The organism is Gilliamella sp. Pra-s52, assembly GCF_009795805.1.
Taxonomy (GTDB): domain Bacteria; phylum Pseudomonadota; class Gammaproteobacteria; order Enterobacterales; family Orbaceae; genus Gilliamella.
The window spans coordinates 1-47,536 of the sequence record NZ_WTEY01000015.1; the positions used below are offsets into that span (position 1 = coordinate 1).

Annotated in this window: 43 protein-coding genes and 2 pseudogenes; 18 read left to right on the top strand and 27 right to left on the bottom strand. The window is 35.3% G+C overall.

Annotated features, from left to right (window positions below):
• The 6 genes and pseudogenes from GQ594_RS09790 to GQ594_RS09815 form a co-directional block, all read left to right on the top strand.
• A pseudogene (locus GQ594_RS09790) lies at positions 1–323 on the top strand (hypothetical protein); the annotation flags it as partial.
• An 8-nt stretch (positions 324–331) separates the two neighbouring features.
• Positions 332–1,336: a hypothetical protein gene (locus GQ594_RS09795; RefSeq protein WP_160412633.1), complete on the top strand. Its 1,005-nt coding sequence runs from the start codon at positions 332–334 to the stop codon at positions 1,334–1,336.
• A complete protein-coding gene (locus GQ594_RS09800; RefSeq protein ID WP_160412630.1) occupies positions 1,336–2,493 on the top strand; it encodes a hypothetical protein in 1,158 nt (385 codons plus the stop codon). Before GQ594_RS09795 ends, GQ594_RS09800 begins: the two co-directional genes overlap by 1 nt.
• Before the next feature lie 57 nt (positions 2,494–2,550).
• Complete coding sequence (locus tag GQ594_RS09805; RefSeq protein ID WP_160412627.1) at positions 2,551–3,096, top strand: hypothetical protein; 546 nt, start codon at positions 2,551–2,553, stop codon at positions 3,094–3,096.
• Between the two features lie 150 nt (positions 3,097–3,246).
• Positions 3,247–4,419: a hypothetical protein gene (locus GQ594_RS09810; RefSeq protein WP_160412624.1), complete on the top strand. Its 1,173-nt coding sequence runs from the start codon at positions 3,247–3,249 to the stop codon at positions 4,417–4,419.
• A 188-nt stretch (positions 4,420–4,607) separates the two neighbouring features.
• A complete protein-coding gene (locus GQ594_RS09815; RefSeq protein WP_160412622.1) occupies positions 4,608–4,859 on the top strand; it encodes a hypothetical protein in 252 nt (83 codons plus the stop codon).
• 302 nt (positions 4,860–5,161) lie between these two features.
• Here GQ594_RS09815 and GQ594_RS09820 read toward each other — a convergent pair whose 3' ends face one another.
• From GQ594_RS09820 to dnaK, 9 genes are all read right to left on the bottom strand, one after another.
• Entirely contained in the window at positions 5,162–6,487 is a 1,326-nt protein-coding gene (locus GQ594_RS09820) for an MATE family efflux transporter (RefSeq protein WP_160412619.1), read from the bottom strand.
• Positions 6,488–6,490: 3 nt separating this feature from the next.
• Positions 6,491–7,270, bottom strand: coding sequence for an ABC transporter ATP-binding protein (locus tag GQ594_RS09825; protein WP_160412614.1), 780 nt, complete (start codon positions 7,268–7,270; stop codon positions 6,491–6,493).
• The gene (locus tag GQ594_RS09830) at positions 7,271–8,137 is read right to left on the bottom strand and encodes an ABC transporter ATP-binding protein (RefSeq protein ID WP_160412611.1); all 867 of its coding nucleotides are present in this window, start codon (positions 8,135–8,137) and stop codon (positions 7,271–7,273) included.
• A complete protein-coding gene (opp1C, locus tag GQ594_RS09835; protein ID WP_160401139.1) occupies positions 8,134–8,964 on the bottom strand; it encodes a nickel/cobalt ABC transporter permease in 831 nt (276 codons plus the stop codon). Before opp1C ends, GQ594_RS09830 begins: the two co-directional genes overlap by 4 nt.
• Complete coding sequence (opp1B, locus tag GQ594_RS09840) at positions 8,961–9,905, bottom strand: nickel/cobalt ABC transporter permease (protein WP_160412608.1); 945 nt, start codon at positions 9,903–9,905, stop codon at positions 8,961–8,963. The genes opp1C and opp1B overlap by 4 nt, the downstream gene beginning before the upstream one ends.
• A 26-nt stretch (positions 9,906–9,931) precedes the next feature.
• On the bottom strand, positions 9,932–11,497 hold the full coding sequence (gene nikA / locus GQ594_RS09845; RefSeq protein ID WP_202112562.1) for a nickel ABC transporter substrate-binding protein: 1,566 nt from the start codon (positions 11,495–11,497) through the stop codon (positions 9,932–9,934).
• 214 nt (positions 11,498–11,711) lie between these two features.
• Complete coding sequence (gene nikA / locus GQ594_RS09850) at positions 11,712–13,277, bottom strand: nickel ABC transporter substrate-binding protein (protein WP_160412604.1); 1,566 nt, start codon at positions 13,275–13,277, stop codon at positions 11,712–11,714.
• Between the two features lie 377 nt (positions 13,278–13,654).
• Positions 13,655–14,788: a molecular chaperone DnaJ gene (gene dnaJ, locus GQ594_RS09855; RefSeq protein WP_160412600.1), complete on the bottom strand. Its 1,134-nt coding sequence runs from the start codon at positions 14,786–14,788 to the stop codon at positions 13,655–13,657.
• 128 nt (positions 14,789–14,916) lie between these two features.
• Complete coding sequence (dnaK, locus tag GQ594_RS09860; RefSeq protein ID WP_160412597.1) at positions 14,917–16,836, bottom strand: molecular chaperone DnaK; 1,920 nt, start codon at positions 16,834–16,836, stop codon at positions 14,917–14,919.
• A gap of 229 nt (positions 16,837–17,065) precedes the next feature.
• Between dnaK and satP the strand changes: the two genes are divergently transcribed.
• A complete protein-coding gene (gene satP / locus GQ594_RS09865; protein ID WP_160401146.1) occupies positions 17,066–17,644 on the top strand; it encodes an acetate uptake transporter in 579 nt (192 codons plus the stop codon).
• Positions 17,645–17,717: 73 nt separating this feature from the next.
• Here the strand turns inward: satP and asnB are convergent, their stop codons facing one another.
• The 6 genes from asnB to polA all read right to left on the bottom strand — a co-directional run bounded on the left by asnB (position 17,718) and on the right by polA (position 26,392).
• Positions 17,718–19,391, bottom strand: a complete 1,674-nt coding sequence (gene asnB / locus GQ594_RS09870) for an asparagine synthase B (protein ID WP_160401152.1) — start codon at positions 19,389–19,391, stop codon at positions 17,718–17,720.
• Positions 19,392–19,554: 163 nt separating this feature from the next.
• The gene (locus GQ594_RS09875; protein WP_160412595.1) at positions 19,555–19,899 is read right to left on the bottom strand and encodes a YdbL family protein; all 345 of its coding nucleotides are present in this window, start codon (positions 19,897–19,899) and stop codon (positions 19,555–19,557) included.
• Positions 19,900–20,001: 102 nt separating this feature from the next.
• On the bottom strand, positions 20,002–20,187 hold the full coding sequence (locus GQ594_RS09880; protein ID WP_160401154.1) for a YnbE family lipoprotein: 186 nt from the start codon (positions 20,185–20,187) through the stop codon (positions 20,002–20,004).
• 11 nt (positions 20,188–20,198) lie between these two features.
• Complete coding sequence (locus GQ594_RS09885) at positions 20,199–21,836, bottom strand: intermembrane phospholipid transport protein YdbH family protein (RefSeq protein WP_160412593.1); 1,638 nt, start codon at positions 21,834–21,836, stop codon at positions 20,199–20,201.
• A gap of 78 nt (positions 21,837–21,914) precedes the next feature.
• On the bottom strand, positions 21,915–23,339 hold the full coding sequence (gene gltX, locus GQ594_RS09890; RefSeq protein WP_160412590.1) for a glutamate--tRNA ligase: 1,425 nt from the start codon (positions 23,337–23,339) through the stop codon (positions 21,915–21,917).
• Positions 23,340–23,617: 278 nt separating this feature from the next.
• On the bottom strand, positions 23,618–26,392 hold the full coding sequence (gene polA, locus GQ594_RS09895; RefSeq protein ID WP_202112561.1) for a DNA polymerase I: 2,775 nt from the start codon (positions 26,390–26,392) through the stop codon (positions 23,618–23,620).
• Between the two features lie 197 nt (positions 26,393–26,589).
• Between polA and folE the strand changes: the two genes are divergently transcribed.
• The 5 genes from folE to ispH all read left to right on the top strand — a co-directional run bounded on the left by folE (position 26,590) and on the right by ispH (position 32,721).
• Positions 26,590–27,249: a GTP cyclohydrolase I FolE gene (gene folE / locus GQ594_RS09900; RefSeq protein WP_160412588.1), complete on the top strand. Its 660-nt coding sequence runs from the start codon at positions 26,590–26,592 to the stop codon at positions 27,247–27,249.
• A gap of 160 nt (positions 27,250–27,409) precedes the next feature.
• Complete coding sequence (ribF, locus tag GQ594_RS09905; RefSeq protein WP_160412586.1) at positions 27,410–28,348, top strand: bifunctional riboflavin kinase/FAD synthetase; 939 nt, start codon at positions 27,410–27,412, stop codon at positions 28,346–28,348.
• Positions 28,349–28,385: 37 nt separating this feature from the next.
• A complete protein-coding gene (gene ileS / locus GQ594_RS09910; protein ID WP_160412584.1) occupies positions 28,386–31,193 on the top strand; it encodes an isoleucine--tRNA ligase in 2,808 nt (935 codons plus the stop codon).
• 105 nt (positions 31,194–31,298) lie between these two features.
• On the top strand, positions 31,299–31,772 hold the full coding sequence (gene lspA, locus GQ594_RS09915; protein ID WP_160401160.1) for a signal peptidase II: 474 nt from the start codon (positions 31,299–31,301) through the stop codon (positions 31,770–31,772).
• Position 31,773: 1 nt separating this feature from the next.
• Entirely contained in the window at positions 31,774–32,721 is a 948-nt protein-coding gene (gene ispH / locus GQ594_RS09920) for a 4-hydroxy-3-methylbut-2-enyl diphosphate reductase (RefSeq protein WP_160412582.1), read from the top strand.
• Between the two features lies 1 nt (position 32,722).
• On the opposite strand, the gene GQ594_RS09925 is transcribed toward ispH, so the two are convergent.
• Complete coding sequence (locus tag GQ594_RS09925; RefSeq protein WP_160412580.1) at positions 32,723–32,977, bottom strand: YfhL family 4Fe-4S dicluster ferredoxin; 255 nt, start codon at positions 32,975–32,977, stop codon at positions 32,723–32,725.
• Between the two features lie 260 nt (positions 32,978–33,237).
• On the opposite strand from GQ594_RS09925, the gene GQ594_RS09930 reads away from it, so the two are divergent.
• Positions 33,238–34,440 carry an efflux RND transporter periplasmic adaptor subunit gene (locus GQ594_RS09930; protein WP_160401163.1) on the top strand — a complete coding sequence of 401 codons (1,203 nt, stop codon included), beginning with the start codon at positions 33,238–33,240 and terminating at the stop codon, positions 34,438–34,440.
• A gap of 1 nt (position 34,441) precedes the next feature.
• Positions 34,442–36,409 (top strand): MacB family efflux pump subunit, encoded by a 1,968-nt coding sequence (locus GQ594_RS09935; protein ID WP_160412578.1) that lies wholly within the window; start codon positions 34,442–34,444, stop codon positions 36,407–36,409.
• Positions 36,410–36,517: 108 nt separating this feature from the next.
• On the opposite strand, the gene GQ594_RS09940 is transcribed toward GQ594_RS09935, so the two are convergent.
• Together GQ594_RS09940 and GQ594_RS09945 are read right to left on the bottom strand one after the other, a co-directional pair.
• Positions 36,518–37,243: a DsbA family protein gene (locus GQ594_RS09940; protein WP_160412576.1), complete on the bottom strand. Its 726-nt coding sequence runs from the start codon at positions 37,241–37,243 to the stop codon at positions 36,518–36,520.
• Positions 37,244–37,257: 14 nt separating this feature from the next.
• Positions 37,258–37,527: a YihD family protein gene (locus tag GQ594_RS09945; RefSeq protein ID WP_160401166.1), complete on the bottom strand. Its 270-nt coding sequence runs from the start codon at positions 37,525–37,527 to the stop codon at positions 37,258–37,260.
• Positions 37,528–37,672: 145 nt separating this feature from the next.
• Here GQ594_RS09945 and mobA point away from each other — a divergent pair, with 145 nt between their 5' ends.
• The 3 genes from mobA to mtgA all read left to right on the top strand — a co-directional run bounded on the left by mobA (position 37,673) and on the right by mtgA (position 39,655).
• Positions 37,673–38,251: a molybdenum cofactor guanylyltransferase MobA gene (mobA, locus tag GQ594_RS09950; RefSeq protein WP_160412574.1), complete on the top strand. Its 579-nt coding sequence runs from the start codon at positions 37,673–37,675 to the stop codon at positions 38,249–38,251.
• A 166-nt stretch (positions 38,252–38,417) separates the two neighbouring features.
• Positions 38,418–38,912, top strand: coding sequence for a molybdopterin-guanine dinucleotide biosynthesis protein B (mobB, locus tag GQ594_RS09955; RefSeq protein WP_202112560.1), 495 nt, complete (start codon positions 38,418–38,420; stop codon positions 38,910–38,912).
• 50 nt (positions 38,913–38,962) lie between these two features.
• On the top strand, positions 38,963–39,655 hold the full coding sequence (gene mtgA, locus GQ594_RS09960; RefSeq protein WP_160412572.1) for a monofunctional biosynthetic peptidoglycan transglycosylase: 693 nt from the start codon (positions 38,963–38,965) through the stop codon (positions 39,653–39,655).
• A gap of 3 nt (positions 39,656–39,658) precedes the next feature.
• Here mtgA and cobB read toward each other — a convergent pair whose 3' ends face one another.
• Complete coding sequence (gene cobB / locus GQ594_RS09965; RefSeq protein WP_160412636.1) at positions 39,659–40,342, bottom strand: Sir2 family NAD+-dependent deacetylase; 684 nt, start codon at positions 40,340–40,342, stop codon at positions 39,659–39,661.
• A 56-nt stretch (positions 40,343–40,398) separates the two neighbouring features.
• Positions 40,399–41,214, bottom strand: a complete 816-nt coding sequence (locus GQ594_RS09970) for a hypothetical protein (protein WP_160412570.1) — start codon at positions 41,212–41,214, stop codon at positions 40,399–40,401.
• A gap of 209 nt (positions 41,215–41,423) precedes the next feature.
• Here GQ594_RS09970 and GQ594_RS09975 point away from each other — a divergent pair, with 209 nt between their 5' ends.
• Complete coding sequence (locus GQ594_RS09975) at positions 41,424–42,113, top strand: aspartate/glutamate racemase family protein (protein WP_160412569.1); 690 nt, start codon at positions 41,424–41,426, stop codon at positions 42,111–42,113.
• Between the two features lie 4 nt (positions 42,114–42,117).
• Here GQ594_RS09975 and GQ594_RS09980 read toward each other — a convergent pair whose 3' ends face one another.
• From GQ594_RS09980 to GQ594_RS10010, 7 genes and pseudogenes are all read right to left on the bottom strand, one after another.
• On the bottom strand, positions 42,118–42,327 hold the full coding sequence (locus tag GQ594_RS09980; RefSeq protein WP_160412567.1) for a helix-turn-helix domain-containing protein: 210 nt from the start codon (positions 42,325–42,327) through the stop codon (positions 42,118–42,120).
• A 12-nt stretch (positions 42,328–42,339) separates the two neighbouring features.
• On the bottom strand, positions 42,340–42,918 hold the full coding sequence (locus GQ594_RS09985; RefSeq protein WP_160401712.1) for a DUF2975 domain-containing protein: 579 nt from the start codon (positions 42,916–42,918) through the stop codon (positions 42,340–42,342).
• Between the two features lie 168 nt (positions 42,919–43,086).
• Positions 43,087–43,947, bottom strand: a complete 861-nt coding sequence (gene rpoH, locus GQ594_RS09990; protein ID WP_160401711.1) for an RNA polymerase sigma factor RpoH — start codon at positions 43,945–43,947, stop codon at positions 43,087–43,089.
• A 201-nt stretch (positions 43,948–44,148) separates the two neighbouring features.
• On the bottom strand, positions 44,149–45,120 hold the full coding sequence (gene ftsX / locus GQ594_RS09995) for a permease-like cell division protein FtsX (protein ID WP_160412565.1): 972 nt from the start codon (positions 45,118–45,120) through the stop codon (positions 44,149–44,151).
• Positions 45,120–45,779: a cell division ATP-binding protein FtsE gene (gene ftsE / locus GQ594_RS10000; RefSeq protein ID WP_160401709.1), complete on the bottom strand. Its 660-nt coding sequence runs from the start codon at positions 45,777–45,779 to the stop codon at positions 45,120–45,122. The genes ftsX and ftsE overlap by 1 nt, the downstream gene beginning before the upstream one ends.
• Before the next feature lie 9 nt (positions 45,780–45,788).
• Positions 45,789–46,712: pseudogene (ftsY, locus tag GQ594_RS10005) on the bottom strand (signal recognition particle-docking protein FtsY); the annotation flags it as partial.
• A gap of 121 nt (positions 46,713–46,833) precedes the next feature.
• Positions 46,834–47,397 (bottom strand): pseudouridine synthase, encoded by a 564-nt coding sequence (locus GQ594_RS10010; RefSeq protein WP_160412563.1) that lies wholly within the window; start codon positions 47,395–47,397, stop codon positions 46,834–46,836.
• Positions 47,398–47,536: the final 139 nt, after the last annotated feature.

Sequence of the window (47,536 nt, forward strand, 5' to 3'; positions counted from 1 at the left end):
GTGGCTCTTATATCAAAATCAGCAGCGAAGGTATCGAACTGGGTACACAGGATAATATCTATCTTAAGTGTAATGTATTGCAGAAGATGGGGGGGGCAGATATGAATATTGATAATTTATCGTTACCCGACATTATTGGTGATTATGCCGTTAAATTTATATGTAAAGATAAATCAGGAAAAATCTACGCCAATGAACGTTACATTGCTACACTCCCCAATGGCAAAAAGGTGCAAGGTCAAACCGATAAAAATGGATATACACAAGCATTTCATTCTGTGGATGAAAATGAAACCATCACACTGGAATTAATTAGTAGGTAAGTTTAAATATGCCAAATGATAATGAAAATACACAAAGGTGCAACGTTTTTACAGCCCAAACGTGTAAACTTGAAAATGGCGAGGTAGCCATTAAAGAAGTCGTATTAAAAAATGTGCCAACGCCGTTATTTGTGTTATTTGCGTATGGGGGGGATGGCGCAGCAGACTTTGAAAAGGCTGCTACTAATAAAAAAAAGCGATTAGAAAAAAAATACCCCGATGCCGAAATTCGAATCATAAAAGGTTTTGAGCATCCGCCCGAATTTAAAACAGAATGGACTAAGTTATATAATGAACTCACAACGCCTAAAACAGCGTGTAAGTACGATTTATGGCAAGTTCATTATTTTGGACATGGTGGTGAAGAAGCGTTGAATTTTAGAGGTGAAGAAGGGAAAAACAAAATTTATTTTAATAAAAAAGATAATATGGAACGTTTACCTTGGCATCCTCATGAAGGGATTTTTGTATTACACTCCTGTCGGGGGGCGGCTTATGAAGATACCCTTGATGTAACAAAAATAGAGAATCAAATTTGTCTAGCGAAAACTATCTCTGAACTACAAGAAACCCGTTGTTTAGGGCAAGTGACTTATGGTAATTTTGCTACCAATATTACAAAGTTCAATGATATTTTGATTGGTGGAGGAATAGGGGGGATGCCTGATTCAAATAAAGATCTATCAGCTGAAGAAGAAGCAAAACAATATTGCTATCGCTCCAATCGGGTTTTCAACGCAATAGCCCAAATTCATTCTGATGGTGTGCTATGGGGATATGCTTTATTGACGGGAAAAACCAAAACTAAAGTGTTAAAATTAAAAAATAAATATGAAAATAATGACGATATTCAAAACTCAACGCTTCCAAAGCTATACCCCATTTACCAAGAAATTGAAAAATTATCCTCTAAAAATCAAATTCTCCCTTGTCGGGTATTTAATAATGGCACGTTAGAACCACGTATTGTGGAAGTGGATGTTTTTAATCAAAATGATTTGGAGTATCTTTAATGCATCATCTTACCAAAACAACAAAATCAATCCTAAAGAAAATCACTATAGCTATTGGTTTTTGTTTGATTATTGGTATTGTGTATTTTTATTTTGATAATTCATTAAATTTAGATGATAACCTTGTTCAACCGGAAACTACAATTATGGACTATACAATTTATACTTCAACTATTCCTGAAAATGAATTATTACGCATAGACGAAGCTAAAGAACTATATGAATCCGCATTTGACGATGACGTATTTTTTGGGGTAGCTAATCCTGAAAAATTAGTAAAACTTATTAAACATGCTTGGCAATGGGATAAAAATGCGATGCCTTATTATTATGATCTGCTTCATTGGAAAGATTTGTATGATGGAGGGGGAAAAAAAGATGGTATCATGATGTCTTTTGACGAGTTTATGCGTAAATATCGCGATCAGTTAGTGGATAATGCCGGTAACCGACTAGTTGAACCTAAAGTGTTTAGAAGTATAAAAATGAGAGGTTATTTATGGAATAAATTTGCTGATTTAAAATATCCCTATTTTGCTTATCGTAAAAGTGGTCATTATGCGCCTTGTGGATTTGATGAAAAAGGAATAGCAAGACTATGCAAAGATGAACAATTAGAAAAAAGTATTGAATATCTCAATTATGCCATTGAAGGTGGCTACCATTGCTACGAAGGTTTGATAGCCAGAATGTTATTTCAACAAGGGCGTCACTATAAAAATCAGCAATATAAACAACTGAATAAGTTAACTGAATACCGCAAAACGTTAAAATCAGAAGATTTAAAACTGTCGATTGATTATGCGCAGTTAATGGCGGAGCATAGCTCGATTATTGGTATATTACGGGTTACTGAAGCCTATTTATATGGATTAGGCCGTGAGCATGATATTGTTAAAGCCTATGCGTGGTCGTTATTAAGTGATTATGCAAAACAAAAAATAGAAGAACTAGGTAACAATTTGGCTTGGCATGCTTATCAACTTCCCCCTGTTTGGGAATATAATAAGGAAATTCAAACACGTTTAGAAAAAGTCCTTAATTCAGCACAACAACAAGCGGCACGAAGCTATTTAACTGAGTTAAAAAATAAGATTGTTGTTTGGGATTACAATGAATGGCGAGATCAAATTGATGATTTTCATCCTAATCCTTAATCATTCCAAAACTACAACATACTCGTTGTTTAGGGCAAGATGGCATCCTTGGTCAATATGAATGATACTAAGTTTTTGGCAGGGGACAACAAAGCAAAAGATGCACAAGATAACTTATGGTTAAAAGTTGATGTACTTGATGATAAAAACCGAAAAAGAAGTGGTTGGGTGTTAGTGAATGGCGAAGGCGCTAAAAGGGTATGTTGTTGGGATTGGTTTGATTTTACGCAGATAAAAGAGACGGGCACATTAAAAGACATCTACCTTGACGCAGACAAATCCCTAAAACGCAATAAAGACAACCATTCCTTATCAGGATATAAACCAACGATAAAAGAAACATTATCCATTCTTGATAAACAATACCTTGTTGAAGAACATAAATATACCAGTATAAAAGAAGCGAGTTTTCAAGGTATTGTGAATAAACCGATATTGTACTTGGCATTAAGTCGCTTATTAATCAATTATAAAAGCGAATGGTACAGTAACGTTGATGCAGAGGGCAAACTGCCGGAATGGGAAGAATTAAACAGCGAGATGACCGAAGATGCTAAAAATCTATTAGGTTATTTACAAACGGGTGATGAAGCAAAATTCTAGGCATATTTAAGTAGTGTCGGTAAAGCAAAGGACTCGCCTGAAGCGAAAGGGTTTGAAACATTAAGACGAGAAATAAGCCGTTTTCCTGCTGATTATAAAGAATCACCCTCGAAAAAGCTGACTAAAGCGCAGTTTGAATTTTATGCCAAAATGGAAGCATTAGAAAAACAAGTAACAGCTTGGGAAAAGACCAAAGAGAAGATAAAAAAGATGTTGTGGTGGGATGATGTAGCTAAAGGCTTAGCCAAGTTAAAGCAACAAAACGACACGCAACCAGAAAATGGCGAGGCAACGAAGACCACAACCACCGCAGCAGACACCACCCCACCTGCCACGCTTAGCGCTGATGGCAAGGCATGGTTTATCCATCCAGTAGCGATGATGGATTATTTTAATGAGAAAATTAATCTTATAAGAAATTATACTCTAGAAAATGCAGAACTCGCTTTAAGGGCTATATACGAAAAGTATGGTAAGGATATGGCAATAATAATTGAAAGAATGTATCGTTCTGAAACTGCACATTTTAAATCTTTACAATATAAGAAGACAGGAACAGGAGGAATGGAGTCTTTTGGTTCACCTCCATATTATGGCTGGGATAGAGAGTTCTTTTTATTAAATCCAAATTATACTCCTATAGGAACTACACATTTATTTGAAAATGTTGGGTTGAGCAAGCAGGGAGGAAATGCTCAAATAAAAGATAGACCTAAAGAGTTTATAATTTTCCCTTCTGTGTTAGCTGCAATGGAGTATTTAGTTTTTTATATTAATAAATATAATGGTAATTATGCTCGTTGGCATTCAACCAACTCTGTTGTTCAAGAAGCCTATAAAAATATATTAAATAAAATTGTTCCAAGAATTGTTAATAAAATAGAGGAAGAAAATGCAAAAAAAATTAAAGTTACAATAATATTTGTTTTACAAATTTTGATAATTTTAAGCATAACATGTAATGTAAATGCCAAATCGATCGATTGTGTATCTGTTTTTGAAGAAATAATTAAAACTAGTGATTTTCTTCCAGAAGTAACATCAAGAGAAAAATTAACTATCGATTTATATGATATTTCAGTTAATGATGATTCAATTTTTTTCAAAGTCTATGACTCTGATACTGAAAAAAATAAAAATAGAGGAATGTTGGCTGTATTAGGTTGGGTGAAATACAACTATAAACAAAAAAGCATGGAAAATATTACATATGATGAATTAAACCCAGTTAAAGTTATTTATAAAAAAGAGTTAGAAATAAAATTTAATGAATGTTTGGGTTTTCATAAAATAAATATAAAAGATCTTGTCACTTCAGAATAAATAATGGAATAAAGCATTTTTTAGCAGAGAATCAATATGTAACTATCCCCTAAAATAGTACAACCCAAAAGTAGGAAATGCACTACGATAAAAGTAAAAGAGAATTTGAATATGAAAAAGATGACAGAATACAAAATCGTATTGATATTAAAAGAAGCAGAAGCTAGCATTCCTGTTAAAGAGCTTTGATGTATCGGATTAAAGCGGGTGATTTAGTGGGGCATATAGGTCATAACCAAAATAAAGGTATTACTAAAAAAACCGATAAAGATGGTAAGTATATTGATATAGACACTTTGCCAGAGGGTTCAAACGATAAAGAATTCTGCCCCCATTTACATGTTGAATGTTTCACCTGTGAAGACTTACCAAGTTATATTACTCAAACACAAGCAGAAGCGAGTCCCCCCCTGAAGAAGACAAAACATTTCTTGGCATAGCGAAACAAGCAAAGCTACTGGAAAAAGAAGCAACATCAGATACGACAGTGGGAAAACCTTATGCAAAGACTGTAACTATCCCTTAAAATAGTACAGCAAAAGCTGGCTTTTTTATGGCGTTTTCGGAAAAATCGCCAAAAAAACTTAAATAAAATCAATGTCTTTACTGACCGATTTTTGACAAAAATCTTATTAATAAAAAACAAAAATAGATGGCATTTGTGTCTTTAAGTTTTGTTACTTACACTTAATTTGATATTAACATACGCAATAGCTAAACCTATTGCGTATGTTAGATGACTTTAAAACATAATATTATTTTGGGATTTTTTAATCCAGATGACTAAAAAGAGTGTTCTCCCTGCGCTAAATAAAATATAAGAGAGCCATAACCCATGATTGCCCCAAATGGGTACAAATAGATATTGTGCAATGAACCATAGCAATAGCGCTAAAATCATTGAGTCACGAATAGACGATGTATAGCTAATTCCCGAAAATACGCCATAATAAATAAGCCCGCCAGCAACCACAATAGGGAATACAATAAGCCAGTATTGATATTCAGTACATAGGTTAATAATGTCGGTTTGATTAGTGAGCAACCGAATAATCATTGAATCAAATCCCAACCAAATCGCTATCAAAACAACAGGACAAATAAGGCATGATAGCAATGACCAACGTAGTGTTTGATTGTATAACGTGATGTCTTTTGTTCCTTTAGCTTTACCACTAAAAACACTCGATGCATTGGCAAAACCATCAAATAAGTAAGCCATTAAATAGTGGATTTGAAATAAAACCGCATTAGCGGCTAATACTTCAGTATTAAAACAAGAGCCAATAGAGATAAAATGGTTGGTAACAATAAGTAAACAGATAGTTCGAATCATTAAATTGGTATTAACTAAAATTACCCCTTTTAAAGATTGCCAAGATAATATGGCTTTGAAATCTGTTTTTTGCTCGGTTTTGGGTAGATAGGCATAAATAAACCAAATGCCCAATAGTGTACAGATGATTTGTGCACTAAGCGTAGCAAAAGCGACACCTTGAATATCAAAATGAAAACCCCAAACAAACGTGGCAGCCATAACAATGTTAAGTAAATTGATGAATACTTGCAAAAACAAAACCGCTTTTATTTTTGCCATGCCCATTAACCAACCCACTAAAACATAATTGATTAAAACAAAAGGTGCCCCCCAAATTAGAATAGTAAAATAGGTGTGGGCGTGGTGTTTTACTTCTTCATTTGGTTTTATAAGTTGCATGGCGGTATTAAATATTAGGCTTTGAAAAATAATAAAAACAATACCTAATAAAATGGCAATAAAAAGCGGACGAATAAGCGAGGATCTTAATAAAATAGGATCATCTAATGCTTGCGCTGAAAACCCTGTGGTGCTGACTCGTAAAAAGCCAAATAGCCAATAAATAGTATTAAAAATCACGGTGCCCACAGCAATACCCGCAATAAAGGCAGGATTAGGTAAGTGACCAACTAAAGCAGTATCAACCACGCCAAGCAATGGCGTTGTGATTGTTGAAATAATAAAGGGGATAACTAGCGCAAGGTAGTCTTTAAAATGGTATTGTTTGTTTGAATTTGAAGATGGGGTCATAATCTAAAATCCTAAAATAGATTCAAGAAGTTGTTTAGAATAAGGGTGATTGATTTGGCTTAATTGAGAAATATTATCCACCTGCTCAACAATTTGTCCTTGATAAAAAAAGATTACCTTATCGCACAAATAAGTGATGGTCGTTAAATCATGAGTGATAAAAATCGTGGTCAGGTTTAGCTGTTTTTGTAAATCGGCAAGTAAAGATAAAATTTGAGTTTGTACTGATATATCTAACGAACTGACTGCTTCGTCAAATAGAATAAATTTAGGTGAGCAAGCAATCGCCCGTGCAATACAAATCCGTTGCAATTGACCGCCACTCATTTCATGAGGAAAGCGGTGATAAAAAGAGTGATCTAACCCGACTTGTTCTAACAGTGCATCAATTCGTTTTTGACGTTCTTTGTTTGATGTTTTTTCATAAATATCAATAGGTTCGGCAATAATTTCAGCGGTAGTAAAATAAGGGTTAACTGATGCATTATAGTCTTGAAATACGGCACTAATATCACGCCGCATTGATGATTTTCGCCAAATGCGTTGAGATGTATCAAATCCATTAAAGTAAATGTTTCCACTATCTGGCTTTTCAAGCCCTAAAATCAGTTTACCTAGGGTACTTTTACCACTGCCACTTTCCCCAATAATCCCCAAACACTGACCTTGATATAATGAAAACGAGACATCATTAATTACCGATATTTTTTTGCGACCAAGTAAGCCTTGATTGGGTTGTAAAAACGATTTTTTTACATGCTCAAGTTGTAATAACGGTGGCATTTAGATTGTCTCCGAATTAGGTGTCATATAATTGGGTTGAACAACACAATTAAATTTGGCTAATAATTGCTTACGAGCATTAATTAAATATTGAGTATAATCATTTTTAGAATGATAAAAAATATGATCTCGACTTCCTTGTTCCACAATGGTCCCTTTGTTCATTACCAAAATGTGATCGGCTATATGGTGAATAACGCCTAAATCATGTGAGATAAATATCATGGATGTTTTGGATTGTTGTTTAATTTGTTCAAATATTTTTAGAATATGAAATTGGCTAATTGAATCTAATGCAGTTGTTGGTTCATCGGCAATAATTAGCTCGGGTTCAAGCATCAGAGCAATACCAATCATTATTCGTTGTAGCATACCACCACTTAACTGGTGAGGGTATCGATTATAAATTTGTTTAGGATTATCAAGACCGATATCTGTTAGCATATTAAGCGTTTTAGTTACGGCTTGATTTTTAGTGGTTGGTTGATGAGCCAATAGCGTTTCAACAACTTGTTTACCAACACAGTAAAGCGGATCAAAAGCACTCATTGGGTGCTGTAAAATGACCGAAATCACATTACCACGAATGAAACGTAATGTTTCGTTGTTTTGTTTTAACAAATCGCCATTTTGTTGTAACTTAAGTCGTATTTTTTGGGGTGAAAACAGGATTTGCCCTTGAACTGAAAAATAAGGTTCTAACAATCCCATAATCGCTTTGCATGTTAAGCTTTTGCCACTACCACTTTCACCAACAATACCTAAACATTGATGATGTTTTAGATGAAATGAAATATTATTTAATAGTGGCTTGCAGTTATCTAGTGTTACGGTGAGATTGTTAACTGTAAGCAATGTGTCACTCATGCTGTTTTTTCCTTTGGATCTAAAATATCTCGCAAACAATCCCCTAGCATATTAAATGCAGCAACCACAATCAAAATAGCCATCCCCGGAAAGACCATTTGCATCGGGTGCTGAATCATTACGTTTTTGGCTTCGCTTAACATCAATCCCCATTCTGCGGTGGGTGCTTGTACACCTAATCCAATAAAAGAAAGTGCCGAAATGTTTAAAATGACCCACCCTGTATCGAGTGTAGCAAGCACAACAAGTTCAGACATTATATTAGGTAGCAAGTGGCGCCGAATAATAAAAAAATGAGGAGCACCAATTGTGCGTGAGAAAAGAATATAGTTTTTACGGCTATACTTGATTACAGAACTACGAATCATTCGGCTATACCAAGCCCATTTGACAACAATATTAGCAATAATTACGTTTTCAATACCCACCCCAAGCACGCCGACAATGGCTAGTATCATTACCTGACTTGGAAAAGAAAGCATGATATCGCAAAGGCGCATAATACATTCATCAAGTTTACCTCTTTTATAGCCTGAAATAAGCCCAATGATCGTTCCAATAACAATTGTTATTGCCATGGTCAATATCGACAAAAATAGCGTTGAGCGAATGCCATAAAGTAACCGAGAAAAGATATCCCGACCTAAATGATCACAACCAAACCAATGCTGAGCAGAAACCGATGCATATTTGCGCACAATGCGAACTTTATTTGGATCAAATGGAGCAATATAAGGGGCTAAAATACCTAAAACAATAATCACACCAATAATCGTTAAACAGCATAATGCTATTTTATTTTTGAACAGTTGCTTAAGTTGGTTCATGAAAGGCTACCACTCTCTTTTAATCGTGGATCAAGTAATAGGTGTAAAACATCCACAATAAAATTACAAACAACAAATAAAATAGCCATCAATAAGATATAAGCTTGAATAACAGGGTAATCTCGATTCATTATTGCAGAAATACACAACCGCCCAAGCCCTGGCCAAGAAAATATATACTCAACAACAAACGAACCCGCAATTAATTGCGGAATGGTCATACCTAATGCGGTGATGGTGGTTTGTAATGAATTGACTAACACATGTTTTAAAATAATTGTGCGTTCTTTTAACCCACGACTACGAGCATAAAAAATAAAATAATTATGCATGTTTTCAATCATGTTATTACGAATAAAGCGAATGTAAGTAGAAATATATACAAACGATAATGTCATTGTAGGTAAAACTAAGTTTTGCCAAGAACCATAACCATTAGTTGGCAATAGATCAAGATAATTGGCAAATAACCAAATAAATAATAACCCAAGCCAATAGCTTGGCATCGCTGTACCTAAGAAGATAATGATACGCAAAATCCGATCAAACGTAGAATTAGCAAAAATGGCGCAGAGTATGCCAAAAACTAAACTAATAATAAGGGTAAAAACAAAGGACGATGTAGCTAAAATAAGTGTTGGTTTTAAACTGCGGATCATCTCATCCCAAACAAATCTGTCTCGATGAGTAAATGAGCGACCAAAATCGAGATGAAAGACATTATACAGCCAGTTAAAATAACGATACCAAAAAGGTTCATTTAAACCAAGCTCTTGGCGCATACTTTCAATGGCTTCAGGTGTTGGCATAATTTCGTTTAGGCGTAATGCAACTTCGGCAGGATCTGAAGGTGCTAAATTAATCAGTAAAAATGCGATAAATGAGATACCGATAAGAATCGGTATCATCATAATTAGACGTTTGAAAATATAATTTAACATTATTATTAAATAATAAAATCAACAAATTAATAGTGCATTTTATCAAACGGAATATCAAATTGCGACGGCGCAAATTCAATGCCTTTTAGTGACTTAATAGCAATCGCACGGTTACGTTCATAAGTTAAAGGAATGTATACCGCTTCGTTATGAAGCGTTTCCAGTACATAACGATAAAGCGCTTGTCGCTCTTGTTCATCGGTGGAAATAAGCGCTTTGCTAATACTTGCATCAATTTTAGCCTTTTCTGCTAAGCCTTGCTGAGCAATATAATCACCATAAACAGGCAACTTCATGCCAGATAAGAAAGACTGCGGATCATAAGGCATCCCCCACGAAATATCAAAAACCATATCAAAATCACCGGCTTTTTGGCGATCGCGATACCCTTGCTCTTCTTCACCGTGAATATTCAATTTTAAACCAACTTGTTCAAATTCATCTTGCATATATTGAGCAATGGTTTTTTGCGAAGCTGTGTTGCTATCATAGTAAAGGGTGATTTCGAACGGTTTACCTTCTTTTTGACGATATTGCTCACCATCCACTTTAACCCAACCCGCTTTATCAAGTAGTTGTGCTGCTAATTTTGTGTCGTACTGATAGGGTTTTAGTCCAATATTGGCATAAGGAATATTGGTTGCCATTAAGGTATCGGCTGGGGCTTCACTACCATTAAAAATACCTTCAGAAACATCTTTTTTACTGATGATATGCTCAATGGCTCGGCGCACATTGGCATCGTTAAGTTGTGGTCTTGTTGTATTCATCAAAACCATTCGGCTTGAAACAGGTTTTGACATTAATGTTTGAAACTTATCCATTTTAGCAAATCGTTCATACGAATCAGCATCGACCATATTTTTACCGTAAATAAGATCAATTTCACCTTTTTCAAGCGCCATCAAACGGCTTTGGTTATCAGCGATCACTTTCATTGTGACTTTTTTAATTTGCGGTTTTGTGCCCCAGTAGTTAGGGTTTTCATTAAAAATAGCATACTGATCTTTTTTATGATCGCCTAAAATATAAGGACCTGTACCAATATAAGATTTAACGCCATTTTTAGTTTCGCCATCAATCATAGAATTTGGTGAAATAAAACGCATTGGTCTTGTAACGGCAATTTCAATCAAGAATGGGTAATAAGGTTCTGATAGGTTAACTTGTAAAGTATAATCATCTACAGCTTTGATTTCGGTAATTAGGCGTACCATTTCAAGCCAAGTATGGCGTACTTTATTTGACAGCACGGCATCCCAGTTTAGCTTTGCGCTATGGGCATCAAATTTAGCACCATCACTAAAAGTGACATCTTTTCTTAACTTAAACGTATACGTTTTGCCGTTGTTAGTAATAGTCCAGCTTTCAGCAAGCCAAGGCGAAAAGGTACCATCCTCGTTGTAATGAACCAGCGACTCATAAAGCATATTTTGCGCCCACATTTCGCCACCATAAAGGTGTGGATTCAAATCACGAATATCACGAAAGTTTGCAAAAGTAATATCATCTTTAGCAAAACAGTTAAGACTCATGGTTGTTAAAAGCAAAGCAATGAATAAACGTTTTATACAGCTAAAATTAAAATGCATACAAAATCCATTAATTATCATTATCAAAGCTAAAATAGTAGCATACACACAAATGATAATAAATATCATTTGGTTACTTTAATAAAAAACATCTTAAAAATCATCATGATTAAAATGATAAATTGGAGCTAGTGAAAATTGAATAAATGATGATACCAATAAGAGTTAGTATCATCATTAGATTTTTTATTGCTTGATAAACCAAATTAGCCAATTAAAAATGCATTTTATCAAATGGAATATCATATTGTGACGGCGCAAATTCAATGCCTTTTAATGATTTTATTGCAATTGCACGATTACGTTCGTAAGTTAAAGGAATGTATACCGCCTCGTTATGGAGCGTTTCAAATACATAACGATAAAGCGCTTGTCGCTCTTGTTCATCGGTGGAAATAAGCGCTTTGCTAATACTTGCATCAATTTTAGCCTTTTCTGCTAAGCCTTGTTGCGCCATATAGTCACCCCAGACAGGCAATTTCATTGCAGATAAAAAAGACTGCGGATCATAAGGTGTCCCCCAAGAAAGATCAAAAACCATGTCGAAATCAGCAGCTTTTTGACGATCGCGATACCCTTGCTCTTCTTCACCGTGAATATTCATTTTTAACCCCATTTCTTCAAATTCATTTTGCATGTATTGAGCAATGGTTTTTTGCGAGGCTGTGTTGCTATCATAGTAAAGAGTAATTTCGAACGGTTTCCCTTCTTTTTGACGATAATGCTCACCATCCACTTTAACCCAACCCGCTTTATCAAGTAATTGTGCTGCTAAGTTGGTATCATACTCATAAGGTTTTAACCCGATATTAGCATAAGGGATATTGGTTGCCATTAAGGTATCGGCTGGCGCTTCACTGCCATTAAAAATACCTTCTGAAATATCTTTTTTACTGATGATATGCTCAATGGCTCGGCGCACATTGGCATCGTTAAGTTGTGGTCTTGTTGTATTCATTAATATGATTCGGCTCGAAATTGGTTTCGACATTAATGTTTGAAACTTGTCCATTTTAGTAAATCGTTCAAATGAATCGGCATCAACTACGTTTTTTCCGTAAATGAGATCAATTTCACCTTTTTCAAGCGCCATCAAACGACTTTGACCATCAGTAATCACTTTCATTGTGACCTTTTTAATTTGTGGTTTTGTGCCCCAGTAGTTAGGGTTTTCATTAAAAATAGCATACTGATCTTTTTTATGATCGCCTAAAATATAAGGACCTGTACCAATATAAGATTTAACACCATTTTTAGTTTCACCATCAATCATAGAGTTTGGTGAAATAAAGCGCATTGGTCTTGTAACGGCAATTTCAATCAAGAATGGGTAGTAAGGTTCTGATAGGTTAACTTGTAAAGTATAATCATCTACGGCTTTGATTTCGGTAATTAGGCGTACCATTTCAAGCCAAGTATGGCGTACTTTATTTGACAGCACGGCATCCCAGTTTAGCTTTGCGCTATGGGCGTCAAATTTAGCACCATCACTAAAAGTGACATCTTTTCTTAACTTAAACGTATACGTTTTACCGTTGTTAGTAATGGCCCAGCTTTCAGCCAGCCAAGGTGAAAAGGTACCATCTTCATTATAATGAATAAGTGACTCAAAAATCATATTTTGTGCCCACATTTCGCCAGAATAAAGGTGAGGATTTAAATCACGAATATCGCGTGAATTGGCAAAAGTAATATCATCCTTAGCAAAACAATTAATACTCATGGTTGTTAAGAATAAGACTATGAGTAAAGATTTTATACGACTAAAATTAAAATACATGCAACCCCCATTGATCAATAATTATCAAGCTAAAAATAGTAACACAGTCAAAAATGATAATAAATATCATTCAACTTTTAAGTTCAATAAAACTAATGATGTATTGGTTATTAAAATGTTTGTTATCAAGAGAGACTATTTGTGGCTTTTATGATTTGTAAAATATCAGCGTCTTGCTATATTTTATAGAACTATTTGATTTTAATAAAAACAAAAACTTCAATAAAATCAACACCTTTCCTGACCAATTTTTATAGAAATTTTTTATTAGATAAAAGAATTTAATTTAGTGTGACAGAGAGAAGAATTTTAATGTTTAGCGGGTATGCAGTTGAACAATTTATTTTCCTGTTCAACCGCACTATAGCTATATCAAGTTAACCAAAAAACTTTTTCACTTTGTCAAAAAAGCTTTTTTCCTTGGGACTGTGTTTAGCATTTTTATCGGCTTTGAAACTTTCGCCTAGCTCTTTGAGTAACTCTTTTTGTTTATTGGTTAAGTTCACTGGCGTTTCAACCACAATATGGCAATAAAGATCCCCAACGGCACTATTTCGTACTGATTTAATACCTTTTCCTCTTAAGCGGAACATTTTACCTGTTTGGGTTTCTGCTGGAATAGTCAAGCTAACTTTACCATTTAAGGTTGGCACTTCCACTTCACCGCCAAGCGATGCCAATACGATGTTAATTGGAATTTCGCAATGTAAATTCGTGCCATCACGTTCAAAAATAGCATGTGATTTCACTTGTACTTGTACATATAAATCACCTGCTGGCGCACCATTTAAGCCAGCTTCGCCCTCACCAGAAAGTCGAATACGGTTACCTGTATCAACACCGGCAGGAATCGTGACAGAAAGTGTTTTAGTTTTTTCGACTCTTCCTTCACCATGACATTTTTTACATGGATTTTTTACAACTTTACCACGTCCATGACAAGTTGGGCACTCTTGTTGTACTGCAAAAAAACCTTGTCGCATTTGAACAGCACCAGAGCCATGGCAAGTGTTACACGTTACAACATCAGAAGCCTTTTCTGTGCCTTGACCATGGCAAGTATTACACGTTACCCAAGTTGGGACCTTGATTTCTTTTTCAACACCTGATGCGGCTTCTTCTAGTGTTAGTGTGATATTGTATTGTAAATCTGCACCTCGAGATGATGATTGTCGGCCACCACGACCACCGCCAAAGAAATCACTGAATATATCATCAAAGGCAGAACCACCACCAAATCCGCCAAAACCGCCAAATCCACCGGCACCCGCACCATGACCTTGTTCAAAAGCGGCGTGGCCATATTGATCATAAGCCGCTTTCTTTTGTGGATCAGTTAGAATTTCATAAGCTTCTTTGACTTCTTTAAATTTTGCTTCGGCTTCGGCTTTATTATCCTGATTTTTGTCAGGGTGATATTTCATTGCTAGGCGCTTATAGGCTTTTTTTATCTCACTTTCACTGGCATTTTTGCTTACGCCTAATGTCTCATAATAATCTTTCTTCGCCATAATTAACCTTTATTTTTATCTCTTTTCATAAACAACTAAACGGGCTTGAGGTGACCTCGTGCCCGTTTAATGTGTTATATGTTTAACATTTGTTGAAATAACGCATTAAAAAACATATTAATTAATGATTATTTTTTATCTTCATCAACTTCTTTGAAGTCAGCATCAACAACGTCATCTTCTGCTGCTGTGTTTCCACCTGCAGATTGACCCGCACCTTGGCTTGCTTGAGCTTGTTGTTGTGCTAATTCAAGCAATTTTTTAGACGCTTCCATTAACGCATTAATTTTTGCTTCAATTTCGGCTTTGTCTTCACCACGAGCGGCAACCTCTAAAGCACTTACTGCATCTTCAATGGCTTTTTTGTCGTCAGCTGATAACTGATCACCTGCTTCAGTCACTTGTTTACGAGTTGAGTGAACAAGGTGGTCTGCTTGGTTACGAATTTGAGCTAGTTCTTCAAACTTACGGTCTGCATCAGCGTTAGCTTCCGCATCATTAACCATTTTTTGAATTTCTTCTTCACTTAAACCTGATGAAGCCTTAATAGTAATATTTTGTTCACGACCCGTGTTTTTGTCTTTCGCTGATACATGTAAGATACCATCAGCGTCAATATCGAAAGTCACTTCAATTTGTGGCATACCACGAGGTGCAGCTTGAATGCCATCTAGGTTGAATTGACCTAGCGATTTGTTATCACTGGCACGTTTACGTTCACCTTGTAATACGTGGATCGTTACCGCTGATTGGTTGTCTTCAGCTGTTGAGAACACTTGACTATGCTTTGTCGGGATAGTTGTGTTTTTCTCAATCAAGGCTGTCATAACGCCACCCATGGTTTCAATACCTAATGATAATGGGGTTACATCAAGTAATAAAACATCTTTTACATCACCACCGAGCACACCACCTTGTACTGCTGCACCAACGGCAACGGCTTCGTCTGGGTTTACATCTTTACGTGGTTCTTTACCAAAGAAGTCAGCAACGGCTTTTTGTACCATTGGCATACGAGTTTGACCACCAACTAAGATAACATCTTTGATATCAGATACAGAAAGTCCAGCATCTTGTAATGCAGTTTTAACTGGGTCCATTGAGCGTTTTACTAAATCTTCAACTAAAGATTCCAGTTTAGCGCGAGTCACTTTAATATTAAGATGTTTTGGACCACTAGCATCGGCAGTGATATAAGGTAAATTAATATCAGTTTGTTGTGCTGATGATAATTCGATTTTCGCCTTTTCAGCAGCTTCTTTTAAGCGTTGCATTGCAAGTGGATCATTTTTCAAATCAAAGTTTTGTTCACGTTTAAATTCGTCAACTAAATAATTGATTAAGCGTGAGTCAAAATCTTCACCACCTAAGTGAGTATCACCATTTGTTGCGAGCACTTCAAATGTTTTTTCGCCATCAACATCATCTATTTCGATAATAGAAATATCAAATGTACCACCACCAAGGTCATACACAGCAATAGTGCGGTTACCCACATCTTTATCTAAACCATAAGCAAGTGCTGCAGCTGTTGGTTCGTTGATAATACGTTTAACTTCTAAACCAGCAATACGACCAGCATCTTTTGTTGCTTGACGTTGTGCATCGTTAAAGTAAGCAGGAACAGTAATAACCGCTTCAGTTACTGCTTCGCCAAGGTAATCCTCTGCTGTTTTTTTCATTTTCTTTAAAACTTCAGCTGAGATTTGTGGTGGAGCAATTTTTTGTCCTTTAACATCAACCCATGCATCGCCGTTGTCTGCTTTTACAATTTTATACGGCATAATACCAACATCACGTTGTACTTCAGCGTCTTCATAACGACGTCCAATTAAACGTTTAATCGCAAATAATGTATTTTGTGGATTGGTTACTGCTTGACGTTTTGCTGGTTGACCAACTAAGATTTCACCATCTTGTGTGTAAGCAATGATGGAAGGAGTTGTACGATCACCCTCTGCGTTTTCTAATACTTTTGCTTGACCGTTGTCCATTACAGCAACACATGAATTTGTTGTACCTAAATCAATACCAATAATTTTACCCATAATCTATTCTCCTCAAAACCTGTATTTTATTTCTTATATATAGGTCTTAAATATTAATTTTCAAGCCCTTAAATTCCACAAGAAATGTTTTTGTTTTCACATAAATGGGAACGTTATTGTTAATATCAAGGGGAACAAAAAAATAATTTTCTTAAATCTTGATTATAGCCTTTTCAACACTTATCATTGCCGCTCTTTTTCATTATCAAAATTAATTTATAGGATCTTTATGGAACAAGCAAAACTTGCAAATCCAGGCCCTCTTGGTTTGATGGGATTTGGTATGACAACAATTTTATTAAATATTCATAATGCAGGATTTTTCCCGGTTATGACGGCGATTGCATCAATGGGTATTTTTTATGGTGGTCTTGCTCAAGTGATTGCAGGTATTCTAGAGTTTAGAAAAGGCAATACCTTTGGTACAACAGCATTTACCTCTTATGGTTTCTTTTGGATTGCGTTAGTAGGTATTTGGTATTTACCAACTTCACCAGCAACAGCACCAACTGATGCGACTTTTGTTGGTATTTTCCTTGCTTTATGGGGTATTTTTACTGGCTTTATGTTTATTGGTACGCTAAAAGGAAATCGTGCTTTACAATTTGTTTTTGCTAGTTTGACAGTGTTATTTGCTTTATTAGCTATTGGTAATATTTCTGGTAACCATGGTATTATCCATATCGCTGGTTTTGAAGGTATTATTTGTGGCGCAAGTGCTATTTATCTTGCCATGGCAGAAGTACTTAATGAACAATACGGACGTACTATTTTACCAATTGGTGCACCTAAAGGCGCTTCGCATTAATTAATTTACCTAACTGAATTTTTAATAATAAAAAACGGGGTTAATCCCCGTTTTTTATTAGGCAATAAGCCAATTATTTTTTATAAGCATCATTATGCACACCTACTGCCGCACGTCCAGATGGGTCATTTAGGTTTTTGAACGATTCATCCCATTCAATTGCTTTAGCGGTAGAACAAGCAACAGTTGGACCACCTGGAACACAATGTGCAGCACTTTCGACAGGGAATAATTCGTCAAAAATTTCACGATACATATAGGCTTCTTTTGAAGTTGGCGTATTGTATGGGAAGCGGAATTTAGCGTTTTCTAATTGTTGGTCGGTAATTTTACTTTCCGCAATCTCTTTTAATGTATCAATCCAGCTGTAACCCACACCATCAGAAAATTGCTCTTTTTGACGCCAAACAACTGATGCAGGTAAGTAAGATTCAAATGCTTCACGAACAATATGCTTTTCCATTTTGCCATTGCTGCCACACATTTTATCTTTTGGATTAATACGCATAGCAACATCTAGGAATTTTTTATCAAGGAATGGAACTCGAGCTTCCACACCCCATGCCGCCATCGCTTTATTTGCACGCGCACAATCATACATATGTAACGCTGCTAATTTGCGTACAGTTTCTTCATGGAATTCCTTGGCATTTGGGGCTTTATGGAAATAGAGGTAGCCACCAAACACTTCGTCAGCACCCTCACCAGAAAGCACCATTTTAATACCCATCGCTTTAATCTTACGAGCCATTAAATACATTGGTGTTGAAGCCCTGATGGTGGTGACATCATAAGTTTCAATGAAATAAATCACATCACGAATTGCATCAATACCTTCTTGAATGGTAAAGTTAATTTCGTGATGAACTGTACCTAGATGATCGGCGACCGCTTGCGCAGCTTTAAGATCAGGTGCACCTTTTAAACCGACAGCAAACGAATGCAACTGTGGCCACCATGCTTCTGATTTTTCATGATCTTCAACACGGCGCGCTGAGAATTTTTTAGTAATGGCTGAAATAACCGAAGAATCAAGGCCACCGGATAATAAAACGCCATAAGGCACGTCAGACATTAAATGACTTTTTACTGACTCTTCTAACGCAACGCGAAGCTCATTGATATCAGTTTTGTTATCTTTAACGTTGTCATAATCCATCCAGTCACGTTTGTAGTAGGTTTTGATTTCACCTTCAGTACTAGATAGGTAACACCCAGGAGGGAATGCCTCAATTGTTTTACAAACAGGGACTAAAGCTTTCATTTCAGATGCAACATAAAATGTGCCGTTTTCATCATGACCAGTATACATTGGAATAATACCAATATGGTCACGACCAATAAAATAGGTACCTTTGTTGATATCATAAAGGATAAATGCAAACATACCTTGTAATTCATCAAGACAGTCTATACCCTTTTCTTGATATAAAGCTAGAATCACTTCACAGTCAGATCCTGTTTGAAATTCATAACGATCTTTGTACTGATTTCGGAGTTCTTGATGATTATAAATTTCGCCATTTACTGCTAAAACTAATGTTTTATCTTTATTATAAAGCGGCTGAGATCCTGTATTAACATCTACAATTGATAAACGTTCATGAGCAAGAATAGCTTTATCAGAAGCAAAAATACCAGACCAATCAGGACCACGATGACGTTGTAGGCATGATAGCTCTAATGCTTTTGTTCGTAGTTGTTCTGGATCTGATTTAATATCAAGAATACCTAAAATCGAACACATTGATTTTCTCCATTTTAAATCGCATAAGCGATACTGTTACAAGTAAAAACTAATTAGATAAAAATTTCATACCATTTTTTATTTTTATTCAATCTAAAAAATATTATGAATAAATATTTAAACAAACAGCATACACATTATTAATACACAATAAAAGCGTTAATTATTTTTTTAACCATTGACCTTGTCGCTTGATATATTGCCCTGTTGGGGTCTTTTCTTGCGCTTTAATGCCTGCTTTTTTTTCTACTTCACTTAAAGGAACATTACTTTCGACTGATACTTTTTGATACTGTTCTTTACGGGCCTGATTAATAAGCTGTGCAATTTCGGTAGCATTACCTTCATTTTTTACTACACCTAAATAGCCATCAGCTTGTTCACCAACAATACCTTGCGCTTTAGCTTGGCTTAATGAACCCATCGCTTGTTCTAGATTTAATGCAAATGCAGAAAAGGATAAAACAGTTGATAATAATGCTATTATTGCTTTTTTAGAGACAGTCATAATAAACTCCTTAATAAGTACATCATATTTTATTAATTTAAATATGAATAACAAAAATTTTTAATACCGAGTATTTTGTGTTACACAATCAAACCGATCAATCTAATATAATCCTGATTTATTGATGATATTATCTAACGCTTTATCAACCTTAATATTAATTTCATGGTCTATTTTAACATTCAAATTGATATTAATCGGTTCGCTCGGTGCTTGAACTTTGACAGTAGGTGAACATCCAAGTAACGTTCCTACTAATACCATCATTACCATAACATTTCGTACCATAAAATAACCTCTTATTTTGAAGATTTCCTTTTTAAATGTGCTTCTATACGTTTACGAATAGGTTCACTAACTTGATCAGATAGCTGTAAACTCATAAGTAATTTAGTGATATTTTCTTCAAGATTGATATTTAAATTAACTGCTTTGCCATTTTCAACATCTAAATTGCTTCCTTGAATATTTAATCCTAGTTTGGCAATGTCATTGGCATAATCGACAGTTCCTGATAGTTTAGTATAATGAAAATTTTTAATAATATCAGCGAGTATTTTCATGTTTGGGTTACTTTGTACGTAACTTTTAAGCGCTGAGTTTTCAAATTGTAAATATCCATCTTGAGTGGTAGTTAATTGACCTTTTTTTATAACCGGCTCGATGATTGTGCCACCTTTTTTCTTATTAGCCAATAATGTAATCGGTAAGTTACCATCGATCGCGCCACTGCCAGCTAACCCTTCTGCTGGATATTGAGTAAAGATATCTTTTAATTGTATCTGTTTTATCTTTAAATTTAATTGTTGAGGTAATTTCGCCAAATTCAACTTGCTTTTATCAAGAAAAATAAGACCAGAAAAAATACTCGCTTGGGCTTTAGTCCAGCTAATGATTCCTTTATCGGGGGCATTAATTGAAGCAAAATACTCCCCAGCTAATTTGATCTTTTCAAGAGATAACCCCATGTTGACTTCTTGTATATTCAACGCTGGACTCGAAATAGTAAACTGATTATTCTTCACAACAAAATTAATATTACCTGTCGCAGATTTTATTTCGCTGGTTTTATAAATACCATTGAGTTTATTAATAACAAGCTGTGTTGTGGCAGATAATTGATTGTTGTCAAATGGAATGGCCGATTCAACTTGAAAGGTTAAATTCCCAGATGAATTAGCTAAGATAAGATCATCAAAAAAATTCGCTTTAGCTAAACTAATAGAGGCATTATCTAAACTGGATAAACTTAACCGTTTACGGTTAATCCAACCACTGAAAGGTAAATTTAGTTGCCCATTTTCAATACCAAATTGGTGTACCGTTGTGGTAAAAAGTCCATTTTGTATATCAATACGTGGCTCTGTTGTATTAATTGTCGTATTAAATTGTAAATTAGCCGACAGTTTTGCAACATATTGGCTATTAGTTGACATGACCAACTGTATTACATCTTGTTGTTTGGTGATATCAATTTTTACGTTAAATTGCTCGTTATTTTGTGTATAAAATTTTAACGAATCAACATGAATTTTTGATGGTAACCAGTAAAGTATCGTCGAAATGGATGACGCATCATCACCAGCTTGGTTAACGTCCTGATTAAGGTTTTGATCAAGCGTTTCAACCACTTCTTTTTGAGTAGTATCTATGACTGTTTTATCGTCTGATTGCCAGTAAATATCCAGTTCATCGGCCGATAACAGTGACAATGAAATCAGTAAATTTTTTGCTGTTAGTGAGTATTGCGATGGTTGAGAAACAGTTATTTCATCAATAGATAACCCATCAAAGCTCACACTGATGCCATGCCAATCTGTCGATAGATGATATTTATCCTTAAATGATAGCCAATATTGCCATACACATAAGCTCAATAACATAATGAGGAGTACAATACTGAGTAAAATCCAATAGCGTTTTTTTAAGCGAGCCATATCTAAACTCTCAACTAAGCAAAGGACGGGTATTGCCGGATTACTGTATTATCCGGCAATAAAATGATACTGCTCTTATTACGCTTGTTCTCGTTGGGCAATATAAGCTAGTGCTTTATCAATTCGAGCAAGTGTGCGGGCTTTACCAACTGCAAAAACAGTAGCATCAACCGATGGAGACTGTCCGATACCTGTTACCGCAACACGCAATGGCATTCCTATTTTACCCATACCAATATTAAGCTCGGCTGCTGTTACCTCAATAGCATGGTGAATTTTATCAATTTGCCAATCAAAATGAGCAATAGCTTCAATTTTTGCTCTAATTGTTTCTAATGGCTCTTTGGCAACTGGGCGTAAATGTTTTTTAGCTGCATCGCAGTCAAAATCATCAAAATCTTGATAGCAATAAGAACATGATTCGGCTATCTCTTTAAGCGTTTTACAACGCTCACCAAATAACTTAATGATAGTAATCAGATCTGGACCTTTTGCTAAATCATAACCTTGCTGATTCATGTGCCAAACTAAATGTTGAGCCACATAATCTGCATCTAAATGATTAATATAATGGTGATTTAACCAAAGTAGTTTTTCGGTATTAAAGGCACTTGCTGATTTACTCACGGCATCTAATGAAAAATAGCTAATCATTTCAGGAACAGAAAATATTTCTTGATCACCATGAGACCATCCTAAACGAACCAAATAATTAAGCAATGCTTCAGGTAAATAACCATCATCACGGTATTGCATTACACTAACCGCCCCATGACGTTTAGATAATTTTTGCCCATCATCACCTAAAATCATTGATACATGTCCATATTCAGGCAATGGTGCACCTAAGGCTTTTAAGATATTAATTTGACGAGGTGTATTATTAATATGATCCTCGCCACGAATTACATGAGTAATTTCCATATCCCAATCATCGACAACAACGCAAAAATTATAAGTTGGCGAACCATCAGTACGACGAATGATAAGATCATCAAGCTCTTTATTAGCGATTTCAATCGGTCCACGAATTAAATCATTGAAAATCACAACACCATCAATTGGATTAGCAAACCGTACAACATGAGGCTCATTATGTGAGTGCTGTTTTTGTATAGCATCACAACGACAATGCCCATCGTAACGAGCTTTTTCTCCTTTCGCCATTTGTTCTTCACGCAATTTTTCAAGACGATCTTTAGAACAGTAACAACGATAAGCAGAACCTTTAGCTAACATTTCATCAATGACTTGGTTATAGCGATCGAAACGTTTAGTTTGATAATAAGGTCCTTCATCCCATGATAATTTTAACCAATTCATCCCTTCCATGATTGCCTCAATTGCTTCAGGCGTTGAACGTTCAAGATCAGTATCTTCAATGCGAAGTACAAACGAGCCTTTTGCATGACGAGTATATAACCAAGAATAAAGTGCAGTTCGTGCACCGCCTACATGCAAATAGCCAGTTGGGCTAGGCGCAAAACGGGTTTTAATTTTCATGAAATAATCCTAATAAAAACAGAAACGAGGCTGATACCGCAAAGCAGTGATTTGCGCTCTTTTTTAATTCGACAATATTAATCAACAGAATAACATTTTGATATTCATTCATTTTAGTTGCTTATTCTAACATGCCTAAAGGTTTCGGCAATAGTTGGATTCATGTTAGAAAGTTAATATATAATTTGTAAAAAAATTCATAAAAGTATGTATTTAAATAGAAAATCAGCCTTGAGTTATTGTTTAAGGCTGATTTATTTAGTACTGTTTTAGTATGATTAATGGGCTTCATCCCAATTATTACCCACCCCGACATCCACTTTTAATGGTACAGATAGTTGATAACAATTTTCCATGATTGATTTAATTTTAGTGCAATACTGCTCAATAAGTTCTTCTTTCACTTCAAAGACTAGTTCATCGTGAACTTGCATAACCATTCTAATATGACCAACAGGTAAGCTTTTTATCCATTGGCTTACTTTAATCATCGCTGTTTTAATAATATCAGCGGCCGTACCCTGCATTGGTGCATTAATTGCTGCTCGCTCAGCACCTCGACGCTCAAGACCATTGGTTGAGGTGATTTTTGATAAATATAAACGACGCCCAGATAAGGTTTCAACATAACCTTGCTCAGCAGCCAGCTGACGAGTCTCTTCCATATATTGTTGAACACCGGGATAACGTTCAAAATAACGGTCAATATAAAACTGAGCTTCTTTACGAGATACATTAATTTGTTTAGATAAACCAAAAGCGCTCATTCCATAAATCAAACCAAAATTGACGGCTTTAGCTCGTCTTCGCTCTTCTGAAGTAACTTCAGATTCAGATTTATCTAAAATTTCGCTAGCGGTTACACGGTGAATATCTTTATCGTTAGCAAAAGCGTTAAGCAAACTTTTATCTTGTGATAAATGCGCCATAATACGCAATTCAATTTGTGAATAGTCGGCCGAAATAATCTTATAGCTTTTTGGCGCAATAAAAGCTTGGCGAATTCGGCGCCCTTCTACGTTACGAACTGGAATATTTTGCAAATTAGGATCATTTGATGACAACCGACCAGTTATAGTACCAATCTGGTTATAATTAGTGTGAATTCGCCCATCTTTTGAACTAATCATTAACGGTAATTTATCGGTATAGGTATTTTTAAGTTTTGCCAATCCACGATGAAACAAAATCATTTTTGGTAATGCATACTCATTAGCCAGCTCGCTTAACACTTCTTCACTCGTTGAAGGATCACCTTTAGGCGTCTTTTTTAAAACAGGTAATTGATGTTTATCAAATAAAATCGCTTGAATCTGCTTGGGTGATGCAGGATTAAATTTTTCGCCAGCAAATAATTGCAATTGTGCTTCAGTTTCTTGTAATTGTTGTCTAATTTCTTGAGAATATTCATTAAGTAATTTAGCATCAACAAGCACGCCTGTCCTTTCCATTTCAGCAAGCACAATTGCTAATGGCATTTCTATATCAGAAAATAGTTTGGTTAATTTTTCATTTTTTTCAAGTGTTGACCATAATTTATTATGCAATTGAAAAGTAATATCAGCATCTTCAGCTGCATATTGTGTGGTTTTTTCTACCTCAATTTCATCGATAGAAAACTGCTTTTTATCAATTTTAGTCAGCTCATCATAAGTAATCGTTTTATGATTTAAATAACGTTTAGCCATACTATCCATATCGTGACGTTCTGTGCTATTTAATACATACGATTCTAGCATCGTATCAAACGCAATACCTTGCACGGTTATGCCATAATTGGCAAACACACTGTAATCAAATTTGGCGTTTTGGGCTATTTTTTTTATTGCAGGGTCTTCAAGCACAGGTTTTAGTTTTGTTAAAACCTCATCAATCGATAATTGTTTAGGAACCCCTAAGTAGTGGTGAGAAAGCGGTATATAAGCAGCTTGATGAGGTTTAATACTGAATGAAATCCCCACCAATTTGGCATGCACATGATCAACGCTGTTTGTTTCGGTATCAAAAGCAAATTGTTGACTATTTTTTAAATTATCAACCCAATGTTCTAGTTGTTCATGAGTTAAAATGCATTGATAATCTATTTCTTTATTTTCTAGTAATGTTTTATCATCTTGAGCAATAAAAGACATATCATCTTTAATCTCAACCGGCGATAACTGTTTTAAAAATTTGCCAGTTACTAGCTCTTTTTGCCAACGATGAAATCCGTAATTATCAAATAATTCAGCAAGTGCATTGAAGTCAATATCACTCACCATTAGTTGTTCATTAGTAAAATCTAATTTAACATCGGTTTTAATTGTCGCCAGTAAATAAGAAAGTTCAGCTTCTTTTTGATTATCAATTAATTTTTGTTTTAATGATTTTGCACCTCGGATTGATAATTTTTCAATATCATCTAAACGATTATAAATATCTTTTATGTTATCAAACTCAGCTAATAAGCTCTGAGCGGTTTTTTCACCAATACCTGGCACGCCTGGTATGTTATCGGATGAATCGCCTCTTAAAGCTAAATAATCAATAATCTTTTCAGGTGGCACACCAAATTTATTTATGACCCCTTGAGGATCAAGTACCGTATTATTCATAGTATTAATTAGTGTAATTTTATCGCTCACCAATTGCGCCATATCTTTATCACCAGTGCTAATTAATACATCAAGGTTTTCCTTTTCTGCTTGTCTAGCTAATGTCCCAATTACATCATCAGCCTCAACGCCTTCAATGCAAAGTAGCGGTAAGCCCATAGCTTTTAAAATAGCATGAATGGGTTCAATTTGTGGGCGAAGGTTTTCAGGCATTGCCTCTCGCGTTGCTTTGTATTCTGGATAAATCTCGTTACGAAAAGATCCACCTTTGGCATCAAAAACCACAGCAACATGTGAAGGATTGTATTGATTAATTAAACTGCGAATCATATTAGTCACACCAAAAATAGCCCCTGTTGGTTCACCTTTGGCATTAGTTAACGGCGGACAAGCAAAAAAAGCACGGTAAAGATAAGATGATCCATCAATTAAGATAATCGGCGTTTTGTTTGACATCATAGTTACTCAATCATTATTCAACACGATGACGTACAGTATAACCTAATTAGCCATAATATTCTTATCATCACTAATAATATAGTGTAAAGAAGTTTCAAGTTACGATATGTTTCAATATAAGACGAACAGTAAAAAACTGTATATTGCTTTACAACTGTTATATAATATTTCATCGATTTTCGTCTGAGTATTTAATAATGAGCGAATTAAGTCTTGCCGCGCAAAAAGTTAAAGAAGCACTCGCTGCTAAAAACCTTGAAACCCCATCCTGTCGTTTAGCAATGGATAATCACGAGCGTAAAAGCAAAATTGAAGCTCATTTTCGTGAAATTATGAAGCTCATGGAACTTGATTTGACTGATGACAGCTTGGCTGAGACCCCGCACCGAGTATCAAAAATGTATGTCGATGAGATCTTTTCTGGTCTTTATTATGAAAATTTCCCCAAAATCACGTTAATCGAAAACAAAATGCAAGTAGACGAAATGATAACCGTTCGAGACATTACTTTAACCAGTGTTTGTGAGCATCATTTTGTCACTATCGATGGCAAAGCAACGGTTTCTTATATTCCGAAAGATAAAGTGATAGGATTATCTAAAATCAATCGTATTGTTGAGTTCTTTTCACAACGACCACAAGTACAAGAAAGGTTAACTCAGCAAATTTTAGTTGCCCTACAAACTTTACTCGGAACGGTTAATGTTGCCGTTTCAATTGACGCAACCCACTATTGCGTAAAAGCAAGAGGTATTAAAGACTCAAGTAGCATGACAACAACAACAGCCTTGGGCGGTGGATTTAAAACCAACCCTAGCACAAGACAAGAGTTTTTACGTGCTTTAAACCATTATTAGTTATTTGATATTAGCCGCACGGCAAGCACAGTTCTAGCACTTTGTTTTTAGCTATCACGAAAACAAAATATTTAGCGCAAAAAAGCTATTTTATATTGCGTGCATCTTCAAGAAAGATTGGTATAATTCTTGGCTATTTAGTATAAATAACATTGTTTTCATGAAGATTATCCGCGGTATAGCAAATTTTAAAAATCAGTTTTCTCAATGTGTTTTAACATTGGGGAATTTTGATGGTGTGCATTTAGGGCACCAACAACTGATCAACCATCTAATTAAACAAGGTAAAAATCTAAATTTACCAACGGTAGTAATGCTATTTGAACCGCAACCATTAGAGTTTTTTACCCCTGATAATGCACCATCACGACTAACGTCATTTCAAGAAAAAGTCATTTTTATTGAAAAATTAGGTATCGACTACATTATTGTAATTCCGTTTACCCAAACTTTTGCCAATATGCCTGCAGACAGTTTTATCCAAGATTGGTTAATTAACAAACTGCAAGCTAAATATATTGTTATTGGCGATGATTTTCGATTTGGATTTAAACGGCAAGGAGATATTAATCTGCTACAGCGATATGCGCATAATAACGGATTTGCCGTTGAAAGCATGCCGACATTTGTTTGGAATAACTTACGAATTAGTAGCACAGCCGTACGCCAAGCACTATTAAATAACGACTTTGAATTAGCACATTGTCTTTTAGGACGAAATTATACAATTCAAGGCCGAGTAGTACATGGTAATGCTTTAGCAAGGCAATTGGGATTTCCAACCGCTAACATCCACTTACATCGCAAAAAACCGGCATTACAAGGTGTCTATTTTGTTAAAGTTAAAAATATCTTTAATAATCAACATTATCACGGCATTGCTAACATTGGCATAAGACCAACTATTCATGGAAAAACAGCCATTTTAGAAGTGAATCTATTTGACTTTTCGGGCGATATTTATGGACAATATTTAGACGTAAAATTCGTGCAAAAATTACGCGACGAAAAAAAATTTAATTCATTAGCCGATTTAAAGCAACAAATTGCACGAGATGTTTGCACTGCGAAAAAGATCAGTGCACAATTAACTAATTAAAAAGTAGTATCAACAAAATTAACTGGAATAAATCAGCATGACAGACTATAAAAACACATTGAATTTACCGGAAACTGGATTCCCGATGCGAGGTGACCTTGCTAAACGTGAACCGGCTATGTTGCAACACTGGTACGATAAAGCGCTTTATCAAAAGATCCGACAAGTGAAAAAAGGCAAAAAAGCCTTTATTTTGCATGATGGTCCTCCTTATGCAAACGGCAAACTTCATATAGGTCATGCAGTTAATAAAATAATCAAAGATATTATTATCAAATCAAAAAGCTTAAGTGGTTATGATTCCCCGTATATTCCAGGATGGGATTGTCATGGTTTACCTATTGAGCAAAAAGTAGAAGAGCAAGTTGGTAAACCAGGCGTAAAAGTAACACCTGCTGAGTTTCGTCAAATCTGCCGCGATTATGCAGCTTCACAAGTTGAACTACAAAAAGCTGATTTTATTCGCATGGGTGTGCTTGGTGATTGGCAAAACCCTTACCTTACAATGAATTATGATACCGAAGCCAATATTATTCGCGCTTTAGGTAAAGTGATTAAAAATGGCCACTTAGTGAAAGGTGCTAAACCTGTCTATTGGTGTACCGATTGTATGTCATCATTGGCCGAAGCCGAAGTGGAATATTATGACAAATCATCGCCAGCCATTGATGTGAAATTTAAAGCGGTTGACAATCAAGCCGTAGCTAGCAAATTTGGTATCACAACAAACTTAACTATTTATGCCGTTATTTGGACAACAACCCCTTGGACATTACCTGCTAGCCGAGGGATTGCTTTAAATGCTGATTTTGAATATCAATTAGTTCAAATCAATGATAAAGAGTGCTTAATTTTAGCTGCTGATTTAGTTGAAGCAGTAATGAAACGTGCAAATATCAGTGATTGGAAAATCTTAGGCAGTTGCCAAGGTGATGCGCTTGAATTATTACGCTTCAAACACCCATTCCTTGATTTTGATGAACCTATTGTACTTGGCGATCACGTCACAATTGATGCGGGTACTGGTGCAGTGCACACCGCACCGGGTCATGGTACGGAAGACTTTATGGTAGGTCAAAAATATGGGTTAGAAGTCGCAAATCCAGTTGGTGGTAATGGTTGCTACTTGCCGGGAACTGGCGCAGGGTTAGATGGTCTATTTGTATTCAAAGCCAATAAAGTGGTAGTTGAAATACTAAAAGAACATAACGCATTACTACACTTTGAAAATATCGAACACAGTTATCCATGTTGTTGGCGACATAAAACACCCGTGATTTATCGTGCAACACCACAATGGTTTATCAGCATGGATAAACAAGGTTTAAGGACGCAATCATTAAAAGAGATTAAACAAGTTCGATGGATCCCTGATTGGGGACAAGCTCGAATTGAAACCATGGTAGCAAATCGCCCTGATTGGTGTATTTCTCGACAACGCACATGGGGCGTTCCGATGACGCTATTTGTCCATAAAGAGACCGAAGAACTACACCCAAATACGCTAGAACTAGTTGAAAAAGTTGCTAAATTAGTGGAGAAAAAAGGTATTCAAGCGTGGTGGGATGCCGATATAAAAGATCTGCTTGGTTCTGATGCTGAAAATTATCGCAAAGTACCTGACACGCTAGATGTTTGGTTTGATTCGGGATCGACATTTTCATCAGTGGTTCGTGTTCGACCTGAATTTGAAGGACACGAAGCTGACATGTACTTAGAAGGATCAGATCAACACCGCGGTTGGTTTATGTCTTCATTAATGTTATCAACAGCAATTGATAACAAAGCACCTTACAAACAAGTGTTAACTCACGGTTTTGTTGTCGATGGGCAAGGGCGTAAGATGTCAAAATCGCTGGGAAATATCGTTACTCCACAGGATGTAATGAATAAACTTGGTGCTGATATTTTACGTTTATGGATTGCCTCAACAGACTATTCTGGCGAAATGAACTATTCTGATGAAATCATCAAACGTTCAGCCGATAGTTATCGTCGTATTCGTAATACTGCACGCTTTTTGCTAGCAAATTTAAATGGCTTTGATCCTGTTAAAGATATGGTAAAACCAGAAGATATGGTTGTCCTTGATCGCTGGGCGGTTAGTATGGCAAAAGAAGCACAAGAGCAAATCGTTCAAGCTTATGAAAATTATGATTTCCATAAAGTCGTACAACGTATTATGCAATTTTGCTCAATCGAAATGGGATCGTTCTATTTAGATATCATTAAAGATCGCCAATACACAGCAAAAAGCGATAGTATCGCACGTCACAGTTGTCAAACAGCGTTATACCATATTGCACAGGCATTAGTTCGTTGGATTGCACCTATTTTATCATTTACTGCCGATGAAATTTGGCAATATCTACCTAATTCACAAAAATCAGAATTTGTGTTTGAAGACGAATGGTATGGCTCACTATTTACATTGTCAGATAGCGAAGCATTAAATAGCGAATATTGGTCACAAATTTTGGCGATTCGAAGTGAAATAAATAAAGTCCTAGAACAAGGGCGTAATGATAAAGTGATCGGTGGTGCGCTTGAAGCAGCTGTTACGCTTTATGCTGATGAAGCGATTACTACCGCATTAACTAAATTAGAAAACGAATTACGTTTTGTTTTACTCACCTCACAAGCGAATGTAAAACCGTTACAAACCGCGCCAGAAAATGCCGTACAAAGTGATATTCAAGGTCTTAAAATTGAGCTAGCAAAAGCGCAAGGCGATAAATGTCCTCGTTGCTGGCACTATACAACAGACAATGAACCGACAACGCATTTATGTAAACGTTGTGAACAAAACATTCACGGCAATGGCGAAGTTAGACATTTTGCATAATAAAAATCAAACAGATAATAGCGCTAAAATTTAGCGCTATAAAAAATATTCCCACTTTCCGCCGGCAATTTGTCGGCGGAAATATAATAATGAGCACAAACTTATATGAAAAAAGATCATGGACTTTATTGGTTATCATTAGCAATGGTTGTTTTTGTTATAGATATTGCAAGTAAATTTTGGATCATAAATAACTTCTTTCTATTTGAATCAGTAAACCTTTTACCTTTCTTCTCAATTACTTATGTGCGTAATATTGGCGCAGCTTTTAGCATCTTTGAAGGGCAACGTACAATGCTTGCCATTCTTGCCTTGATTATCAGCGCAGTAATTTTGCATATGTTATACCGAAATACTCGCCAACAAAAATTAGAGAATTTTTCTTTATCACTCATTCTAGGTGGCGCATTGGGTAATTTATTTGACCGCCTTTACCATGGATTTGTTATTGACTTCCTTGATGTTAATTTTGGTGATTGGCACTATCCAACCTTTAATATCGCTGACTGTGCTATTTGTGTAGGTATTGGATTATTTATTCTCTGTAGCTATAAAAAATCCAAAAAGGCGGCGGCATAGCATGCAAATTATTTTGGCCAATCCGCGTGGTTTTTGCGCAGGTGTTGATCGTGCTATTACCATTGTTGAACGTGCACTAGAACTTTTTGGTGCACCCGTTTATGTACGCCATGAAGTTGTTCATAATCGCTACGTCGTCAATCGATTAAAACAACTTGGGGCCATTTTTATTGAAGATATAAAAGAAGTCCCAGACAATACTATTTTAATCTTTTCCGCCCACGGAGTATCAAAAGCAGTTCGAGAAGAAGCAAAACAACGCCAACTGCGTGTGTTTGATGCCACTTGTCCATTAGTTACTAAGGTCCATATGGAAGTTGCTCGTTCAAGTTATCGTGGTGAAGAAGTCATCTTAATTGGTCATGCAGGCCATATCGAAGTCGATGGCACGATGGGGCAATATAACAACCCTGAAGGTGGTATCTATTTAATTGAATCTATTGACGATGTAAAAAAACTACAAATAAAAAACGAAAATCACCTCTGTTTTACCACTCAAACCACGTTATCAGTTGATGATACGGCCGAAATTATTGCTGCTTTAAAAGAACGCTTTCCCAATATACGTAGCCCTCGTAAAAACGATATCTGCTATGCAACAACGAATCGTCAACAAGCGGTAAAACAATTATCAGCGCAAGCCGATGTTGTATTAGTGGTAGGATCTAAAAACTCATCAAATTCAAATCGATTAGCTGAACTCGCAAGACGCAACAGCAAACAGGCTTACTTGATTGATTTTGCTTCAGATATTGATCATAATTGGTTAACTAACGCTAGAACAATAGGCGTCACAGCAGGGGCTTCTGCTCCGGATATCTTAGTGCAAGACGTGATCGAAAACTTAAAAAATTTGGGTTGCACCTCGTTAATCGAAACGGATGGGATTTTAGAAAACATTACCTTTGAAATTCCAAAAGAATTACGTATTGACGTTAAATCAAACTAAGCTAAAAAGAACGTTTAAGTAATTCAAATTTTGCCAGTAGCTGATCTGGCGTTTCTATATGTTCAGGATCAGCAATAATCGCATTTTGAATTGGACAAACACGCTGACAAGTCGAATGATCATAATACCCCACACATTCGGTACATTTATTGGGATCAATTTCGTATGTATCAAACCCCATTGAAATAGCCTCATTTGGGCATTCTGGTTCACACATATCACAATTAATACATTTATTGGTTATTTTTAACGCCATTGCCTTATTATCTTTATCAACTACAAAAAATTTATGACATTATAGCGCAATCAACAATAAATCCGAATAAGGATCCGCGTATTGCTTGTTGAGCAACACAATTATTTGTAAAAAGTTTTTGGCAACCTTTTTTTTTAGCATAAAAGTGATAACGTATGTGAGTTAAATTTTCATAATCATTACATTTTATTAAGAATAATTATCAATAACATTTAGTTTGTTACGATAGAATGTTAAAATAACAATAAGAACATAAAAGGATGAAAACATTGTTAAAATTGATAAAAATAAAATATCTATTTATAGTCACCATCATTTTTGCAATTATTTATATTGCATACTTAATCACATCTAATTCAACCCCCACAATAAATTATATTACAGCGCCTGTAACGAAAAGTAATGTTGAAAAAACTGTTCTTGCTGATGGCACAATTAGTGCCTTTAAACAAGTTAGTGTTGGTGCACAGGTTTCTGGTCAGATTAAAAAACTGTATGTTGAATTGGGTGACGAAGTAAAACAAGGTGATATGATTGCCGAGATTGATGATCTAAAACAAAGCAATGATTTAAAACAATCAGAAGCTTCACTCAATAGTTTAGAAGCACAACGTGAGGCCAAAAAGGCAAGATTGGTTAACTACCAACTAACTTATGAACGTCAACGAAAACTCGTCAATAAAGGGGTTGGTGCTCAATCCGACTTAGATGCAGCAAAAGCAGAATTTGATGCAATTAAAGCCGATATAGCCGCAATTGATGCCGATATTGTAAAAGCACAAGTTGCTGTAGATACGGCAAAAGTTAACTTAGGGTATACCAAAATTCGTTCACCGATTGATGGCGTCATTGTTGCTATCCCAGTAAATCAAGGACAAACGGTAAACTCTGTTCAAAGCGCACCAACGATTGTCAAAGTCGCCCAGCTCGACAAAATGACCATTGAAGCACAAATTTCGGAAGCCGATGTTGTTGACGTTAAAAAAGGCATGCCCGTTTATTTTACTATTTTAGGCCAGCCTAATAGGCGTTTTGATGGGTTAACGCTACGAGCAATAGAACCCGCACCCGAATCAATTAACACAGAAACAAACGCAATATCAAGTTCATCATCAACAACCAAAAGTGCAATTTATTACAATGGATTATTTGATGTAGACAATCCTGATCATGTGTTAAGAATTTCAATGACGGCACAAGTTTATATCGTTTTATCTGAAGCAAAAGATGTACTAACCATTCCTTCTCAAGCTATTCAAAAAAAATTAGGCAATAATAAAGCTATTGTTTATCTATTAAATCAATCTAAAGAAATTGAAGAGCGCGAAGTTACTCTAGGCATCGATAATAATGTCAATGTTGAAGTAAAATCAGGAGTTAAAGAAGGTGATACGATTGTAGTTAGCAGCGCTAATGGTGCTTTAGTCGGTAATAACGCAAGAGCACCAAGGGTTCGATTCTAATATGACAAATAATATCCCCCTTATCAAACTTGATAACATTGTTCGTGAGTTCCCAGCAGGAGACTCAACCATACAAGTTCTTAAAAACATCAACCTGACAATTAATGCAGGCGAAATGGTCGCGATTATTGGGACATCGGGATCAGGGAAATCCACTTTGATGAACATCTTAGGTTGCTTAGATAAACCAACCTCAGGAACTTACGCAATTAACGGACGCACAACCAGCGAATTGTCACCCGATGATCAAGCCGAATTACGACGTGAACATTTTGGCTTCATTTTTCAACGTTATCATCTATTAAACGCACTAACAGCACAAGGAAATGTCGAAATTCCTGCTATTTATGCTGGTGTTACAAGTGAACAACGGCAAAAAAAAGCAAGCGAAATACTAACGCGTTTAGGGCTTGCCGATAAAATTCATAATAAACCTAACCAGTTATCAGGAGGACAACAACAACGTGTCAGTATTGGCCGAGCTTTAATTAATGGCGGGCAAATCATCTTAGCTGATGAACCCACTGGCGCACTTGACCACAAAAGTGGTTTAGAAGTAATGGCAATATTGCGAGAATTACATCAGCAAGGCCACACAATTATTATCGTCACTCACGATTCAAATATTGCCAAAAGTGCTGAGCGAATTGTTGAAATTAGTGATGGAAAAATCATCTCTGATTCAATTAATCCTAATTACCCATCTGAGCAAGATGCTAATCGCCAAGTAAAACAAATCAAAACAACAAAAACTCAAGATAACTTCTTAGCAAAATACTACCGTTTTCGTGATGCGTTTAAAATGGCAATGTTATCAATGCTTTCACAACGATTACGAACCATCTTAACAATGTTAGGAATTATTATTGGTATTGCATCGGTCGTGTCAGTTGTTGCATTAGGGCAAGGCACCAAGCAAAAAATTCTATCTAACATCAACTCATTAGGAACCAGCACACTAGAAATCTATGCAGGTTCAGGCTTTGGCGACCGCAACGCAGACAAAATCACAACACTACGCTCATCAGATGCCGACTTTCTTGCTCAACAAAGTTTTGTACACAGTACAACACCGAATCTTGCCACTAGTGTTTATTTTCGCATTGGCAACCTAGCGGTAACGGGCACAGTCAATGGGGTTGGGGAACAGTTTTTTGCTGTTCGGGGTTACAACATTTCGCAAGGCAAATCGTTTGACGAAACAAGTGTTATCACCTCAGCTCAAGATGCTGTTATCGACGAAAACACAGTGAAACGACTATTTGCAAATCAAAACCCTATTGGAAAAATTTTAATGGTTGGACAACTGCCAGTAAGGATTATTGGTGTTGCAACAAAACAACAACAGGGATTTGGCAGTAATGAAAGCCTAAATATTTGGCTACCTTATACCACCGTGACTAACCGCATGGTTGGGCAGACTTCATTAAAAAGCATCACAGTACGAGTAAAAGATAATGTTGATTTAACCATTGCCGAGCAAGCGATTAATCAAATTATGCTTAAACGTCATGGTACAAAAGACTTCTTCATCTTTAACTCAGACAACATACGAGAAACAATCAACTCATCAGCTTGGGTCATGACACTATTGGTTTCAGCTATTGCGCTAATTTCGCTTATTGTTGGAGGGATTGGTGTAATGAACATTATGCTAGTATCAGTCACCGAAAGAACGCGCGAAATTGGTGTACGCATGGCTGTTGGCGCACGTTCAAGTGACATATTACAACAATTTTTGATTGAAGCCATATTAGTGTGTTTAATCGGTGGCACAATAGGCATTCTACTTTCATTTGCCATCGGATTTATTTTTAATACCGTTGTCACATCATTTGCAATGAGTTTTTCAGCAATATCAATTATTGCGGCATTTAGCTTCTCAAGCATAATTGGTATTATTTTTGGCTATTTCCCTGCTAGACGAGCAGCCAAACTCGACCCAATTTATGCATTAGAACGAGAATAACCACCAAAATCATAAACATAAAAAAATCCCTTTGCATCATAATATTGAGCAAAGGGATTTAAACATTAAAACCAAATAACTAACTTAGGCTAATTATTGCTACAGGTACTATTTTTTATCAGAACCCGCCTTTTTAACCATTTTTACGTTAGGATCTAAACCTGCTACAAATGCAGTCACTCGTGCATAATCATTAATAAAAGTATCATCACTAGTCATATCAAGCGCATTTGGCACAATATAAAACTTACGATTCACAACAACAGTAGGGATAGATTCTGGTTTCATCTCTTTAATCGCTTCTGTTTGCTGTACCATAAATGCTTTAACTAAAAAACTATCTTTTGTTTTATCAAAAACGTCACCGCTAACCCCTAATTTTTCAAAAACAGCTTTAATATCATCAGCCGTTTTTACAGTTTTTTCTTTTTGGATAGCATTATACAGCGCATCAGACACCTTATCTTGAACACCAAGCACATTAGCCACCGCCCATGCTTGCGCAAGATCTTTCGCTAATGGTCCAAAGTTCTCTAAATGGTAGCGTTTAAACTTAACGCCTTCTGGTAAAGCCTTACTAATCGTTTGCGGACCTTGATTTTGAGCTTCAAATTTAAAACAGCTAGGACAATTAAATGAAAAGAACTCAATAACTTCTTTATCGGGTGATGGATTAGTTGGCAACACGATATATTGTTTATCTAATTCAATCGGCGCTTGAGTATTTGCAGTAACCGCTTGTGATGCTTCAGCTTTGGTTGTTGTATTTCCTTCATCTGCAAAACAACTTACAGAAGAAAGTAAGACGCTCATTGCAATAAGTGTTTTTTTCATATTAATAGTTCTCCTTATTCTTTTATAATTCCGCGCGCTTTTAATAATGCAGATTTAAAATCTTCTTCATAATCTTTTTTTAGCCCTGGAATTACTTCATTCTTATCAGAGCCACGCATTTTTAAATGATAAATTAAAATATCGTCACTCAAGTCTTTTAACTCACCTTCAAAACCCGCTTCTTGAGACAATTTAGCTAAAAATTGTAATAAGTTAAGGTCAGAATCACCTTCCCAAGCAGATTGTAATAATTCCATTACTTCATCAATACGATGACATTTCATAATTGTTACCTTTAGTAGATCTTCAAACCTGTAGAAGATAATGATAAATAAGCAATCATAAAAAAATGATATGCTACGACTTGCAATAACTTTGCTATATAGTAATGTTATTTTGTTTTTTCGCAACGTAAAAGAGAAATAATTTATGGAAAAACCCTCTATTACTGCAATCATTCTAGCCGGTGGTAAAAGTACCCGCATGAATGGCAACGACAAAGGACTGTTATTATTACATCAAAAACCACTCTATCAACATGTCATTGACCGCATCAAACCGCATGTTGACACAATGATGATTAATTGCAATCGTCATACCCAACAATATCAAAAAGCAGGGTACCCCGTGTTTAGTGATGATCTAGCGGGATTTTGTGGGCCGTTATCGGGTATTTATAGTGGCCTATTGCGTAGTAAAACTGATTGGAATTTATTTGTCAGTTGTGACACCCCTTTTTTGCCCGACGACTTAATTGACCGTTTAGCGGTTTATACGGCAAATAATAATGCTATTTATCCACATGATGGACAACACCACCATCCAACTATCTTGCTTATTCATAAAACGATTATTTTACAGCTACAAGCTTATTTGGAACAAGGCGGACGTAAATTGATGCTGTTTTTAGAACAAATTAGTGCTAAATCGGTTGATTTTAGTGATAAAGCAGTTTGTTTTAGTAATATCAATACATTAGATGAGCTTAATGTGTTTAATCAAAAATAAAACAAATAATAATTTGTTTTTTAAGGTTATTTTTTAAAACAAAAACTTCAATAAAATCAATACCTTTCCTGACCACTTTTTGATAGATATGCTCTTATCTTTTTCATCGTGAAAAATGGTGTATATTAGTTTTTAATTGAATCTAACTATTTTGAATCACAACACGATGAATATAAGAAAAACGCTCGCTATTTGTGGTTACAGTGGCAGTGGTAAAACAACTTTATTAACTAAGGTGATTTCGCTACTTGTTGAGCAGGGCTTTAAGGTGGCGACTTTAAAACATGCGCATCACGATGTTGAATTTGATATTCCAGGAAAAGATAGCTATCAATTGCGTAAAGCCGGTGCTTTACAAACAATGGTTGCTTGCGATAACCGTTACGCTTTAATTTGTGAAACACCCAATAAATCAGCGGATTTGCAGACTTTAATTAATCAATTTTCTGATGTTGATATTATTTTAGTTGAGGGGTTTAAAGATGAGCAAATCCCTAAAATTATTTGTCACCGAGGCTGTGTTAAAAAACCACTTTTTATTGATGATTGTACTTTGGCGGTTGCTAGTGATGAGCCGTTAGATACAAATATACCAAGATTTGATATTAATCAGCCAATTCAAATTGCTGAGTTTATAAAAAGTTATTTATTAAAACGTTAATATATCGTATCTTATTTGCTAATTTTTTACGTTGTTTTATCTAAATCAGCATGAAGCCTTTATTCAAAAAATTTTTAAACATAACAAAAAAAGCGATAATTGGATTTATGCTATTGTCCGTTTTGCTTGTTGTGTTAATGCGTTGGGTTAATCCTTTGGGTTCAATGCTGATGGTAGAAAGAAAAATCACTCATTGGAACATTACTCAACAACGCACATGGAAAGATTGGGATCAGATTTCTGATAATATTAAAATAGCTGTTATTGCTGCCGAAGATCAAAACTTTTCTAATCATTGGGGATTTGATTTTAAGGCGATTAATCGGGCTTTGAAGCATAATCAAAATAATAAAAAAATTCGTGGTGCCAGTACAATTACTCAGCAAGTCGCCAAGAATATTTTTTTATGGCCATCGCGTAGCTGGGTTCGTAAAGGATTTGAGTCGTGGTTTACACTTTGGATCGAACTTACTTGGTCTAAACAGCGCATTCTGGAAATTTACTTAAATAGCGTTGAATGGGATGAGGGCGTTTTTGGTATTGAGGCGGCTTCTCGTCACTATTTTAACGTTAGTGCTAGCCAATTAACGCCGACTCAAGCAAGTTTGCTGGCGGCGATTTTGCCTAATCCAAGAAAATGGCATCCGGTTAACCCCAATAGTAATATTCAAAAAAAAGCAGAATGGATTCGTACCCAAATGAATAATTTGGGCGGTAAGTATTATTTAGATAAACTTGAATAATAGCTAGATGAATGTTTTTATAAATTCAGGCACCACTTTACTTGCGGGTCCGTAAATTTTGGTTTGAAATAGACTTTCACCTAAGCTGGGCTCTAAATTAAGTTCAATCGTTTTTGCACTTGTTTGGTTAGCAATTTGCACAAATCCCGCCGCAGGATAGACATTGCCTGATGTGCCAATAGATATAAAATAATCCGCTTGCGAAAGCGCATCATAAATTTGTTCCATTTGTAGGGGAATTTCGCCAAACCAGACTATATGTGGGCGAATTAATTTGTTTTGTTGATAATTCACATCGTTAAAGCAATCAATTATTTGTCCTGTTTTTTCATTACGAACTTTTAATAATTCACCATGCATGTGAATAATATTTTTAGATCCAGCTTGTTCATGTAAGTTATCCACATTTTGTGTCACAATTAAGACATTGTCAGTACCTAATTTTTGTTCTAACTCTGCCAGCGCAAAATGAGCAGCATTAGGCTTTACGTTTGGGTGTTGTAATTTACGGCGCAACATATTATAAAAATCATGTACTGCTGTTGGGTTACGCATATAGCCTTCGTAAGTTGCTACGTCATTAACATCATAACCTTCCCATAATCCATTTTGGGCTCGAAAGGTTGATAAGCCCGATTCGGCCGAAATACCTGCGCCGGTTAGGATAACTATTTTAGGTATTGTCATCATTTATTGCACCTTTACAATTTAACTAAGATTATTGAAAGCAAAATATGAGCCATTTATTGGCTGTATTCGGTAGTAAAAATATGCAAAGCAGGTTTGCTAAGTTTTTGATATTGACTGTAGGCACTAGCCACTTTTAACCGGATATCGGCCTTTGATTCGCCATTTAACCAACCGTTAATCATTGCATGCACACTATACGCTTCGGGCGCCATACGGTGCAAAGTTAAAATGAGTGGAGTAATGCCTAGGCGCGATAGTGGTGGCGTAAAATATTGTTGGCTTTTGCAAGCAAATACTGCCGCATAACGTGATTTTTGTTTTTCTTGTTGCTCTTTTGATAATGTATTCCAACGCCAACTATCAGGTAAGTATTTTTTCCATGACCATTCCATTAATGAATCATGACCAATATAGACAACCAGATCTGCACTTCCCCCTGCTATCACCGTTTTATTATCCAATTTAAATACTTTTGCCTTTTTGCCTGCTGAATAATCAATAAAATCATCAACAGTATCGTTAATATATTTGCCATTATACGCCTGTGCAATTAGATAAATATCTTTGTCTTGGTGTTTGTAAATAATCTCTTCTAATATTATTCCTGATTTGGGACGATTAATTTGCACAACTTGCCACTCTTTTTGCTTAGCAAAATAGGTTTTAAAACCATAAGCCGCCCCCCAATAAAGGTTGTTTTTGGGATCTTGTCCGTTACCTATCGCCTTTGGAACTGGTGCTATCTTTTGATATTTGTTATCACATAGTGCCACCAAAACATGGATCACCTTGGGTTCGGCAAAGCAGGGAAAGGAGAGTATAAAATAGATAATCGGTACAAGCCATAACTGTGTTTTTCTTTTCTTCATTCGAGATTGTTACCTTAACGGTTATATTTATAACGTTATTATTTTTATATAGACTTTATAGCATATATATTCGGTTATTTAGCAAAAAATAGTCAAAATTGTTGATTATCAACATAAATAATCCTGCAGTAAATTTACTTTCCAACGCTTATTGTAGATAATAAAACAAGTTAACAAAAATAAATAAATTTTATATAGGTATTTGAAAAATGAAAACAATTGGTTTAATTGGTGGTATGAGTTGGGAAAGCACAACAACTTATTATCAAGTTATTAATCAAACTATTGCTAAATCATTAGGTGGATTGCATTCAGCTAAAACGATTTTATATAGCGTTGATTTTCAAGAAATTGAAAGTTGTCAGGCCAATAATGAATGGCATAAAAGTGCAGAAATTTTAATTGATGCCGCTAAAAGAGTGGAACTTGCTGGTGCAGATTTCATTGTTATTTGTACTAATACCATGCATAAAGTCGCAGATCAGATCCAAAAAGCAATTAATATTCCAATTATTCATATTGCCGATGTGACCGCTAAACATTTACTAGCACAAAATATTAAATCGGTCGCTTTGTTAGGGACTAAATATACAATGGAGCAGGACTTTTATAAATCTAAACTGTTCGATAAAAATTTAAATGTACTTATTCCTGAAGCCCAAGACAGAAATATCATTAATCAGATCATTTATGATGAACTTTGTAAAGGTATTATTAAGCCTGATTCTAAGCAGGCCTATCTTAATATTGTTGATAAACTCGTTAAAAATGGCGCAGAAGGCGTTATTTTAGGCTGCACTGAAATTGGGTTATTAATCTCTCAATCCGATCGCAATACACCTTTTTTTGATACCGCCTTAATTCATGCGCAAGAAGCCGCATTACTTGCAATAAGTTAATAATCTATTCTTCGTTCGTATATTCTAATATATCACCCGGTTGGCAATCTAAATGTTTACAGATTGCCTCGAGTGTTGCGAGTCTAAATCCTTTGACTTTACCTTGCTTAAGCAATGATAAATTTTGTTCTGTAATACCAATTGTTGCCGCTAAATCTTTTGATTTAACTTTACGTTTAGCAAGCATGACGTCTAAATTTATTATAATTGGCACATATGACTCCTTTTAAATAAATTGTTTATTTTCTTCATCTAGTTGGCAAGCTTTTTTAAGTATTTGACCAATGAACATAATACTAATCGCAATAAATAGCGTTATGATATCATCACTAGAAAAAGAAATAGAAAAGTAACGTGCTGATGCATCTTGATTATAAGTTAAGATCATTGTTAATAACGGTTCAGATAAAAAACGTATTACCTCCCAACAAACAAGTAATTTGCCAAAGATGTAACAATGGTTGGCTGATTTTACTGAAAAATATTCAGATTGACTGTAATTGATAAACAATAGTCTAAGTTGATAAAACGCATAAATTAAAATGAGTATTAATGAAGTTTCCATTAATGTTGCGATAGTCGCTTGCCATCCTGCTAAAGATTTAGGATCAACATAATCTTCCCCACTAGTGAAGAAAGAAAACCCTGCGAATTCAAGTCCAATATTTGATATATCAAAAAAATAATATAAGAATGGAGATATTGCGCTAACTAACAAAATTAGAATTGGAATTAATGTTAATAATGCCATAAATCGACAATATTGATTTAACTGAGAATGTGTTTTAGTTATATCTGTATTCATCTTTAGACCCTTTTTCTTTATAAAAAGTGAACACAGTATAACATTGGAAAAACGAAAAACAATAACAAATTAAAATAAAACGATAATTTTTTATTGTTTTGCTTGTCTTTATTGTGAAAAAGCCTTACTTTTTAAAGTAAGGCTTAGGAAGTTAATATTAATGAAAAATTATGCTTCGATAGCAACCCTTAACTTTTTCATTGCGTTTTTTTCAAGTTGGCGAATACGTTCAGCCGAAACGCTGTATTTATCAGCTAATACTTGCAATGTTGATTTGCTATCATCAGCATCTAACCAACGTGCCTTAATAATATCTTGGCTGCGTTCGTCTAGTTGTGATAGTGCATCATGTAGTTTATCTGTCGCATCATTTTCCCAGTTGTCATTTTCAATTGATTTGGAAAAATCAGAGTTACTATCTTCTAAGTATAGGGCCGGTGCAACAATTGAATTGTCATCGTCATCGCTGTCAATATCAAACGACATATCTTGTGCAGACATGCGTGATTCCATTTCAAGTACGTCTTTACGGCTTACACCTAATTCATCCGCAACCATATCCACTTCAGCACTACTAAACCAACCTAAACGTTGTTTAGTCTTTCTTAGATTAAAGAATAACTTTCTTTGTGCTTTAGTTGTCGCAACTTTAACAATACGCCAATTTTTTAATACATATTCGTGGATTTCAGCTTTTATCCAATGTACAGCAAATGAGACTAAACGAACACCCATTTCCGGATTAAAACGTCGCACTGCTTTCATTAGACCAATGTTGCCTTCTTGAATTAAGTCTGCTTGTGGCAAGCCATAACCAGAATAACCACGTGCAATATGCGCCACAAATCGTAAATGAGATAAAATTAACTGGCGAGCAGCATCGACGTCATCATCATAATAAAGTTTTTCACCCAATGATTTTTCTTCTTCTGCAGTTAACATTGGGTAGGTGTTAATCATGCGAAGGTATGATTCTATATTTCCTTGTGGGATTAAAGCACCTACTTGCATTTTTAAATCAGTACTCATTTAATTCCCCCTTAAATTAAGTCATTTTGTCACATCATCAATTAAATGTAACAATTAAAAACGTTAAAATAACGTTCATTTATTATTTAGACCAACAAACCATAAATTAGTTCATACTTTTTATTTTCAATTAATAAGTATTCACTTAAGATTTACAGCTATTAAATTTGTTTTATATTCTAGTTAATTATGGAAAAATAACTAGGTAATTCGTGTTATTTTTAAATATTTTTTTGTCGCAATAAGCGATGAAAACCATCCTATAATCATAGTAATAAGCATGATCAATATGCTTTCATCCCATAATAGCCCTTCGATATTGATTATTGTTCCAAATACATCTGAAACATTCAATATAATTGACTCTATTTGAAAAATAAATATTTCCGATAAAATTAAAGAAATAATTGAACTAATAAAGCCAATAAGAATACCACTATAAAGAAAAGGACGTAAAATAAATCCCTCGGTTGCACCAATTAATTGCATTACAACAATCGTTTGCTTTCTAGCAAAAATATTTAAGCGAATACTATTTCCAATAACAAGTGATACAGCAATAATCATAAATACCGAGATGATCCATACAACAGATTTAATCATGTCTGTTAACGCAGTTAGTCGAGTAAACCAACTATCATCTAACTTTATATCATCTATACCATCAAATTTAAGTAATTCAGTTTGTAATTGATGCAATATAACTGTTTTTTTTGCTTCTTCTTTAGGCATAACAATAGCTACTGCGGGTAGTGGGTTTTCGTCTAATAAATCCAATGCATTACTAAATCCTGACCATGTTTTAAATTCTTCTATTGTTTTTTCTCGAGAAAGATAATCAACTTGAGCAACTTCAGGATAAGATTTAAGTTTAGTAATCAATTCAGTTGTTTGTTCTTGGGTTAAATCTTTATTAATATAAATCGTTAAATTAGGCGTTGGATACCATTGTTTTGCAGTTTGATTAGCATTTTTCCAAAGAAGGTAACTAATAGTCGGTAAAGTAATTGAAATAGCAATAACAAAAACGGTCAATAGCGAGGCAAAAATATGTTGAGAAAAATCATTAAAAGTATTACGCCAAGCATAGCCAATTTGTCTTTTCCAACGAGAAAAAAAACTATTATTGTCTTTTTTCTTTAATTTAGTCGGTTTGTTATTAGCGTAATTCATTAACTTTTAACCTCTAAAAGCCCTTGATTTAAATGCAGTATTCGATGGTGTCTGCGACGAATAAGCCCCATATTATGGGTCGCCATCAAAACCGTTACGCCTGCTTGGTTAAATTCTTCAAAAAGCTTTAAAATATCCTTGGATAGTTTATCATCTAAATTACCTGTAGGTTCATCAGCAAGTAAAACACTGGGACGATTAACAATAGCTCGCGCTATGCCAACGCGTTGCTGTTCTCCACCTGATAACTGTATAGGATAAAATTTCATTTTATTTAATAATCCAACTTTATCCAATGATGCCGAAACACGCCTGCGAATTTCTTCTGCTGATTTACCTAAAATGATTAGTGGGATTGCAACATTATCATAAACAGTATGATCCATTAATAATTGATGATCTTGAAAAATCATCCCAATTGTGCGACGTAAAAACGGCATTTCATGCCTACTTAATCCCGAAACATCAACGCCATTTAATAACACTTTTCCATCATTAGCTTTTTCTAAACCACAAATCAATCGCATTAAAGTGCTTTTACCAGCACCAGAATGTCCTGTTAAAAAGGCCATTTCTCCCGGTAATAACGTAAAGTTTATATTTTGTAATGCCGATTTTCCGCCAGAATAAACTTTACTTACACGTTGAAATTGGATCATGATTTCTCTCTATTCATCTGCTTGATCAAACAAAGCATTAATAAAATCATCTGCAACAAAAGGTCTTAAATCATCAATTTTTTCACCCACACCAATATAACGTATAGGAATACTAAACTGATCTGCAATACTAAAAATAATTCCACCTTTTGCAGTACCATCTAGTTTAGTTAATGTCATGCCAGTAACGCCAATAGCTTCATTAAAAAGTTTGGTTTGACTAATTGCATTTTGACCTGTGCCTGCATCAATCGTTAACATAATTTCATGTGGTGCCGTTTCATCTTGCTTTTTGATGACTCGTACTATTTTTTTCAGCTCGTCCATTAAATGAGATTTGTTTTGTAAACGACCAGCAGTATCAGCAATTAATACATCTATTTTCTTGGCTTTTGCTGCCTGTACTGCGTCAAAGATGACAGATGCTGAATCAGCATTGGTATGTTGTGCAATAACTGGAATGTTATTACGCTCTCCCCAAACTTGTAACTGTTCAACAGCCGCTGCACGAAAGGTATCACCAGCAGCAAGCATAACTGATTTGCCTTGTTGTTGAAATTGACGGGCTAATTTGCCAATTGTTGTTGTTTTACCTACGCCATTAACGCCTACCATTAAGATAACAAAAGGACTGTGGCTATTAATATCAAGCGGTTTATCTACGCCACTTAAAATTGAGTTCATTTCTTGTTTTAAAAGCTCATGTAATGCATCGGCATCTTTCAGTTCTTTTCTTGAGGCTTGTTTTGTTAAACTATCTATAATTCTTTGTGTTGTATCAAAGCCTACATCAGCAATAAGCAATTGTTCTTCTAGTTCTTCAAATAGGGCTTGATCAATCTTTTTGCCTTTAAATAAACTAAGAAAACCAGATCCAATATTTTGTTTAGTCTTAAAAAGACCTTTTTTTAAGCGAGAGAAAAATCCTTCTTTTTTTTGTTCAAACATAAATAATTTACCCTAAGATCATTCCTAATGATCATTCTATCTTATTTTAGAATAAAGCCCAATGCATTCAATAAAAGAGACTAATATTATTTTTTCAAATCTTTTGTTAAAAATAAATATCTTGAGTTGTGATATAGCGCCAATCACTTAATGGTAATTGATGAGTAAATAGATTATATTTTCCAATTTGAACTCTAACCAATCTTAAACAAGGAAAACCAACAGCAGCACACATTCGCCTAACTTGTCGATTTTTTCCTTCTGAGATTGTAATGCTAATCCATGAAGTAGGTACTGTTTTGCGTTCTCTAATAGGAGGGATTCTTTCCCATAGTTCTTTTGGGTCATCAAGAAAATTTACTATAGCTGGCGCTGTGTGAAATTCTTTTAATTGTACGCCTTTTCTTAGTCTATTTATAGCTTGTTGGTTGATAATACCTTCAACTTGTACCCAATAAGTTTTAGGTAATTTAAATTTTGGTGAGCTGATTTTGGACTGTAATTTTCCATTATTCGTTAATAATAATAATCCTTCGCTATCAGTATCCAAACGTCCAGCAGGATAAAAATTAGGTAATTGTATAAAATCTTTTAATGTCTGATATTTTTCATGCGGTGAAAATTGAGTTATGACATTAAATGGTTTATTGAAAGCTATTAAAGTATTCATTTACCAATCTATATTAATCAATTAAAACCCCAGAAAGCAAAAAAGCCCAGCATCACTGCTGGGCTCATCTATTTAAAAGTCTGGCGGCACCCTACTCTCACATGGGTAATACCCACACTACCATCGGCACTACGGCGTT

Coding starts and splice junctions, on each gene's coding strand:
- GQ594_RS09795 (WP_160412633.1), top strand. CDS start 332: ATGCCAAATGATAATGAAAATACACAAAGGTGCAACGTTTTTACAGCC.
- GQ594_RS09800 (WP_160412630.1), top strand. CDS start 1,336: ATGCATCATCTTACCAAAACAACAAAATCAATCCTAAAGAAAATCACT.
- GQ594_RS09805 (WP_160412627.1), top strand. CDS start 2,551: ATGAATGATACTAAGTTTTTGGCAGGGGACAACAAAGCAAAAGATGCA.
- GQ594_RS09810 (WP_160412624.1), top strand. CDS start 3,247: ATGGAAGCATTAGAAAAACAAGTAACAGCTTGGGAAAAGACCAAAGAG.
- GQ594_RS09815 (WP_160412622.1), top strand. CDS start 4,608: ATGTATCGGATTAAAGCGGGTGATTTAGTGGGGCATATAGGTCATAAC.
- GQ594_RS09820 (WP_160412619.1), bottom strand. CDS start 6,487: ATGACCCCATCTTCAAATTCAAACAAACAATACCATTTTAAAGACTAC.
- GQ594_RS09825 (WP_160412614.1), bottom strand. CDS start 7,270: ATGCCACCGTTATTACAACTTGAGCATGTAAAAAAATCGTTTTTACAA.
- GQ594_RS09830 (WP_160412611.1), bottom strand. CDS start 8,137: ATGAGTGACACATTGCTTACAGTTAACAATCTCACCGTAACACTAGAT.
- opp1C (WP_160401139.1), bottom strand. CDS start 8,964: ATGAACCAACTTAAGCAACTGTTCAAAAATAAAATAGCATTATGCTGT.
- opp1B (WP_160412608.1), bottom strand. CDS start 9,905: ATGTTAAATTATATTTTCAAACGTCTAATTATGATGATACCGATTCTT.
- nikA (WP_202112562.1), bottom strand. CDS start 11,497: ATGCATTTTAATTTTAGCTGTATAAAACGTTTATTCATTGCTTTGCTT.
- nikA (WP_160412604.1), bottom strand. CDS start 13,277: ATGTATTTTAATTTTAGTCGTATAAAATCTTTACTCATAGTCTTATTC.
- dnaJ (WP_160412600.1), bottom strand. CDS start 14,788: ATGGCGAAGAAAGATTATTATGAGACATTAGGCGTAAGCAAAAATGCC.
- dnaK (WP_160412597.1), bottom strand. CDS start 16,836: ATGGGTAAAATTATTGGTATTGATTTAGGTACAACAAATTCATGTGTT.
- satP (WP_160401146.1), top strand. CDS start 17,066: ATGGAACAAGCAAAACTTGCAAATCCAGGCCCTCTTGGTTTGATGGGA.
- asnB (WP_160401152.1), bottom strand. CDS start 19,391: ATGTGTTCGATTTTAGGTATTCTTGATATTAAATCAGATCCAGAACAA.
- GQ594_RS09875 (WP_160412595.1), bottom strand. CDS start 19,899: ATGACTGTCTCTAAAAAAGCAATAATAGCATTATTATCAACTGTTTTA.
- GQ594_RS09880 (WP_160401154.1), bottom strand. CDS start 20,187: ATGGTACGAAATGTTATGGTAATGATGGTATTAGTAGGAACGTTACTT.
- GQ594_RS09885 (WP_160412593.1), bottom strand. CDS start 21,836: ATGGCTCGCTTAAAAAAACGCTATTGGATTTTACTCAGTATTGTACTC.
- gltX (WP_160412590.1), bottom strand. CDS start 23,339: ATGAAAATTAAAACCCGTTTTGCGCCTAGCCCAACTGGCTATTTGCAT.
- polA (WP_202112561.1), bottom strand. CDS start 26,392: ATGATGTCAAACAAAACGCCGATTATCTTAATTGATGGATCATCTTAT.
- folE (WP_160412588.1), top strand. CDS start 26,590: ATGAGCGAATTAAGTCTTGCCGCGCAAAAAGTTAAAGAAGCACTCGCT.
- ribF (WP_160412586.1), top strand. CDS start 27,410: ATGAAGATTATCCGCGGTATAGCAAATTTTAAAAATCAGTTTTCTCAA.
- ileS (WP_160412584.1), top strand. CDS start 28,386: ATGACAGACTATAAAAACACATTGAATTTACCGGAAACTGGATTCCCG.
- lspA (WP_160401160.1), top strand. CDS start 31,299: ATGAAAAAAGATCATGGACTTTATTGGTTATCATTAGCAATGGTTGTT.
- ispH (WP_160412582.1), top strand. CDS start 31,774: ATGCAAATTATTTTGGCCAATCCGCGTGGTTTTTGCGCAGGTGTTGAT.
- GQ594_RS09925 (WP_160412580.1), bottom strand. CDS start 32,977: ATGGCGTTAAAAATAACCAATAAATGTATTAATTGTGATATGTGTGAA.
- GQ594_RS09930 (WP_160401163.1), top strand. CDS start 33,238: ATGAAAACATTGTTAAAATTGATAAAAATAAAATATCTATTTATAGTC.
- GQ594_RS09935 (WP_160412578.1), top strand. CDS start 34,442: ATGACAAATAATATCCCCCTTATCAAACTTGATAACATTGTTCGTGAG.
- GQ594_RS09940 (WP_160412576.1), bottom strand. CDS start 37,243: ATGAAAAAAACACTTATTGCAATGAGCGTCTTACTTTCTTCTGTAAGT.
- GQ594_RS09945 (WP_160401166.1), bottom strand. CDS start 37,527: ATGAAATGTCATCGTATTGATGAAGTAATGGAATTATTACAATCTGCT.
- mobA (WP_160412574.1), top strand. CDS start 37,673: ATGGAAAAACCCTCTATTACTGCAATCATTCTAGCCGGTGGTAAAAGT.
- mobB (WP_202112560.1), top strand. CDS start 38,418: ATGAATATAAGAAAAACGCTCGCTATTTGTGGTTACAGTGGCAGTGGT.
- mtgA (WP_160412572.1), top strand. CDS start 38,963: ATGAAGCCTTTATTCAAAAAATTTTTAAACATAACAAAAAAAGCGATA.
- cobB (WP_160412636.1), bottom strand. CDS start 40,342: ATGACAATACCTAAAATAGTTATCCTAACCGGCGCAGGTATTTCGGCC.
- GQ594_RS09970 (WP_160412570.1), bottom strand. CDS start 41,214: ATGAAGAAAAGAAAAACACAGTTATGGCTTGTACCGATTATCTATTTT.
- GQ594_RS09975 (WP_160412569.1), top strand. CDS start 41,424: ATGAAAACAATTGGTTTAATTGGTGGTATGAGTTGGGAAAGCACAACA.
- GQ594_RS09985 (WP_160401712.1), bottom strand. CDS start 42,918: ATGAATACAGATATAACTAAAACACATTCTCAGTTAAATCAATATTGT.
- rpoH (WP_160401711.1), bottom strand. CDS start 43,947: ATGAGTACTGATTTAAAAATGCAAGTAGGTGCTTTAATCCCACAAGGA.
- ftsX (WP_160412565.1), bottom strand. CDS start 45,120: ATGAATTACGCTAATAACAAACCGACTAAATTAAAGAAAAAAGACAAT.
- ftsE (WP_160401709.1), bottom strand. CDS start 45,779: ATGATCCAATTTCAACGTGTAAGTAAAGTTTATTCTGGCGGAAAATCG.
- GQ594_RS10010 (WP_160412563.1), bottom strand. CDS start 47,397: ATGAATACTTTAATAGCTTTCAATAAACCATTTAATGTCATAACTCAA.